Origin of the sequence: Kitasatospora sp. NPDC086009, from assembly GCF_044540385.1 — a bacterium.
In the GTDB taxonomy this organism is placed as follows: domain Bacteria; phylum Actinomycetota; class Actinomycetes; order Streptomycetales; family Streptomycetaceae; genus Kitasatospora.
This window is the reverse complement of the sequence record NZ_JBITSA010000004.1, coordinates 227,317-283,577: the sequence shown is the minus strand read 5'-3', so window position 1 is coordinate 283,577 and position 56,261 is coordinate 227,317. Positions and strand designations below refer to the sequence as shown.

The 56,261-nt window shown below is 74.6% G+C and carries 50 protein-coding genes and 1 pseudogene (2 of these 51 only partly in view); 23 read left to right on the top strand and 28 right to left on the bottom strand.

The annotated features are described in order from the left end of the window. Both ACIF6L_RS13175 and ACIF6L_RS13170 read left to right on the top strand, forming a co-directional pair. Window positions 1–270: the 3' portion of a TetR/AcrR family transcriptional regulator gene (locus tag ACIF6L_RS13175; protein WP_396489148.1), read on the top strand. It extends 312 nt beyond the left edge of the window; the window shows 270 of its 582 coding nt (coding positions 313–582); the start codon falls outside the window, past its left edge; it ends in the stop codon at window positions 268–270. 327 nt (window positions 271–597) lie between these two features. Next, window positions 598–780 (top strand): hypothetical protein, encoded by a 183-nt coding sequence (locus ACIF6L_RS13170; protein ID WP_359836062.1) that lies wholly within the window; start codon window positions 598–600, stop codon window positions 778–780. Between the two features lie 57 nt (window positions 781–837). On the opposite strand, the gene ACIF6L_RS13165 is transcribed toward ACIF6L_RS13170, so the two are convergent. Continuing rightward, the gene (locus ACIF6L_RS13165; RefSeq protein WP_396489150.1) at window positions 838–1,266 is read right to left on the bottom strand and encodes a hypothetical protein; all 429 of its coding nucleotides are present in this window, start codon (window positions 1,264–1,266) and stop codon (window positions 838–840) included. Between the two features lie 408 nt (window positions 1,267–1,674). On the opposite strand from ACIF6L_RS13165, the gene ACIF6L_RS13160 reads away from it, so the two are divergent. Then, a complete protein-coding gene (locus tag ACIF6L_RS13160) occupies window positions 1,675–2,517 on the top strand; it encodes an alpha/beta fold hydrolase (RefSeq protein ID WP_396489152.1) in 843 nt (280 codons plus the stop codon). A gap of 149 nt (window positions 2,518–2,666) precedes the next feature. Beyond that, entirely contained in the window at window positions 2,667–3,098 is a 432-nt protein-coding gene (locus ACIF6L_RS13155) for an Ohr family peroxiredoxin (protein ID WP_359836065.1), read from the top strand. Window positions 3,099–3,297: 199 nt separating this feature from the next. Here ACIF6L_RS13155 and ACIF6L_RS13150 read toward each other — a convergent pair whose 3' ends face one another. Beyond that, window positions 3,298–4,068, bottom strand: a complete 771-nt coding sequence (locus tag ACIF6L_RS13150; protein ID WP_359836067.1) for an alpha/beta fold hydrolase — start codon at window positions 4,066–4,068, stop codon at window positions 3,298–3,300. Window positions 4,069–4,343: 275 nt separating this feature from the next. Then, complete coding sequence (locus ACIF6L_RS13145; RefSeq protein ID WP_396489154.1) at window positions 4,344–5,960, bottom strand: DUF6351 family protein; 1,617 nt, start codon at window positions 5,958–5,960, stop codon at window positions 4,344–4,346. A gap of 470 nt (window positions 5,961–6,430) precedes the next feature. On the opposite strand from ACIF6L_RS13145, the gene ACIF6L_RS13140 reads away from it, so the two are divergent. Next, window positions 6,431–6,622, top strand: a complete 192-nt coding sequence (locus ACIF6L_RS13140) for a hypothetical protein (RefSeq protein WP_396489156.1) — start codon at window positions 6,431–6,433, stop codon at window positions 6,620–6,622. A 64-nt stretch (window positions 6,623–6,686) separates the two neighbouring features. Here ACIF6L_RS13140 and ACIF6L_RS13135 read toward each other — a convergent pair whose 3' ends face one another. Next, window positions 6,687–9,533, bottom strand: coding sequence for an AAA family ATPase (locus ACIF6L_RS13135; protein WP_396489158.1), 2,847 nt, complete (start codon window positions 9,531–9,533; stop codon window positions 6,687–6,689). 198 nt (window positions 9,534–9,731) lie between these two features. On the opposite strand from ACIF6L_RS13135, the gene ACIF6L_RS13130 reads away from it, so the two are divergent. After that, window positions 9,732–12,032: an ATP-binding protein gene (locus tag ACIF6L_RS13130; RefSeq protein WP_396489159.1), complete on the top strand. Its 2,301-nt coding sequence runs from the start codon at window positions 9,732–9,734 to the stop codon at window positions 12,030–12,032. A gap of 32 nt (window positions 12,033–12,064) precedes the next feature. Here the strand turns inward: ACIF6L_RS13130 and ACIF6L_RS13125 are convergent, their stop codons facing one another. Further along, on the bottom strand, window positions 12,065–12,784 hold the full coding sequence (locus ACIF6L_RS13125) for a 2-phosphosulfolactate phosphatase (RefSeq protein WP_396489161.1): 720 nt from the start codon (window positions 12,782–12,784) through the stop codon (window positions 12,065–12,067). Window positions 12,785–13,356: 572 nt separating this feature from the next. Between ACIF6L_RS13125 and ACIF6L_RS13120 the strand changes: the two genes are divergently transcribed. Continuing rightward, complete coding sequence (locus ACIF6L_RS13120; protein WP_396489162.1) at window positions 13,357–16,527, top strand: TIM-barrel domain-containing protein; 3,171 nt, start codon at window positions 13,357–13,359, stop codon at window positions 16,525–16,527. A 490-nt stretch (window positions 16,528–17,017) separates the two neighbouring features. Next, on the top strand, window positions 17,018–18,256 hold the full coding sequence (locus ACIF6L_RS13115) for a histidine kinase (RefSeq protein ID WP_396489164.1): 1,239 nt from the start codon (window positions 17,018–17,020) through the stop codon (window positions 18,254–18,256). Between the two features lie 59 nt (window positions 18,257–18,315). Here the strand turns inward: ACIF6L_RS13115 and ACIF6L_RS13110 are convergent, their stop codons facing one another. The 8 genes and pseudogenes from ACIF6L_RS13110 to ACIF6L_RS13075 all read right to left on the bottom strand — a co-directional run bounded on the left by ACIF6L_RS13110 (window position 18,316) and on the right by ACIF6L_RS13075 (window position 27,969). After that, window positions 18,316–19,482, bottom strand: a complete 1,167-nt coding sequence (locus tag ACIF6L_RS13110; RefSeq protein ID WP_396489165.1) for a serine hydrolase domain-containing protein — start codon at window positions 19,480–19,482, stop codon at window positions 18,316–18,318. Between the two features lie 173 nt (window positions 19,483–19,655). Further along, window positions 19,656–20,801: pseudogene (locus ACIF6L_RS13105) on the bottom strand (serine hydrolase domain-containing protein). Between the two features lie 1,013 nt (window positions 20,802–21,814). Continuing rightward, the gene (locus tag ACIF6L_RS13100; RefSeq protein WP_396489166.1) at window positions 21,815–22,117 is read right to left on the bottom strand and encodes a hypothetical protein; all 303 of its coding nucleotides are present in this window, start codon (window positions 22,115–22,117) and stop codon (window positions 21,815–21,817) included. Window positions 22,118–22,133: 16 nt separating this feature from the next. Continuing rightward, entirely contained in the window at window positions 22,134–23,912 is a 1,779-nt protein-coding gene (locus tag ACIF6L_RS13095; protein WP_396489167.1) for a methyltransferase, read from the bottom strand. 177 nt (window positions 23,913–24,089) lie between these two features. Further along, window positions 24,090–25,301, bottom strand: coding sequence for a 4-hydroxybenzoate 3-monooxygenase (locus ACIF6L_RS13090; protein WP_396489169.1), 1,212 nt, complete (start codon window positions 25,299–25,301; stop codon window positions 24,090–24,092). Between the two features lie 207 nt (window positions 25,302–25,508). Continuing rightward, window positions 25,509–25,793: a pyrimidine/purine nucleoside phosphorylase gene (locus tag ACIF6L_RS13085; RefSeq protein WP_359810513.1), complete on the bottom strand. Its 285-nt coding sequence runs from the start codon at window positions 25,791–25,793 to the stop codon at window positions 25,509–25,511. Window positions 25,794–25,944: 151 nt separating this feature from the next. Next, window positions 25,945–26,673 (bottom strand): class I SAM-dependent methyltransferase, encoded by a 729-nt coding sequence (locus tag ACIF6L_RS13080; RefSeq protein WP_396489171.1) that lies wholly within the window; start codon window positions 26,671–26,673, stop codon window positions 25,945–25,947. Between the two features lie 345 nt (window positions 26,674–27,018). Further along, window positions 27,019–27,969, bottom strand: coding sequence for a hypothetical protein (locus ACIF6L_RS13075; RefSeq protein ID WP_396489173.1), 951 nt, complete (start codon window positions 27,967–27,969; stop codon window positions 27,019–27,021). Between the two features lie 496 nt (window positions 27,970–28,465). Here ACIF6L_RS13075 and ACIF6L_RS13070 point away from each other — a divergent pair, with 496 nt between their 5' ends. The 5 genes from ACIF6L_RS13070 to ACIF6L_RS13050 all read left to right on the top strand — a co-directional run bounded on the left by ACIF6L_RS13070 (window position 28,466) and on the right by ACIF6L_RS13050 (window position 34,306). Next, the gene (locus ACIF6L_RS13070; RefSeq protein ID WP_396489175.1) at window positions 28,466–30,169 is read left to right on the top strand and encodes a PucR family transcriptional regulator; all 1,704 of its coding nucleotides are present in this window, start codon (window positions 28,466–28,468) and stop codon (window positions 30,167–30,169) included. 244 nt (window positions 30,170–30,413) lie between these two features. Beyond that, window positions 30,414–31,496, top strand: a complete 1,083-nt coding sequence (locus ACIF6L_RS13065) for a M20 family metallopeptidase (protein WP_396489473.1) — start codon at window positions 30,414–30,416, stop codon at window positions 31,494–31,496. Then, window positions 31,493–32,338 carry a GNAT family N-acetyltransferase gene (locus tag ACIF6L_RS13060; RefSeq protein ID WP_396489177.1) on the top strand — a complete coding sequence of 282 codons (846 nt, stop codon included), beginning with the start codon at window positions 31,493–31,495 and terminating at the stop codon, window positions 32,336–32,338. The genes ACIF6L_RS13065 and ACIF6L_RS13060 overlap by 4 nt, the downstream gene beginning before the upstream one ends. Further along, entirely contained in the window at window positions 32,335–33,438 is a 1,104-nt protein-coding gene (gene menC, locus ACIF6L_RS13055; RefSeq protein WP_329485350.1) for an o-succinylbenzoate synthase, read from the top strand. The genes ACIF6L_RS13060 and menC overlap by 4 nt, the downstream gene beginning before the upstream one ends. 247 nt (window positions 33,439–33,685) lie before the next feature. Continuing rightward, window positions 33,686–34,306, top strand: a complete 621-nt coding sequence (locus tag ACIF6L_RS13050; protein ID WP_352286824.1) for an L-threonylcarbamoyladenylate synthase — start codon at window positions 33,686–33,688, stop codon at window positions 34,304–34,306. A gap of 148 nt (window positions 34,307–34,454) precedes the next feature. On the opposite strand, the gene ACIF6L_RS13045 is transcribed toward ACIF6L_RS13050, so the two are convergent. Beyond that, entirely contained in the window at window positions 34,455–35,069 is a 615-nt protein-coding gene (locus ACIF6L_RS13045) for a dihydrofolate reductase family protein (RefSeq protein ID WP_396489180.1), read from the bottom strand. Window positions 35,070–35,359: 290 nt separating this feature from the next. On the opposite strand from ACIF6L_RS13045, the gene ACIF6L_RS13040 reads away from it, so the two are divergent. Beyond that, a complete protein-coding gene (locus ACIF6L_RS13040) occupies window positions 35,360–35,779 on the top strand; it encodes a hypothetical protein (RefSeq protein ID WP_359836089.1) in 420 nt (139 codons plus the stop codon). A gap of 352 nt (window positions 35,780–36,131) precedes the next feature. Here ACIF6L_RS13040 and ACIF6L_RS13035 read toward each other — a convergent pair whose 3' ends face one another. Both ACIF6L_RS13035 and ACIF6L_RS13030 read right to left on the bottom strand, forming a co-directional pair. Next, window positions 36,132–36,827: a fasciclin domain-containing protein gene (locus ACIF6L_RS13035; RefSeq protein ID WP_352286814.1), complete on the bottom strand. Its 696-nt coding sequence runs from the start codon at window positions 36,825–36,827 to the stop codon at window positions 36,132–36,134. A gap of 59 nt (window positions 36,828–36,886) precedes the next feature. Beyond that, window positions 36,887–38,461: a molybdopterin-dependent oxidoreductase gene (locus ACIF6L_RS13030; protein ID WP_396489182.1), complete on the bottom strand. Its 1,575-nt coding sequence runs from the start codon at window positions 38,459–38,461 to the stop codon at window positions 36,887–36,889. Window positions 38,462–38,719: 258 nt separating this feature from the next. On the opposite strand from ACIF6L_RS13030, the gene sigK reads away from it, so the two are divergent. Together sigK and ACIF6L_RS13020 are read left to right on the top strand one after the other, a co-directional pair. After that, complete coding sequence (gene sigK, locus ACIF6L_RS13025) at window positions 38,720–39,304, top strand: ECF RNA polymerase sigma factor SigK (protein ID WP_359836093.1); 585 nt, start codon at window positions 38,720–38,722, stop codon at window positions 39,302–39,304. Further along, window positions 39,301–40,071, top strand: coding sequence for an anti-sigma factor domain-containing protein (locus ACIF6L_RS13020; protein ID WP_396489185.1), 771 nt, complete (start codon window positions 39,301–39,303; stop codon window positions 40,069–40,071). Before sigK ends, ACIF6L_RS13020 begins: the two co-directional genes overlap by 4 nt. A gap of 150 nt (window positions 40,072–40,221) precedes the next feature. Here ACIF6L_RS13020 and ACIF6L_RS13015 read toward each other — a convergent pair whose 3' ends face one another. After that, a complete protein-coding gene (locus ACIF6L_RS13015; RefSeq protein ID WP_396489187.1) occupies window positions 40,222–41,727 on the bottom strand; it encodes an MFS transporter in 1,506 nt (501 codons plus the stop codon). Window positions 41,728–41,855: 128 nt separating this feature from the next. Here ACIF6L_RS13015 and ACIF6L_RS13010 point away from each other — a divergent pair, with 128 nt between their 5' ends. Continuing rightward, the gene (locus ACIF6L_RS13010; RefSeq protein ID WP_329485359.1) at window positions 41,856–42,371 is read left to right on the top strand and encodes a MarR family transcriptional regulator; all 516 of its coding nucleotides are present in this window, start codon (window positions 41,856–41,858) and stop codon (window positions 42,369–42,371) included. A gap of 113 nt (window positions 42,372–42,484) precedes the next feature. Here ACIF6L_RS13010 and ACIF6L_RS13005 read toward each other — a convergent pair whose 3' ends face one another. The 3 genes from ACIF6L_RS13005 to ACIF6L_RS12995 all read right to left on the bottom strand — a co-directional run bounded on the left by ACIF6L_RS13005 (window position 42,485) and on the right by ACIF6L_RS12995 (window position 44,628). Further along, a complete protein-coding gene (locus tag ACIF6L_RS13005; RefSeq protein WP_396489189.1) occupies window positions 42,485–43,342 on the bottom strand; it encodes an SDR family oxidoreductase in 858 nt (285 codons plus the stop codon). Window positions 43,343–43,456: 114 nt separating this feature from the next. Next, window positions 43,457–43,921: a hypothetical protein gene (locus ACIF6L_RS13000; protein ID WP_396489191.1), complete on the bottom strand. Its 465-nt coding sequence runs from the start codon at window positions 43,919–43,921 to the stop codon at window positions 43,457–43,459. A gap of 188 nt (window positions 43,922–44,109) precedes the next feature. After that, window positions 44,110–44,628: a MarR family winged helix-turn-helix transcriptional regulator gene (locus ACIF6L_RS12995; protein ID WP_396489193.1), complete on the bottom strand. Its 519-nt coding sequence runs from the start codon at window positions 44,626–44,628 to the stop codon at window positions 44,110–44,112. A gap of 219 nt (window positions 44,629–44,847) precedes the next feature. On the opposite strand from ACIF6L_RS12995, the gene dacB reads away from it, so the two are divergent. Then, window positions 44,848–46,455, top strand: a complete 1,608-nt coding sequence (dacB, locus tag ACIF6L_RS12990; protein ID WP_396489195.1) for a D-alanyl-D-alanine carboxypeptidase/D-alanyl-D-alanine-endopeptidase — start codon at window positions 44,848–44,850, stop codon at window positions 46,453–46,455. Between the two features lie 319 nt (window positions 46,456–46,774). On the opposite strand, the gene ACIF6L_RS12985 is transcribed toward dacB, so the two are convergent. Further along, window positions 46,775–47,467: a hypothetical protein gene (locus ACIF6L_RS12985; protein WP_329485364.1), complete on the bottom strand. Its 693-nt coding sequence runs from the start codon at window positions 47,465–47,467 to the stop codon at window positions 46,775–46,777. 287 nt (window positions 47,468–47,754) lie between these two features. Beyond that, on the bottom strand, window positions 47,755–48,819 hold the full coding sequence (locus tag ACIF6L_RS12980) for an aldo/keto reductase (RefSeq protein WP_396489197.1): 1,065 nt from the start codon (window positions 48,817–48,819) through the stop codon (window positions 47,755–47,757). Window positions 48,820–48,946: 127 nt separating this feature from the next. Here ACIF6L_RS12980 and ACIF6L_RS12975 point away from each other — a divergent pair, with 127 nt between their 5' ends. Beyond that, entirely contained in the window at window positions 48,947–49,801 is an 855-nt protein-coding gene (locus ACIF6L_RS12975) for a helix-turn-helix domain-containing protein (protein ID WP_396489199.1), read from the top strand. Between the two features lie 217 nt (window positions 49,802–50,018). Continuing rightward, window positions 50,019–50,216, top strand: coding sequence for a hypothetical protein (locus tag ACIF6L_RS12970; RefSeq protein ID WP_396489201.1), 198 nt, complete (start codon window positions 50,019–50,021; stop codon window positions 50,214–50,216). On the opposite strand, the gene ACIF6L_RS12965 is transcribed toward ACIF6L_RS12970, so the two are convergent. From ACIF6L_RS12965 to ACIF6L_RS12950, 4 genes are all read right to left on the bottom strand, one after another. Continuing rightward, window positions 50,194–51,339, bottom strand: coding sequence for a DUF6596 domain-containing protein (locus ACIF6L_RS12965; RefSeq protein ID WP_329485369.1), 1,146 nt, complete (start codon window positions 51,337–51,339; stop codon window positions 50,194–50,196). The genes ACIF6L_RS12970 and ACIF6L_RS12965 overlap by 23 nt on opposite strands. Continuing rightward, window positions 51,336–51,743, bottom strand: coding sequence for a YciI family protein (locus ACIF6L_RS12960; protein WP_329485370.1), 408 nt, complete (start codon window positions 51,741–51,743; stop codon window positions 51,336–51,338). The genes ACIF6L_RS12965 and ACIF6L_RS12960 overlap by 4 nt, the downstream gene beginning before the upstream one ends. A 290-nt stretch (window positions 51,744–52,033) precedes the next feature. Further along, window positions 52,034–52,726, bottom strand: coding sequence for an excalibur calcium-binding domain-containing protein (locus ACIF6L_RS12955; RefSeq protein WP_396489203.1), 693 nt, complete (start codon window positions 52,724–52,726; stop codon window positions 52,034–52,036). A gap of 163 nt (window positions 52,727–52,889) precedes the next feature. Continuing rightward, window positions 52,890–53,432, bottom strand: a complete 543-nt coding sequence (locus tag ACIF6L_RS12950; RefSeq protein WP_329485372.1) for a GNAT family protein — start codon at window positions 53,430–53,432, stop codon at window positions 52,890–52,892. 146 nt (window positions 53,433–53,578) lie between these two features. On the opposite strand from ACIF6L_RS12950, the gene ACIF6L_RS12945 reads away from it, so the two are divergent. Further along, the gene (locus tag ACIF6L_RS12945) at window positions 53,579–54,307 is read left to right on the top strand and encodes a dienelactone hydrolase family protein (protein WP_329485373.1); all 729 of its coding nucleotides are present in this window, start codon (window positions 53,579–53,581) and stop codon (window positions 54,305–54,307) included. Between the two features lie 49 nt (window positions 54,308–54,356). Here ACIF6L_RS12945 and ACIF6L_RS12940 read toward each other — a convergent pair whose 3' ends face one another. Together ACIF6L_RS12940 and ACIF6L_RS12935 are read right to left on the bottom strand one after the other, a co-directional pair. Next, window positions 54,357–54,833 (bottom strand): hypothetical protein, encoded by a 477-nt coding sequence (locus tag ACIF6L_RS12940; protein WP_329485374.1) that lies wholly within the window; start codon window positions 54,831–54,833, stop codon window positions 54,357–54,359. A 16-nt stretch (window positions 54,834–54,849) separates the two neighbouring features. Next, a complete protein-coding gene (locus ACIF6L_RS12935) occupies window positions 54,850–55,539 on the bottom strand; it encodes a hypothetical protein (RefSeq protein ID WP_396489206.1) in 690 nt (229 codons plus the stop codon). A gap of 268 nt (window positions 55,540–55,807) precedes the next feature. Here ACIF6L_RS12935 and ACIF6L_RS12930 point away from each other — a divergent pair, with 268 nt between their 5' ends. Beyond that, window positions 55,808–55,993: a hypothetical protein gene (locus ACIF6L_RS12930; protein WP_396489483.1), complete on the top strand. Its 186-nt coding sequence runs from the start codon at window positions 55,808–55,810 to the stop codon at window positions 55,991–55,993. Continuing rightward, on the top strand, window positions 55,990–56,261 hold the 5' end (the start) of the coding sequence (locus ACIF6L_RS12925) for an SAM-dependent methyltransferase (RefSeq protein WP_396489475.1). The gene runs 712 nt beyond the window's last position; the window shows 272 of its 984 coding nt (coding positions 1–272); it begins with the start codon at window positions 55,990–55,992; the stop codon falls past the right edge of the window. Before ACIF6L_RS12930 ends, ACIF6L_RS12925 begins: the two co-directional genes overlap by 4 nt.

Here is a 56,261-nt window from a genome sequence, read left to right as displayed (position 1 = left end):
CTGGCACTGCTACAGGCGCTCGTCGCCCTGCCCGCCGGGAACGCCGACCCCGGCCTCGACCCCAGGACCGTGCTCGCACCGCGCGGCAGGGACCTGCAGGACATGCTCGACCGGGCCGTGGCACGCGGGGAGCCGCAGCTGCACATGATGGACGTCCTGGACGGGATCGTCGCACCGCTCTACCTGCGGGTCCTCCTCCGGATCGGGGGGATCGACGAGGCGTACCTCGACTCCCTGGTCGTCAGGACGCTGGCGGCGGCGACGGACTGACGCGACCGGCGGCCGGAGCCGGGGCGCCGCGCCGGCCCTGCCGGGGCGGCGAAGAAGGCCCCCGACGCGGCGGCGGGCCGGGCCGCGGGCCGGGCCGCCACCGCCGGGGCGACTGCGGGCCGTTCGGCCCTTCCAGCTGTGTGCAAGGTTCATGACGCACAGACTGGCGCCGGACGGTGTCCACTTCCCAGGTCCGTGCGGGGCGGGGACTGTCCACCCCTGTCCGCGGCTGTCCACCCGGTCCGCGACGGTCCACGACGGTCCACCCGGTCCACCCGGTCCGACGATGCGCGGACCAGGCCGTTCCCGTACCGCTCGGTCGCGGTCATGACCCAGGCGACGAAGGCCGTGCCCGGCAGGTCCGCCGACGGTGTCGTCGCCGTGCCCGAGCACCTCGGGGATCCGCTGGCGTACGCGGGCCCGGCCGTCGTCGTGCTTCTCAGCGCGCTCGAACTCCGCGCACTCCGTCGCCGGGGCGGGCGCGGAGTGCGCGGAGCGACAGCCGGCTGACCGGTGTCGGGGCCGCCCCGGGCGCGGGACGGCCCCGGTCGGCCTCGCCGGGTGGGGTCAGCGGGCCCGCAGCGGACCGGCGAAGGACTTGCGCAGGGAGGACGGGGCGACGACGGGGAGCAGCGAGGCCAGCAGCTTGCCCTTCAGGGTGTCCGGGGTCCTGGTCAGTCGGACGTCCACCCGGGTGCCGTCGCCCTCCGGGGTCAGCCGGAAGACCCAGCCGCCGCCGGGCCCGAAGAGCTTGGAGTCGAGGGTGGTGATGGTGACCTCGTCGCCCCCGGGCTTCCAGTCGTAGCGGGCGCGCTCCCAGGCGGCGGCGGTGCCCTCGGTCACCTCGGCCCAGCCCTCCCCCACGCCGTGCACCGCGAAGTGCGCCGCGTCGATGGTGGGCCACGCCTGGGCGCGGGCCGGGCCGAAGTCGGTGAGGACGGCCAGCACGGCGTCCGGGTCGAGCGAGGAGATCAGCTGGAAGTTGACGACGGTCACGAGGTCCTCCGGAGGTGGTGCGGGGCGGGCTGGGCCCGGTCGCACCCACCCTGGTGCGCGGACGCGGGTACGGCATCCGTCAGTTGACCGAGGACGGGGCCCGCGTCATGGCACTACGTCGACCGCCGGGTACGAAGTACCCGCGCCGGGTGGGGGTTTCGCCGGCCACGGGAGGCGGGGCGGGGCGGTGACGGGCAGTCGGCGACTCGCTCGTCCGCCCCGGCCGGGCCGTCGGCGGGGGCCGGGACCGACCGTCATTCGACGGATCCGCGGCGCCGCCCGTGCCGCGAGGGTGGAACCACCGAGGCACCCACCGTCCGCTCGGACGGGTTCGGGGCGCCGCATCGGCCCACTGACCCGCGTACCGGTACCCGTACCCGTACCCGTACCGAACGGAAGGACTGTCCCATGGCAGCAGGAAAGAGCACCCGGAAGCGCCGGCTGGCAACGGCGGCGGTCTGGGCCGCGGCCGCGAGCGTCGCACTGGGCACGGCCGTGGCCGGGGGCACCGCGAACGCGAGCGCGCCGGTCGCGGTCGGCGTCAGGCCGACGATCGTCCTGGAACACGGCGCGTTCGCCGACGCGTCCAGCTGGAACGGCGTGATCAAGCGGCTCCAGGCGGACGGGTACCCGGTGGTGGCCCCCGCCGTCCCGCTCCGCGGCCCCGCCTCCGACGCGGTCGCGCTGCGCGGCCTGCTCCAGCACATACCGGGGCCGAAGATCCTGGTGGGCCACTCCTACGGCGGCTCGGTCATCAGCGCGGCCGGCGCGAACGACCCGCAGGTCAGGGCCCTGGTGTACGTGGCGGCGTTCCTGCCCGCGCCCGGGGAGACGGCGCTGGAGCTGTCCGGCAGGTTCCCCGGGTCCACCCTCGGGGACGCGCTGGACCCGGTCACCTACCCGCTGGCCGACGGCACGGCCACCACGGACCTGTTCATCCGGGCGGACGCGTTCCGCCACCAGTTCGCCGCCGACGTCCCCGCCGCCCAGGCGGCGCTCATGGCCGCCACCCAGCGCCCGATCGCCCAGAGCGCGCTCCAGGAGCCGGCCACCGTCGCCGCCTGGACGGAGAAGCCGAGCTGGGACGTCGTCACGACCCAGGACCTGAACATCCCCGAGGCCGCCCAGCTCTTCATGGCCCGCCGCGCCCACGCCCGCGTCACCCTCGTCCCGGCCTCGCACTCGGTCGCCGTGTCGCATCCGGGGACCGTGGCGCAGGTGATCGAGGAAGCCGCCCGGACCACCCGCTGAGGCGGACCGGAGCGGCGGCTCTCGGGGCCCGGCGGCCGGCCCGCCCCGGCAGCAGCACCGCACATCTGACGCTCCATCAGCAGGAGTCAGCATCCGAACCGGTGACCGCGGACGCGGATCGCCGGACCGACACGTACGAGGAGAAGGACATGGCAGTCAGTTACACCGGTGTGGTCACGGTGACCGGCGAGGGGCGCAACGGCGGGCAGGTAACCGCCAGCGACGGCCTGCTCAGCACCGCACTGGCCATCCCGAAGGCGCTGGGCGGCGCGGGCGGCGCCACCAACCCGGAGCAGCTGTTCGCGGCCGGCTGGGGGGCGTGCTTCCTGGGCGCGGTGCGGCGTGCCGCCGCCGAGCGCAAGGTCCGGCTGACCAGCACCGCCGTCACGGTCGAGGCCACGCTGACCCACGGCGACGACGGGGAGTTCGGCCTCAGCGCGGTGCTCGACCTCGAACTCGGCGGCGTGGACCAGGCGATGGCCGAGGAGCTGGGAGCCGCCGCGCACCGGCTGTGCCCCTACTCCAAGGCGACCCGGGGCAACATCCCGGTCACCGTCCGCGCGAGCGCGGTGGCCGGCTGACGCGGCCCGCGTCACCCGCGGCGGCGGTGAACACGTTCTGACGCGCACAGCGCACAGAGCGAATCACGCGCACACACCGAGGGCCCCGCCACGGCGGGGCCCTCGGTCGTGTCGTGTTCCCGACCGGACCGGCCGGGAGTACGGGGGCCGGCACAGGCGCGCGGCCCCCGGTCGGGCTCCCGGTCGGGCTCCCGGCCGGTCAGCGGCCCGGGGCGGTGGGGCGGACGCCCCGCTCGTCGAGCCAGTCGAGGACGTAGTCGGCGACGGACCGCCAGCCGCTGTCGATGACCAGGGAGTGGCCCCGGTCGGCGAACTGCTTGAGGTCCGTGGTCGCGGTGGAGTCGCCGTACGCCTTGTAGACGGCGCGGGTCACGCAGTCGGGCACCAGCAGGTCCTCCTGCCCCGACACCAGCAGCAGCGGCCCGCGGGCCGCGTTCCGGGTGTCCGCCGAGGTGCTCGGGTGCCGGGGGCCGCCGCCGCAGCCGAGGTCCGCCAGCAGGCGGCGCGGGGCGGGCACGACGTAGCGGTCGTACAGCCGCTCGCTCTCCGCGCCGCCGACCGTGGTGCCGAGGAGGTCGCGGAAGCGCTCGGGGGTGAGCGGGACGGCGAGGCGCGCGGACGCGCAGGCGCAGTCCGGGCAGCGCAGCGCGACGTCGTTGACGGGCGCCGGGGCGAGGGCCACCGCGGCCCGGCCCAGACCGACGCCGACCAGGTGCTGGGCGACCAACCCGCCGACCGAGTGCCCGATGATCACCGGCGGGACCTCGAAGGAGCGCACGATCCCGGCGTAGTGGCCGGTGAGGCCGTCCAAGCCGAGGTCGGGCACCCGGTCCGGGTGTTCGCGGGCCTCCCGCGCGGTGGCGGCCTCGCCGGGCCACCCCGGGGCGTGGGCGAGGTAGCCGTGGCCGGTGAAGCGCTCGACCCAGCACTCCCAGGACAGCGCGTGCAGCCACGCGCCATGGATGAACACGACGGGAGTACGGATCACAACGGGCCCTCCGAGCGGGATGTCGGCCTGCACCGGCGTGCGGCGACCGTTCCAGCATCGGTCCGGGCGTCGCCCAGGGGATCAGTCGAATGACTGAGGCCACGGGGTACCGACAGGAACGGACGACACCCACCAACGGGCGACACCACCGGGCGCGCACGGCGCGGCACCGGGGCGGCGCAGCGGCCGCCCCCACCGAAACGTCCCGGCCCGCACCCCGGGGAGAGGGGTACGGACCGGGACGGCCTGGGGACGGGTCAGCGCCGGGTGGCGGGCCCGCAGCGGAAGTCGGCGGCGTCGGCGGTGTCGCCGTGGCCCTGGTAGCGCGGGACCAGCGGGTAGGCGCACAGGTCGCGGGTGACGGTCCGGCCGTCGGCCGTCGGCAGGGTGGCGGGCAGCGTCCGCGGGGCCTCGCCGTGCTCGACCCAGGCGGTCAGTGCGGCGAGGTCGGCGCCCTGGCCGAGGAGTCCGCAGTGCGACGCCCCCGGGGCGAGGAAGACGCGGTAGAAGTCGTCGACCTTCTTCGCGCCGCCCATCCGCTGCTCGACCCGCTCGCGGTACTGCACCGTGCCGGCGGCAGGGATGAACTGGTCGGCGGATCCGTGCCAGGTTAGGAGCTTGCCGCCGGCCTTCCGGAAGCCGGACAGATCCGGGTCGTCGGTGCCGATGATCCGGTCGTACTCGGCCTCGGACTGCCGGAACAGCTGGGCGAACCGGCCGGTGGTGAGGGTCGTGAGGTCGAAGGCCGGCTGCTTCTTCAGCCAGGTCGACACCCAGGCGGCCGGTACCGGGAACGGCGTGCCGACCCGCTCGCCGGTGGTCTCGTCGACCTTGCTGCCGGCGAGGCCGGCCAGGTCGGCGCCGATCGGCACGCCCGACCACAGCTTCGTGCCCGAGGCGGTGCGCGGGCCGTCCCAGATCCGGCGCACCACCTCCGCGTCGGCGGCGGTGATCGTCAGCCGCCCGCCGTCGCACTCGACGGTGGTGCCGATCAGCCGGCGCGGGTCGTAGCCGCACGCGTCGGGGTCGGTCAGCAGCCCGTCCGCGGCGCCGTCGAGCCGGTCGCAGGCCTGGACGGCGGCGTCGGTGAAGGCCTTGAACTCGCACGCGGTCGGGAAGGTCCCGGCCTCGTTCATCACCACCTGCGGCCACAGCGTGGCCACCTCGAACTCGTCCCAGTTGACGGCGGGCGCGTTGGCGAGGATGCCGTCGTAGTCGGCCGGGTACTTCTGGGCCTCCGCGTAGCCCTGGCGCCCGCCGGTCGAGCAGCCGTTGAAGTAGGAGTAGGACGCGGCCCGGTCGTAGTGGGCGGCGACGACCTCCTTGGCGACCACCGCGGCCTCGTGCTCGGAGCGGGAGGCGAAGTTCTCCAGCAGCGCCCGGTCGGCCCGGCCGTCGGCCTTCAGTGCCCACGTGGTGTCGAGGTAGGTGCCGACGCCCGCGTCGGTGGTGGCGGCGGCGTAGCCGCCCTTGACCGCGCCGGCCAGGCCCGCTCCGTAGTCGCCGGCGGCGTACGCGCTGCCGCCCACCGTCTGCAGCCGGCCGTTCCAGTTCTGCTGCGGCAGCCAGACCCGCACCGTGGCGTGGTCGCCCTGGCCGGGGTGGGTGAGGGTGATCGTCACGTCGCAGAACGCCGGGACGTCCGGGACCTGGGCCGCCGGCTGCGGGAACACCGCGGGTACGTCGAAGGTGCCGGCGGCGTGGGCGACCGCGGCGACCCGCTCCACCGCGGTGCCCGCCGGGGCGTGCACCGCGGGGCTGGTACAGCCGTGCGGGGCGGCCGAGCCGGGCGCGGCGGCCGAGGCGCCGGGTGCGTACACCGCGGCGGCGAGGGGCACGGCGGCGGCGAGGGCGGCCAGGAAGCGTCGGTTCATGGAGGTCCTTTCCCAGGGGTGGTGTGGTGTGGTGCCCGACGGGAACGGCGTTGTTCGGTCGGGCGGGGCGGCGGCCGCCGGTCGGGGGCGGACCACGACTCCCGGCGGATTCGTGGGGACCGGGGTCGGGCCCGCGACCGGGGCTCGCCGGTCAACTGTGTGCCGCGGGCGGCCACCACCACATCAGTCATCCGACTGCCGGTCGGGCAGCGCCGTCGGCGCAGTCGTACCGGCCGGACGCGGCTGCGGCGCCCCCTCACGCACCGTCAAACCGCTCCTGCACAGCGCCGGACCGACTGCGGGGAGGGCCGGCCACCCGGGCCGCCCCCTCCCGGGGTCGGCCTCCGGGGTCGTCTTCCGGGGTCGGCTTCCGGGGTCGTGGGAACTCCCGCCCCGGCGCGGGAATCCGCCGGACCGCTGCCACGTTCCCCGGGTACGACACATCCGCCACCTGCCAGCCGGAGGTCCCTGTGAAGTCCCGCGAACACGGCGCCGACGACGCGGCCGAGGCCGGCCGGGCCCGCTTCCGCACGCTGCCCGAACGGATCCGCCCGGAGCAGACGTCCACCTCACTGCCGGCCTCACCGGCCGGCCCCGCACGGGGCTCGTACAGCCAGGACGACTGGCTGGCCCGGAACGTGTGGTGCGGCACCCTGCTCTGAGCCGGGGGCGGTCCGGGCCCTGCGCCCGTCTGACGATCCGGGTCGCACGCGCAGCAGGAATCCCCTACCGCTCGGGCTGCTCCCCCGGCTGGTCCGGGAGGGCGGCCAGGGCGTCCCGCAGGGCCGCGCGGGAGGTCACGCCCAGCTTGGGGAACACCCGGTAAAGGTGGGAGCTGACGGTGCGCGGCGACAGGTGCGTCCGCTCGCCGATCTCCTTGTTGGTCAGGCCACCGGCGGCGAGGTCGGCGATTCGCCGCTCCTGCCAGGTCAGCGCCGCCGGGTGCGCCGCGGCGGAGTGCGCCGGGGCGCCGCAGAGCCGCAGCTCGGCCCGGGCCCGCTCGGCCCAGCCCCGGGCGCCGAGCCGCTCGAAGGTCTCGACGGCCCCGCCGAGCACCGGGCGGGCGGCCCGCGGCCCCAGGTGCTGGCGCAGCCGGATGCCGTGCGCCAGCCGGATGCGTGCCAGTTCGAACGGGAAGTCACCGGCGGCCGGGTGCTCCTCGGCCCGGCGGTACATCTCGGCCGCCTCGGCGCCGTCCTCGGCCGTCATGGCGAGGGCTCCGAAGGTGATCACGGCCAGCCGGGGCGAGACCTCGGGCAGGCCCGCGTCCCGGGCCGCCAGGGCGTGCCGGCGGGCCTGCTCGGCACGGCCCGTGTGCCGGGCGGCCTCCACCAGGTCGAGCACGGTGCGCGAGGCCTGGTGCGCGCAGGGTTCGAGGACGCCGGGGGCGGTGATGCCGATCGCGCACAGGTAGGCGGCCTCGTAGTCCCCTTCGCTGAGGGCGGCCGTCGTCCCCACCGTGTCCGCGATCTGGGTGAGGAAGCCGATCCGCCGCGGCCGGGCCCACCGGTCGACCACGGCCTGCAGGTCCCGTGCGCGGTCGAGGTCGCCGCGCAGCGCCGCGAGCACGGCCAGGTAGGCCCGGCTCTGCTGGGCGAAGAGGACATGGCCGTGGGCCAGGGTCAGTTCCAGGACCTGCTGTCCGGTCCGCTCGGCCGCCTCCCAGTCACCCGAGGCGGTCTGGTCCAGCATGATCAGGTGCAGCATGGTCATGCCGGTGCCCACCGCGCCGGCCCGCAGTTCGCGCTGCACGCTCCGCCGCAGGTACGTTCGGTAGTGGCTCAGGGCGTCGACGTGGTAGGCGGCCACGCCCAGCCGGGTGATGTCCCACGGGTCCAGGTCCGGGTAGGCGGCGAACGCCGCGGCGACGCGTTCGCCGACCCCGGCGCCGCGGCGCACCACGTCGCACCAGGCGTCCTGGTAGACGCGCGAGTTCGGGGGGACCAGGCTGCCCAGGGAGTCCAGCAGGCGGTGGGTCCGCTGCCAGGACGCGCTGTCGCCGGCGTACTGGCTGACGGCCAGCAGGAGGTTCACCAGCCGGGTGAGTTCCTCGCTCGGCGCGGGGGCATCACCGACGGTCCGCCCGGCCGCACCCCCGATGGTCCGCGCCGGGACGCCGCCGACCGGCTGCCCGGCCGCGCCGTCGACGATCCGCTCGACGGCCGCCGCCACCTGGCGGTGGGCGGACCGCACGTCCCCGTCCTCGTAGAGGACGGCGTAGGCGAAGGCCAGGGCGGAGGCCGTCGTCCCGGCCCGCCCGGGCGCGCCGTCCGCGCCGACCAGGCGCTGGGCCTGGTCGAGCAGTCCGGCGTGCCCCGCGACGAACGCCGCGTCCCCGAGCCGGCGGGAGCGGTCCTCCGGGGTCCGGCTCAGCTCCGCGGCCCGGGTCAGCCAGGTCACCGCGGCGGCCGCGCCGCCCCGGCGGGTCGCCGACGCGGCCGCCTGCTCCAGGGCGGCGGCCACCTCGTCGTCCGGATCGACCGCGGCGGCGGCCAGGTGGGTGGCCCGGCGCTCGATGTCGTCCCGGTGCACCTCGGCCAGCGCCGCGTGGGCGGCGCGCCGCTCGTTCGGGGTGGCCGCCCGGACCACGGTCGAGCGCACCAGCGGGTGCCGGAACACGAACTCGCCGCTGAAGTGGTCCTGGTCCAGCAGGCCGACGGCCGCCGCCTCGTCGACGTCCCGCATGCGGTAGCGCGCACCCGCGGTCGGACCGGCCGGGGCCCCCGCGTTGACGCCGTCCAGGGCGCCGCGCAGCAGCTCCGCGCGGGCGGCCGGCCCCAGCGCCGCGATGCGCGCGCCGAAGACCTGGCGGAACCGGTCGGGAAGCGGGACGACTTCATGGCCGTCCGGCTCCCCGGGCGCGGGCCGTGCGGCGCTCCCGCCCAGGTACGACGGGAGCTCCAGGAGGGCGAGGGGGTTGCCCTGGGCCTGGTCGAGCACCCGGCGGCGGACCCGCGGGTCCACGTGCGGGTGGCGCTCGTCGAGCAGTCGCTCGGCGGCGGGGCCGTCCAGCGGCGGCACCGGCAGCGCGGGCAGCGCGGCCGCGTCGAACCCGGCGGAGCTCTCGGGCCGCAGGGCGACCAGCAGCTTCACGGTGTTGCCGGCGAGGCGGCGGCCGACGAACCCGCAGACCTCGACGCTGGCCGCGTCGAGCCACTGGCCGTCGTCCAGCACCAGCAGGAGGCGTTCCTGCGCGGCCGCGACCGCGACCAGGTCGAGCACCGCGATCCCCAGGGCCATGACGGACGGGGCCCGTTCCTGGCTGCGTCCGAAGACCACGTCGAAGGCGACCCGGTGGACGTCGTCCAGGCGTTCGGCGTACGGGAGCAAGGGGTGGAGCAGCTGGTGCAGACCGGCGAAGGGCAGGTGCGACTCCGCCTCGACGCCGACCGCCCGGACCACCCGGTAGCCGACGCCGCCCGCGTACTGCGCGACGTGCTCCAGCAGGGCGCTCTTGCCGACACCGGTCTCGCCCTTGAGCACCAGGGCCTGGCCCTGCGGCGCGGCCAGGAACGAGGCGAGGACGGCCCGCTCGGCCTCCCGGCCGACCATGGGCGTGGCGAGGGACTCCACCGTGTGCTGCTCCTTCCGCCCGGCGGGCCGGCTGTGGCCCTGCGCCCACTCTCTCCTCCTCCGGTGCCCGGGGGCCAGGCAGTTGACCGGCGGTTGGCAGGCGGTTTCGCCTGCCGCCTCCCGGTGGACGGGTGCGACAACCGACCCGCCCGGATGAGATGATCTCCGTCGAGGGAGCAGGTCGGGGGGTGTGGGGCGATGGAGCAGGCGACCTTCGGCGCGCTGCTGCGGGCGGCACGCGGGCGTGCCCGGTTGACGCTCGACGGGCTCGCCGGCGCGTCCGGCGTCAGCGTGCGGGCGATCGGCGACATGGAGCGCGGCCGCAGCGTCCCCCGGCACGGCACGCTGGACGAGCTGATGGACGCCCTGGCCCTGGACGAGGACGAACGGCGCACGCTGACGGCCGCCGCCCGGCGCACCGCCGACCCGGCTCCGGCGACGACGACCGCCGCCACGGCTCCCCCGGTCCCCCGCCAACTGCCGCCCGCCCTCCGGACCTTCCGCGGGCGGGACGACGTCCTGGCCCGCGTCCGGCACCTCGGCGGCGGCCCCGGCGACCGGGCCGAGCACCCGCCGGTCGTCGCCGTGGGCGGCATGGCCGGAGTGGGCAAGACCAGCCTGGCCGTCCACTGGGCCCACCGGGTCGCGGACCGGTTCCCCGACGGCCAGCTCTACGTGAACCTGCGCGGCTTCGACCCCTCGGGCACCGGGCTGGACCCCGCCGAGGCGCTCGGCGGCTTCCTCCGCGCGCTCGGGGTGCCGGGAGCGTCGATCCCCGACGGCGCCGAGGAGCGCGCCGCCGTGTTCCGGGAGCTGCTGGCCGACCGCCGCATGATCGTGCTCCTCGACAACGCGCGCGACTCGCAGCAGGTACGGCCGCTGCTGCCGAGGTCTCGGCACTGCCTCACGGTCATCACCTCCCGCAACCACCTGACCGGACTCGCCACCACCGACGAGGTCCGGCTGGTCGACCTCGGCCTGTGGACGGCCGAGGAGAGCCTGGACGCGCTGGCCGCACGGATCGGCCCCGAGCGCGTGGCCGCCGAGCCCGCCGGGGCGGCCGAGCTGGTGGAGCTGTGCGGGCGCCTCCCGCTGGCCGTCGCGATCGTCGCCGCCCAGCTGGCCGCGGAGCCCGCCCTGGCGCTGCGGGTCGCCGCCGGTGAACTGACCGGGGCCCGCTCCCGGTTGGACGCCCTCACCACCGACGACCCGCACTCCGACGTCCGGGCCGTCTTCTCCTGGTCCTACCGGGCGCTCGACCCGGCGGCCGCCCGGCTCTTCCGCCACCTGGCCGTGCTGCCGGGCCCGGTGTTCTCCGCCGAGGCGGCGGCCTCCGCCGCGGGCGAGCCGATGGCGACGGCCCGCCGCCTGCTGCGCTCCCTGGTCGCCGCCAGTCTGCTCAGCCGTGACGCGGACGGCTGCTTCGTCTTGCACGACCTGGTCCGGGAGCACGCCGGAGACCTGCTCGACCAGGAGCGCGACGACCGCTACGCCGCCGAGATCCGGCTGCTCGACTACCTCCGCCACAACGCCCGGGCCGCCGTCCGGGCGTCGGAGACCCGCCCCATCCACGAGCTGGACCACGCACCGGCGCCCGGGACGGTGCTGCTGCCCTTCGACGGCCGCGAACAGGGCCGGGCCTGGTTCCAGCGGGAGGAGCGCACCATCCTGGCCGCCCTGCGGACGGGCGACGACCCCCGGCTGCTCCACTACCGGATGGGCCTCGCCCACGACTGCATCCCGCACTTCTCCGCCCGGGGGCAGTGGGCCGACGAGATCGCCATGCAGCGGCTGGCGCTGGAGGCGGCCCTCCTGCTCGACGATCCGGAGGGCATCTGCCGCACCGCGGCCTCCCTGGCCCGCGCCCTCGCCGAGACCGGCCGCAGCGAGGAGGCGGACCGGGCGGTCGGCCACGTCGAACGCCGGCTGCACCTGCTGCCGCCGCTCGCCCAGGCCAACGCGCAGCGCAGTATCGGCTGGGTCCGCGGCCGGCAGCGGCGGCACGGCGAGGCCCTCGGGCACGCCCGCACCGCACTGGCGATCTACCGGACCCTGGCGGACGACAACCTCATCGCGCGTGAACTCAACGCCGTGGGCTGGTACCTGACCCTGCTGGGCCGGCACCGCGAGGCCATCGCCACCTGCCGCGAGGCGCTGCCGCTGCTCCAGGAGACCGGCAACCGCTTCAGCGAGGCCGCCACCTGGGACAGCATCGGCTACGCGCTCCACCACCTGGGCGAACTGGAGGAGGCCGTCCACCACTTCCGGACCTCGCTGGGGCTCTACGAGGAGCTGCTCGACGGGTACAACCAGGCCGAGGTGCTCGACCACCTGGCCGGGACCCAGCAGGCCCTCGGGGACGCCGATGCGGCCCGGGCCAGCTGGCTCCGGGCCGCGGACCTGCTGGGCGCGCTCGGCAACTCCCGCGCGGACGAGATGCGGGGCCGCGCCCTGACCGGCCGGGAGCCGGCCGGCTCATCCGCCCACGCGGGCGACTGACGGTCTGTCGGGCGCTCAGGCCCCGGGCCCCGTTACCCGCCCGGGAGCGCCCGGACCGAAGCCCCGTCGGCCGCCGGGGGCACCGGATGGGGCCGCAGGACCATCAGCGAGTCCTCCCAGGTCGCCACCACGGCGAACGGGAACCGGTCGAGTTCGAGGCAGAGCGCGACGTCGTCGGGGTGGGCTCCCTGCCGCACCCCCTCGGCGAGTTCGGCGGCGGCGCGTGACCCGCCGGCGCGGCGCAGGTACTCGGCGGCGTCCGTCCCGGCGCCGGTGGCCCGCCCGGCGATGTACCGGGCGCAGGCCCGGTCCTCCTCCGCGTGCCCGTCCTCGCCGGTGACCACGAAGGTCACGCTGTCGCACGCGCGCGCCCGCAGCAGCCGGGCCGTCGCCTCCGCCACCACGAAGCCCGCGCACAGCACCAGTGCCGCGTCCCTGACGGCGAGTGCGCCGACCGTCCCCGCGGTGGTCTTCTGCACCACGGTGCGCCCGCCAAGGTCGGCGGAGCGCAGCAGGCCGGGCGAGTTGACGAGGTCGAAACCGGGCGCGGGCGGACCGTCCTTGAGCGCCAACCACTCCGGGTGGTGGGCCTTGAGTGCCAGGGCGTCGTCCAGCGACTCGGCGAGAACGATCTTCTCGGCCCCTCGGGCGAAGGCCCAGGGTGCCACGGTGAAGGCGCGCATGACGTCGACCACGACGGCCACGGACGGGGCTTCGGCCAACTCGGCGATGCCGAGGAAACGAGTGTCCATCCGGTCATGATCACGCAGGGCGGCCGCGGCGCGCCCGGTCAGTGACGCGCCTCACAGCGACGGGGGCCCCGCCGGACAGCCGCCCCCGCCCAGCGCGGGTCACTCCACCAGGGCGGCGGCCACCCGGCGGACCAGGTCGCGGCGCCGGGTGCGGTCGGCGGGGCCCACGACCGCCAGCACCTCGGGGTTGGGCCGCCCTCCGGGACGCCCTCGCCCGAACCGGCGCCTTGGAGTCCGATTCCTCGCACGTCTGATCACAGGTGCGGTTTTTCCCGCATCTCCCTGCAGATTTCTGCACCATCGCGCCGCTATTTCTGGACAAATCGCCCATCGAACTCCCGCACCTGCATCAACTCGTCCATGACAGCGGCTTAGCGGCCGGAGCGACCCCCGCGCGAGCGGTCCCGACCAGGGCCCAGTTGCAGTTATCTGAGTCAAAAGAAGCAGTTGCGCTCATGTTCGTTCTCTTGACTGCACTTTTGGTGAGTGGTGTCATGCCTACGCTGCCCACTCGGCCAGTCGCCCGTCGCGTTCGCCGGCGGGTTCGGACCTTCTCCCGTGAAGGACGTCGCATGCCTCGCAACACAACCCGCTGGTGGCAACGATGGGGTGGGGGGCGGCCGTTAGCGGCCGGGCTCGTCGCCGTACTGGTCGGGGCGGTGCTCTCCGTCACCGGTCCGGCCTCGGCCGCCGCGGCCTCGACCGCCGGGAACGCCACCGGGCTCACGCAGTCCGGGAGCACGTACACGGTGAGCACGTCCAGCGGGGCGAAGGCCCGGGTGGCGATCGCCCGGGCGGACATCTTCCGGATCTGGCTCTCCCCTACCGGTGCCTTCACCGACGACCCGGCCGGCTCCGCGCTGGCCGTGAAGACCGACTTCGGCCCGGTGGTGACGAGTCACTCCGACGCCGGCGCCTACTACCGGATCAACACCGACGCGATGACCATCAGGGTCTACAAGTCGCCGCTGCGGTTCGCCCTCTACCGGGCGGACAACACCACGCCGATCTGGCAGGAGGCCCAGCCCACCAGCTGGACGGCCTCCCAGACCACCCAGTACCTCACCCAGGGCGCCGACGAGCAGTTCTACGGGACCGGCCTGCGGCTGGGTGAGTGGGCGCTGCGCGGCAAGACGGTGCCGATCTCGGTGAGCAACACCTGGCGGGAGAACGACAACGCCAGCCCGGCGCCGTTCTACATGTCGACCAACGGCTACGGCGTCATGCGCAACACCTGGGCCCCCGGCAGCTACAGCTTCGGCGCACCGGGCTCGTTCACGCACAACGAGAAGCGGTTCGACGCCTGGTACGTCGTCGGGGACTCGCTCAAGGGCGTGCTGAACTCCTACACCGACGTCTCCGGGAAGCCCTTCCTGGCCCCGATGTGGGGCTTCGAACTGGGCAACGCCGACTGCTTCAACGCCTCGAACCCCACCTACCAGGGCGACCACGACCGCGTCCGGCACCAGACGACGCCCGACGTGGTCGGCTACGCGACGGACGCCCGCAACGCCGACATGCCGTCGGGCTGGTTCCTGCCCAACGACGGCTACGGCTGCGGCTACACCGATCTGCCCGGCGCCGTCAGCGGGTTGAAGGCCAAGGGGTTCCAGACCGGCCTGTGGACGTCGACCGGTCTGTCCAACATCGGTGACGAGGTCAGGACCGCCGGCAGCCGGGGCGTCAAGACCGACGTCGCGTGGATCGGCGGCGGCTACAAGTACGCGTTCGACGGCGTCCAGCAGGCCGTCAAGGGCATCGAGGACAACTCCGACGCCCGGCGCTACGTGTGGACGGTGGACGGCTGGGCCGGGACCCAGCGCAACGCGGTCGTCTGGACCGGCGACACCTCCGGCACCTGGGACGCGATGCGCTGGCACGTGCCGGCCATCGCCGGAGCCGGGCTCTCGGGCCTCAACTACGCGTCCGGCGACGTCGACGGCATCTTCGGCGGCAGCCCGCAGACCTACGTCCGGGACCTCCAGTGGAAGGCGTTCACCCCGGCGTTCATGACCATGTCCGGCTGGGGCCCGACCGCTCCCTCGGCCGGGTACAACGACAAGGAGCCCTGGCGCTTCTCGGAGCCGTACCTGTCCATCAACCGCAAGTACCTCCAGCTCAAGATGCGCATGATGCCGTACCTGTACACGATGAGCCACACCGCCGCGCAGACCGGTGTGCCCTCCACCCGGGCGATGGTGCTGGAGTACCCCGACGATCCGGTCGCCCGGGGCAATCTGACCAGTGGTCAGTTCATGGCCGGTGACTCCCTGCTGGTGGCCCCGGTGGTCACCGACACCACCACCCGCGACGGCATCTACCTGCCGGCCGGCACCTGGACCGACTACTGGACCGGCAAGGCCTACAACGGTCCGGGCTGGCTCAACGGCTACGCGGCGCCGCTGGACACCCTGCCGCTGTTCGTCAAGGGCGGCGGCATCGTCCCGATGTGGCCCCAGATGAACTACACCGGGGAGAAGCCGGTCTCCACCCTGACGTACGACGTCTACCCGCGCGGCAACTCCTCCTTCAGCCTCTACGAGGACGACGGGATCACCCGCGCCTACCAGGGCGGCGCCTCCGCCACCCAGCCGGTGAACGTCACCGCGCCGACCGCCGGCACCGGCACCGTCACCATCGACGTCGGCGCCAGCACCGGGTCCTACACCGGCAAGCCGGCCTCCCGGGGCTACGAGTTCAGCGTGCACGCGGCCTCGGCCCCCAGCGCGGTCTCGGTCGGCGGCACCCGGCTGGCCGCGTACGGCTCGAAGAGCGCCTACGACAGCGCCGCCACCGGCTGGTACTTCGACGCGGCCGACCGCTCGGGCGTGCTGTGGATCAAGGCCGGCGACAGGTCCGGCGCGTTCACCGTGACCGCGTCCGGTGTGACGGTCGCGGCCGGGAGCGCGATCCCGACCTCCGCCACGCCGATCCCGCAGGCCGGCTGGAAGCTCGTCTCCGCCGACAGCCAGGAGACCGCGGCCGAGAACGGCGCGGCCGCCAACGCCTTCGACGGCGACCCCGCGACCCTCTGGCACACCGCCTGGTCCGCCGGGAACGCCCCGCTGCCGCACGAGGTCCGGATCGACCTCGGCGCCCGCTACAACGTCGACGGCATGACCTACCTGCCGCGCCAGGACGGCGGCAGCAACGGCCGGATCGGGTCGTACGAGGTGTACGTCTCCGACAGTGCCGACACCTGGGGGACGCCCGTCGCCACCGGGACCTTCGCCGACTCCGCCGGGGCGAAGACCGTCACCTTCAGCCCGACGACCGGCCGCTACCTGCGGCTGCGGGCCCTCACCGAGGCGGGCGGCCGCGGCCCCTGGACCAGTGCGGCGGAGATCACCGCCACCGGCCGGCCCACCCCGCTGCCGAGCAACGCGGAGCTGGTCAACGCCGCCTCCTCCAGTTGCGTCGACCTACCGGGCAGCGCGAGCACCCCGGGCACCCAGCCCGCCCTCTACGGCTGCCACGGCGGACCCAACCAGCGGTGGACCTTCCAGCCGAACGGCACCCTCACCGGCCTCGGTGGCAGCTGCCTGGACGGTGGCGCGGCCGTCGCCGCCGTCCAGGCCTGCAACGGGTCGAGCGGCCAGCAGTGGCAGCTCGGCGGCGCCGGCACCGTGACCAACGGCGGCCGCTGCCTCGCCCCCGTCGGCGCGGCCACCGCCTCGGGCACCAAGCTCGAACTCGCCACCTGCAACGGCACCGGCGCCCAGCGCTGGACGCCCACCCCGTAGTCCGCCGACGGCCGTTCCCGCTGCCCGGCCCCCACCGGGCAGCGCGGACGGCCGTTCTCCTTCCGGGAGGACGCGGGGGCCACCGGTGCCCGCAGGGAGGCCGGCAGGCGTGGCCCCGCGATGGTCATCGCCGCCGGCACCATGACGTACTCGGACATCTCGTTCTCCGGCCGTGAATCCCCGCCCCGATGTCGACCCGTGCGTTCTGCTCGACGCGGCGCGGTCGGCACACCCCCGTCCCTTACCGCCTAGCGGCGGGGTCGCGCGGGGGCCCGGGGGCCGCCGCACGGCCCCGACCAGGACCAGGGGCCCGGTCCGGGATCGGCCCCCGGTACCGGTTCGGGGCTGGGAGCCGCTGCGACAATGGGACCACCGACGCCCCCGGAACCGCAGGTCACCACAGGTCACCGCAGGGGACGGCGCCCGGACGACGGCTGCGGCGGACCCGCGAGGGCCGGTCCGCCCGGCCACGGAAAGGACCACCACCAGCATGTCGACGCACCACCGGCCCCCGCCGCCCTCACCGGGAACCGACGGCCTGCCCTGGACGGCCAGTGACGCGCTGGTGGCCGTCGCGGCGGCGGTCCTGGACCTCCTCGGTTACTCGATGGGCGGGCCGGACGGAAGCCCGCCGATCGCCCTGACCGCCGTGGTCCTGCTCGTCCTGGGAGCGGTACCGCTGCTCACCAGGCGCCGCTACCCGCTGGCGTCGCTGTCCGGCGTGCTGGTCCTCGGCCTGGCGCTGAACCTGAGTGTCGCGGTGCCGCAGCACTTCAACTGCGCGCTCTGCGTCGCGCTGTTCGCCGTGGCCCGGTCCCGGGGCATCGCGGTGGCGGCGCCGGCCGGCGTCGTCGCGGCCGCGGTGCCGCTCCTCGGGCGGGGGTACCCGTGGCCCCCGCCGGTCTCGGGAGCGGCGGTCAACCTGCTCGCCGCGGCCCTGGTCGTCGCCGCGGCCGAGGTGCTGAGGCGCTGGCAGCACGAGGTGGAGGTCAGGCGCCGGCTGCTGGCCGACCGCGCGGTGGCGCAGGAGCGGCGCCGCATCGCCCGGGAGCTGCACGACATCGTCGCGCACCACATCACCACCATGCAGCTGATGGCCGGCGGTGCCCGCGCCCACCTCGACCGCGACACCGAGGTGGTGCGCGACGCCCTGGTCACCCTGGAGGGCTCCGGCCGGATGGCGCTGCGCGAGATGCGCCACCTGCTCGACGTGCTCCGGGCCGGCGACGAGCCGGACGACGGGGCCCCGACCGCGCCGCAGCCCGGGGTCGGGCACCTCGGCGGGCTCGTCGAGGAGTCCCGCAGGGCGGGTCTGCCCACCGGGTTCACCGTCCGGGGCGAGGAGTGCACGCTGCCGCCGAGCACCGGCCTGGCGGTGTTCCGGATCGTCCAGGAGGCCCTCACCAACACCCGCAAGCACGCCGGCCGGGCCCGGGCGAGCGTGGAACTGACGTACCACCAGGACCGGATCACCGTCGAGGTGACCGACGACGGCGCCGCCACCGCACCGGCGGACGCCCTGGAGGGTGCCGGAGCGGGGTCCGGAGCAGCGGCCGCCGGGCCCGGGCCGCAGGCGGGCCGCACCGGGTACGGGCTGATCGGCATGCGCGAACGCGTCGCGCTGCAGGGCGGCAGCATGGTGGCGGGCAGCGTCGACGGGGGTGGCTTCCGGGTGCTGGCCACCCTGCCGGTCGCGGCGGTCGGCGGCGGAGCGGAGGAGCTCGACTGACGGCCCCGCGGCCCCTGGTCCAAGGGGCCGCGGGGCCCCGGGGCCGTCCGCCGGGCGGGTCAGCGGCAGAGGGCCGCGTCCAGGGCCTCCGCCATGTGCTGCGCGCCGGTCGCGCCCGGGACGGCGGTGACGGTGATGGTGGCGGCCCGCCCGTCGTCGGTCACCCCGCCCCTGGTCCGGTAGCCGGGAGAGGTGCCGCCGTGGCCCCAGGCGAGGCCGCCGCAGGAGAGCGGCTTGCTCTGCAGCCCCAGTCCGTAACGGACCCCCGGGCCCAGCAGTTCGGCGGGCACGGTGGTCCGCATCTCGGCGAGCTGGGCCGGCGGCAGGAGACGGCCGCCGAGCAGCGCGGCGAAGAACGCGTTGAGGTCGGTGTTGGTGGAGACGATCGCCCCGGCCGCCCAGGCCATCGAGGCGTCCATCTCGGTGTAGTCGACCAGCGGCGCGTCCGGCGAGCCGCGGAAGTAGCCGTGCGGGTGGGCCTCGTGGACGGCGGTGTCGCCCGGGGCGGGGAAGTAGGTGTGCCGCAGGCCGACGCGGTCGATGACGCGCTTGGTGATCACCTCGCCGACGGGCCGTCCGGTGACCTTCTGGACGAGGAGCCCCGCGACCAGGTAGTTGGTGTTGCTGTACTCCCAGCTGCTGCCGGCGGGGAAGCGGGCCTTCTGGACGAGGGCGCCGTCGAGCAGCTCGCGGGGCTCGAAGTAGCGGTACTGCACGGTGGTGAAGTCCGCGAGGGCGGGCGCGTCCATGTAGTCGGGCAGGCCGCTGGTGTGCTGGAGCAGCTGGCGGACGGTGATGGCACGCCCGTCGATGCCGTCGCCGCGCAGCAGGCCCGGCAGGTAGGTGTCGACGGACGCGTCGAGGCCGACCTTCCCCTCCGCGACGAGCTGGAGGACGACTACGGCGGTGAAGGTCTTGGTGTTGCTGCCGGCCCGTATCTGGCCGTCCGCGGGGACCTTGGCCCCGGTGGCGAGGTCGCCGACCCCCGCGGTGTAGTCGCGGGTGCGGCCGTCGCGACCCTTCACGGCGGCCAGCGCGGCCGGCAGCCCGTCCTCCTTCACCAGGGCGGTCAGACTCGACTGGACACTGTCGGGCCGGCCGCCCGCGAACGCCGTCGTCGGCGCCAGCGCTCCGGCCACCACGGCACCCGCGGCCAGGGCGGTCACGACCGCCACCGCCCGGTGCCGGCCGCGGCGGGTCCGGCTCTGCGGGACGTACTCGCTCACGATGGAACTCCTCTGCTGGGAATGCTGGGGGGAACTGATGAGGGGACAAATGGGGTGACTGATGGGGGGACCGACGGGGCGCGGGTGCCGCTCACCGTGGCGCACGGCACCCGCCGGTCATGCCGGTCATACCGGTCATACCGGTACGGACGCTCCGGTCCGGCCGGGGAGGGTCAGCGGCACAGCGCCGCGTCCACCGCGGCTTCCACGTGCTGCCCGGTCTCGCCGCCCGGGATCATGGTCACCGCGAGGCTGACGGCCCGGCCGTCGTCGGTGGCTCCTCCGGCGGTGTCGTAGCCCGGGATGGTCCCGCCATGGCCCCACGCCACGCCGCCGCACGACAGCGGCCGGCTCACCAGGCCCAGTCCGTAGCGGGCGCCCGGAGCGACCGCGTCGGCGGCCACCGTGGTCCGCATCTGGGCGAGCTGCGCCGCGGGCAGCAGGCGGCCGCCGAGGAGCGCGGTGAAGAAGCGGGTGACGTCGCTCGGGGTGGAGACGGCGGCGCCCGCCGCCCAGCCCCAGGACGGGTCCAGTTCGGTGTAGTCGCGGAGCGAGCCGTCCGCACCGCGGTGGTAGCCCTTGGGGTGGGCCTCGCGGATGCCCATGTCCCCCGGAGCGGGGACGTAGGTGTGGCGCAGGCCGATCCGGTCGACGATGCGCCGCCCGATCTCCTCGCCGAGCGGCCGCCCGGTGACCTTCTGGATGATCAGGCCGGCCAGCAGGTAGTTGGTGTTGTTGTACTCCCAGCTCGTCCCCGGGGCGAAGTGGGCCTTCTGGCCCAGCGCCGCGTCGAGGAGTTCACGCGGCTCGTAGTACCGCGTCGGGTCGGTGAGGATGGCGTCCTTGTCCACGTACTCGGGCAGGCCGCTGGTGTGCTGGAGCAGCTGACGGACGGTGATGTGACGCCCGTCGATGCCGTCACCGCGCACCAGGCCCGGCAGGTAGCTCTCCACCGGGGAGTCCAGGCCGACCTTCCCCTCCGCGACGAGCTGGAGGACGACGACGGCGGTGAAGGTCTTGGTGTTGCTGCCGATCCGTATCTGGCCGTCCACGGGGACCTTGGCCCCGGTGGCGAGGTCGCCGACCCCTGCGGTGTAGTTGCGGGTGCGGCCGTCGCGGCCCTTCACGGCGGCCAGCGCGGCGGGTACACCGTCATCCTTCACCAGGGCGTTCAGGCTCGACTAAACGCTGTCGGGCCGGCCGGCCGCGAACGCCACGGTCGGCGCCAGCACCCCGGCCGCCACCACACCCGCGGCCACCGTGGTCGCCACCCAGCGCCGACCGTGGCGGCTCCGGCTCTGCGGGACGTACTCGTTCATGGAAGGACCTCTCTTGATCGATGGCGCCGGTGGTTCCCGGCCTTGATCAAGAAGACCATTCGGGGACAGCGGAGTTCGTCCGCAGCCAGGACGAACCGCAGGTGGGAGCAGGCTCCGGGCGAGCGGTCCCGGCCAGGACCGTGGTCCTGGGACCGACGGGAACTGACGTGGCGTCAGCAGGTCCGGGCGGGAGGGAAATCGACCCCGAGCGCTCCCGGGCACGGCACCGGTGGCGAGGCCTCCAGGCCTCGCCGCCTTCGAACGCGCCTGCACCGAGACGATCAGGACCGTCGCGGGCAAGGCCGACGTCCGGCTCCTCTCCTTCCGGCAGTTCGTCGAGTGGCGGGAGGTCCAGGACCGGTCCGCCCTCCGCAAGCTCCGCACGCTCGGTATCGGCCGGGCCCCGGCCGGCGGGCTGGGCGTCCTTCCTCGGCCCGGCCGGCTGAGGCCGCGGGGCGGCACACACGGTCCGGCGGAGTCCCAGCGGTGGCCCTCCGTGGAGCACCCGCCACGGAGCCGGTACGAGCGTTCGGACGAACACACGGAACTCCGGGCAACCCCTGGACTCCGCGCATGCGGAGCGGGTAGAAAACGCGCAGGGAGCATTTCGCCGCCGTCCGCGGAGACAGCGCAGACCGCGTCGGGGCGACGCTCACCTATCTGCTTCTGCACTGCGCGGTACCGAGCATCCGCAGGCCGTACGGCTCGACGCCGACCCTCGACTTCGACGCCCGCGGCCGCCGACATCACCATCGCCTCAATGCCACCTGGAGCAGCACGTGCGCAACCGGCAGACACTCACCGGCGCCGGCCCCGCCGCCACGCGGTCCGTCCCCGCCGTCCCCTCGACGCTTCGCCCCGGCGCCACCGATTCACCGGCCGCGTACCGGCCCCTGAGCACGCCCATCCCGAGCCTGCTCCTCAAGAGGATCACCGCCGGTGCCCGCCGCGTCGCCGGGCACCCCCGCGAAGCGCACTGAGCCCCCGCACGACGCACCGCCCGGGGTTCTCCATCAGCGGAGCGTAGGCCGCGAACCGGCCGCCGTCCCGGCCGGACCGGTCGCGGCGTCCACGCCGACCGGGCCGGCAGTCGGTACGGGAGGTCCGCCCTCCGGGGTGCCGGAACACGGCTCGACCACCGCCGCCCGCGGGAACGGCCGTGTTCCGGCACCCTCGGACGTGCTTCGGACCGCGGTCACCAGTCCGAGCAGCTCGCCCAGCCGGCGGAGCGTGGCGGGCGACGTCAGACGCAGGGTGGCGAGGTCGAGGCCCTCGTCACCCAGGACCGTCAGCAGGGCCCGATCACCGATCGCCATCACCCCGCCGCGACCGTCACCCGGCCGTCAGACCGCGCGGGGCCGGCACCCCGGCCTTGCGCGCGTGCAGCAGGGTGCCACCGAGCGGCAGCGGCGAGTCGTCGACGAGTTCGAGGCCCGCGTCGGCCAGCAGCCGGGCGAAGTGGTCGGCGCGGCGTTCGCGGCCGCCGGTGTTGCACATCATGTGGAGGTCCCACGCGGTGGCCAGCGAGGTCGAACCGTCGGCCGGCAGGACCCGCTCGACGATGAGCAGGCCGGCGTGGGCGGGCATGGCCCGGGACACGTGGCGCAGGATGTCCCGGCAGCGCTCGTCGTTCCAGTCGTGCAGGACCCGGGAGAGCAGGTACACGTCCGCGCCCGGCGGCACGTCCGCGAAGTCACCCGTGACGTACGTGCACCGCTCGCCGCAGCCCGCCGCGTCCAGCTGCCCGCGGGCGGCGGCGACGACGTGCGGGCGTTCCAGCAGGACGCCGCGCAGTCGGGGGTTGGCGGCCAGGACGCGTCCGAGCAGCTCGCCCGTCCCGCCGGCGATGTCGACGACGGTGCCGGGAACGGAGGCCCGGCCTGCGGCCAGGATCGCCGGATGTGCGGGGACCGGCTCGAACATCCGGGTACTCGCGACCATCGAGCGGTCGAACTGCTCGGCGAGTTCGGGGTCGCGGGCGAAGTGGTCGAAGTGGTTCTCGCCGAAGAGGTGGTCGAAGGCGGCCTCGCCGGTCCGCACGGTGTGCTCGAGTTCCGCGAAGGAGTGGTAGAACGGGCCGCCGTACATCAGTGCCAGCGGCCGCATCGACCCCGGGGCGTCCGCCCTCAGGAGCGCCCCGGTGCCGGTGAGCCGGAAGCCGTCCGGGTGCTGCGCGACCACGTCCAGCATCACCAGGTAGCGCAGGAGGGTCGCGAGGCTCTGCGGGTGAGCGCCGATCCGGTCCGCCAGTGCCTCGGCGCCGGCTCCCGTGCGGGTGTCCAGGGCGTCGGGCAGCCCCAGCCGGGCGAACACCGCGAGGGCCTGGGTCGTCCAGGCCCCGGTGAGCAGGTGCAGCAGCGCTTCCGCTTCCCGGTGCGGATCGGCGGGCCCGTCCGGGCGGTCCGGCCCCCGGTCCTCGTCCGGCCCGGCGGGGTACCGGCCCAGGTGCGCGGCCAGGGTGTCCGGGTGGGCGCCCGCCACGTGGAGTTCCAGCCGCCGGTACCCGGTCCGCGCCCCGGCCGGGGCGGTGAAGTACAGGACGGTGCCGTCCTCGTGCGGGTTGTAGCCGCCGCCGTCGGGGCTCGCGCCGTGCCGGGCGAGCAGCGCGCACAGGCCGTCCACCACCAGCGGGTCCGCGGACTCGACCTCGAAGGCGAGGTGCGCCTCGTGCTGGGCGACCCGCTCGTGCGCGGCGAGCGCGGCCAGGCCGGAGCCCGGCGGGACGGTCAGCGCGAACACCTCGACCACCCGGCGCTCACCGAGCGGGCCGCGCAGCGGCGGCCGCAGGATGGCCACGTCCAGGCCCGCCGGATCGTGGCCGTGCCGCAGCGCCAGCCGCTCGCGGACCACCGTGCTGGGCGTCGACGGTACGTCCACGGCCAGGTCGCAGGCCGCCAGTTGATCGTGCAGGGCGTCCCGGTCGGACGGGAAGACCAGGACCGCGGCGTGGGCGAAGCGGCAGTGGTCCGCCAGTGCCCGCAGCCGCGGGCCGGGGAGGCCGGGCAGCAGGAGACGGAGCAGCGTGGTGCTGTCGTGTTCCCGGACGAAGGTGGCCGCCGCGAGGAGGCGGGTGACATCGTCGGTGTCCGGGGGCGTCATCGTGGTCGGCATGGTGCGGTTCCTTGTCCGGGTGTTCGGGAGTCCGGCGGGCGGCGGGCAGCCGACAGCCTCCGGCCGGCGCGGGGCCGGGCGGAGCGGGGCGGGCGCGGCGGGGCCGGGCACAACGAGGTCGGGCGGAGCGGGGTCGGCCGGCGCGGGGCCGGGCGGAGCGGGGTGGAGCGGGAGGGCTCAGACGCCGGTGTAGCTCTCGGCGAACCAGTCCTGGTGGGAGCGCGAGGTGCGCAGGGATTCGAGGCGCGAGCGGCGCAAGGATTCGTGGAAGAACGATTCGCCTATGGGAGCGGCGGGCTCGCGGTGGAGCAGCCGGATCATCCAGAGCGAGAACTCCTGCGCCCGCCAGATGTGCTCCAGGGCCTGCCGCGAGTACCGGTCCAGCGCCTCGGAGTCGCCGTGCGCGAGGTCGGCGATCAGGGCCCGGGCAAGGAGTTCCGCTTCCAGGACGGCCAGGTTGGCGCCCTTGGCGGCGGACGGGCTGATCAGGCTCGCGGCGTCCCCGGCCAGCAGGAGCGATCCGTGGCGCAGCGGTTCGATGACGTCGGACTCGAAGTCGACGACCCCGCGTTCGAGGATCCGGCCGCGGTGCAGTGGTCCGTGCTCGGCGGCGTACATCCGCGTTTCGAGTTCGTCCCAAATCCGCCCGTCGGACCAGTCTCCGGTCGCGGTGCCGCGCTCGCACTGCAGGTAGTAGCGGGTGACCTCCGGGGTGCGGGCCATGTGCCCGGCGAAGCCGCGGTCGTGGACGGCGTAGCCCACGGCGTCCAGGCTCGGCGGCGCCTCGGCGAGCAGGCCGAGCCAGGAGATCCCGTGGTCCCGGTGGTGGCGTACGGCGCCGGGCGGCAGGGAGCGCCGGGCCGCGCCGTGCCGGCCGTCGCAGCCGGCCACGTACCTGGCCTGCCACCGGGCGAGGCGGCCGTCCGCCTCCCGTACGGCCACGGTGGGGCGGGTGGTGCCCGTGTCGTGCACGGCGAGCGCCTCGGTCTCGAAGTGCACCCGCCCGCCTGCCTCCAGGTAGGACGTCAGCAGGTCGGTGACCAGGTACTGCTGGGGGTAGACGGTGTGCGGTTCGCGCCGGCCGAGGCTGCCGTAGTCCAGACGGAAGCGGCCTTCGGCGGTGCGGAATTCGCAGGCGCCGTGCTGCTTGCCGTTGCGGTGCAGGCCTTCGGCCAGGCCGTGGCGGTCCAGGATCCGCAGGGTGCTGGGGGCGAGGAAGCCCGCGCGCGCCCGGGTCTGTACGCGGGTGCGGTCGGTGCGTTCCAGGACCACGCAGTCGATCCCGCCGCGCTGGAGCAGGTTGGCCAGCAGGAGACCGGCCGGCCCCGCCCCGAGGATCACGACATCGGCCGACTGCACTGCTGTTATGTCGCTCTGACTGTTCGTCACAAGAAGTGGATCATAGTCACCGATCTGCGACCGCCATGGCGCCGGTAACCCGAATTGGCCAATAGGATGACAATCTTTACGCCAGCCACAGAAATCGGCGCGTGGCCGTCATATTCGCCGTCGCGAGGAAATCGTGCGGCAACGGCGGCGCCCCCGGGGGAGGGACCGCCGTTGCCGCTCCGCCGGAACGGGTGGTCCGGGGCGGTGTCAGTCGCGGTACTCGCAGAGGTAGGCCGTGTCGGCTTCGACCTTGAGCTGGAACTTGCTGTCCGCCGGGACGTCGAAGCGCTCGCCGGTCCGGAAGGTCTCCCAGCCCTCGGCGCCGGGCAGCCTGACGGTCAGCGCGCCGTTGACCACGTGCATGACCTCGCGGGCGGCGGTGCCGAACTCGTACTCCCCGGGGGCCATGACGCCGATGGTCGCGGGACCGTCCTCCGTGGTGAAGGCGATCGACTTGACCGTGCCGTCGAAGTACTCGTTGACCTTGAACATGGGGGTCCTCCTGGGAGACGGGCGGAGCCGGGCGGCCGGCTCGTCGCGCCGGCACCCGGTGGGCAAGGCTAGCGAGAGCGGCCGTTTCTCCGAGAAGACGGGGTGCCCACGCGCCCACGGCCCCCACCCGCGGGTGATCACGCCCCCGGAATCACTGCTCGTGGCACCGGCGTGCGAGATGGACAGTGATGTCGGCGGCGATCTCGACCGTCCCGGGCAGCACCCGCAGCAGCCGGCCGAACAACAGCTCCCGGTCCCCCGGCGCCAGCACGAGGTACGCCGAGATCGTCGAGAGCAGGCCCACGTAGTCGCGCGCGCTCATGCTCAGGCGCCGTTCGATCACCGACTGTCGGACGTCGGTGAACCACGCGGACCGCCGCAGCTCCGTACCCGGCCACCGCATGTCCGGCTCCTCGTCCGGGGGCGGTACGTCGTCGCGGTCCAGGAACGGCGCCCGCGCGGCACGCACGGCCTCCTCCACGGACGGGTCGACGAGTTCGGTCGGCCCGCCGAACGAGGCGAACACGCCGCCGGGCTCCACCAGCGCGGCCATGTGCGACCACCGGCCCTCCGGCCTCGTCCAGTGCAGCGCCGCCGCGGCGTAGACCAGTCCGTAGCGCTCCCCCGGCCGCACGTCCTCGAACGCGGCCCGCACCGTCCGGACACCGGCCGGCACGTGCTTGCGCAGCTCGGCGAGCATGCCCTCGTCGGGCTCCGTGGCGGTGACCGTCACGCCCGGCCGGGCGAACAGGCGGGTCGCCTTGCCCGTCCCGGCGCCGATCTCCAGCGCGGTCCGCACCGGCCGGCCCGCGTAGGCCGCCACCAGGTCGAGGAGTTCCTCGGGGTACCCCGGGCGGAACCGTTCGTAGGCTTGCGCCACTGCCCCGAAACTCAACGCACGACCAGACATGCCGAGATCCTGGCACGCGCCGCGCCGTCGGCGCACGGCTTGTCCGCGCAATCCGGCCGCCCGGCACTGGCGGCCCGAGCGGAGTGGGGCCTGCCTCGCCGAGGTGCTCGGCACCTTCCGGCGTGACGACCTGCCGGGGGGGCGGGTGTGCTACCAGGTGACGGTGTCGTAGATCTCCTTCTTGGCGAGAGTGATCCAGATCGCCTCGGGGTCCCTCTTCGGGCACCGACATGAACATCTCCCCGGCGGGCCGGGCACGGCGGCGCCCCGGAGGGCGGGCGCCGTCGTCGGCGCCCGCCCTCCGGGGCCGGTGGGTCAGTCCCAGGGGTTGGCCGACTGGCCGCTGATGGCGGTCCAGAAGCGGGTGTTGGCGGGCAGGGTGCCGTTGGCCCACAGACCCCAGCCGGTGCCGTCGTGGAACTCGGCCATCCGGAAGCCGGCGCCGAAGGCGGTCGCGCACTTCTGGTCGGCGACGGCGCGGCTGGTCAGCTCGTAGCCGGGCAGCGCCGGGGTGACCTTCACCTCGCCGCCGGCCCAGCTGTGGAAGCCGCTGGTGGGGACGCCCGCCGGAGCGGGGCGGCCGTCCTGCTTGATGCAGAGCACCGGCAGCACGGCGTTCGCCGCGGTGTCACCGTTGTACGGGTCGCTGTTGGTCAGGTTGTCGAAGCCGACGTGCACCACGTTGTCGGCGCGCTGCTCCAGGGTGCCCCAGGTCATGCCCTTGTGCTGGCCCGGAGGAGCGTGGAAGACCGCGTCGTAGGTGCTGCGGTAGACGTCCCACTGCTGGTAACTGCCGCCGTCACAGCCCCTCAGGACCAGCTTCCAGCCGCCGAAGTTCTTGCGCGAGTTGTCCAGGCAGTCCGACGTGCCCACGTTCTTCAGCCGCAGGCCGACCAGGTCGTACAGGGCCGGCTCCGCCTCGAACGGGGTGATCTCCCACTGCTGCCTGGTGTAGCCGGCCACACAGCCGGTGGTCATCGGCAGGTCGTCGGCCGTCAGACAGAGGACGCCGTCCGGGCTGCTGGTGGTGACGGTGAACCGCTCGGGGTAGCCCGCGACGCGCTTGATCACCCACATACCGGGGCTGTCGGACGGCGCGCAGGGGTGCATGTCCTGGATCCCCGACCTCGCGTCGGGGCAGCGCTGGGAGTACTGGTTGAACAGGACCGACGCCGGGGTGTCGGCGGACGCGCCGCCCGGCAGCAGGAGCAGCCCGGTGAGGGCGAGCAGGATCGCGAGCAGGGTACGCCTGAGGGATACGAGCAAGAGTGCCTCCGGAAGCCGTCGGTACGGGGAAAGCCGGATCCTGCGCGGAACGCCCCCTTCGCAGTGGCCGGCCACGGGCCAGTTTGTCCGTACGCAGCCAAGGCCGGTATCCCAGCCTTCTGGGATACCCGCTGGACGGCGACCGGTGCCGCACGGGCCCCGCGACGCCACCCGCGGACAGGCCTCGCCGCCGATCGGCCGCGACACCCCGAGGGCCCTCTGGCGACACCGATGGCGCCCTTGCGCATACGAAGGGAGGCCTCCCCGCCGCCGGTCGGCGGCCACGGCAACAGCGCGGCCGGCGTGGCCGCGGCCGAGGTCCTGAAGGCCGGTGGCAAGGGCTGACACCGTCGGTCGGGCCGGTGCCGGCACCGGACCCGTCGAACAGCCCACCCCCGCGTTCGTCGCGGGCGACGAACGCGGGGGCTTAGCCTTGTCCGCGGGTACCGAGCCGGGGGCGCGGTCAGGCCCCTAACCTGCGGAGATGATCAGGCACATGGCGACGCACTCCGCCGGCGGCCTGGGCCGGGTACTGCGGGACCTCGGCCCCACGCTGCTCGACCTGCTGCACGGCGACGTCGGCCTGGCCCCGGAGATCGGCGGCGTGGGGATCCACGACCCGTACGACGAGCAGCAGTACCCGCCGCGGGCCATCGTGCTCGGGGCCGGCGTCCGGGGCTCCGAGGAGATCGTCCGGCTGCTGCACGAACTGGCGACCCACCGCGTCGCGGCCCTGGTCGTACGGGGGCCCGGGAGGGGCGGGCCGGTCGGGAGCGAGCCGGGCGAGGACGGCGAGGCACTCGCGCGGGCGGTGTCCGAGACCGGGATACCCCTGCTCGCCCTGACCCGCGGCGCCTCCTGGGCCCAGTTGGCGGCGATGCTGCGCACCCTGCTGGCCGAGGGCGACATCGGGGACAGCGGCGGGCAGACCCTGGGAGGGGTGCCCTCGGGCGACCTGTTCGCCCTGGCGAACGCCGTCGCCACCCTGCTGGACGCGCCCATCACCATCGAGGACCGCTGCCAGCGCATCCTGGCCTTCTCCGGCCGCCAGGACGAAGCGGACCCCGCCCGGGTGGCCACCATCCTGGCCCGCCAGGTCCCCGACCGGTACGTGCGGCTCATGGAGAGCCGCGGCGTCTTCCGGGAGATCTACCGCAGCGAGGACCCGGTGCGGATCGCACCGGCGGCGGTCGGCGAGGGCGAGACGGCACTGCCGCGCGTGGCGATCGCGGTACGGGCGGGCGACGAGGTGCTCGGCTCGGTGTGGGCCGCGGTCCGCGAACCGCTCACCCCCGCCAGGGAGGCCGCGTTCAAGGACGCCGCGAAGCTCGTCGCCCTGCACATGCTGCGCCACCGCGCCGGGGCCGACGCCGAGAACCGGCTGCGCACCGACCTGGTCACCACCGTGCTGGAGGGCGGGGCCGGCGCGCCCGACGCGCTCGGCCGGCTGGGACTGGCGAACGAGCCGACCCTCGTCATGGCCCTGGGGCTGGCACACCTCCCGGGTGAGGACCACGCCCACGTCACGGCGGAGCGGCAGCGCCTGGCCGGCGCGCTGGCCATCCACCTCACCGCCGTCCAGCCGCGTTCGGCGGTGGCCCTCCTGGGCGACGTGGCCTACGCGCTGTTCCCGGTGCGGGGCGGGGCGGCCCATCGGCGCGAGCGTGCCGTACAGGTGGCCTCGGACTTCCTGGAGCGGACCGGGAACCGGACGGGCGCGGTCATCGGCATCGGGTCGGTGGCGGAGGAGTCCACCGCCCTGGCGCGGTCCAGGACGAACGCCGACCGCGCGCTGCGGGTGCTGTTCGAGCGGCGGTCGGGCGCGGGGGTCGCGTCGATCACGGACGTCAACACCGACGCGCTGCTGCTGGAGCTGCGCGACCTCGCCGCCACCCACGGCGACGAACTGTCCTCGCCACTGGCCCGGTTGGTGGCCTACGACGCCAAGCACAACGCCCACCTCGTCGAGACACTGCGGGCGTGGCTGGACGCCTTCGGCGACGTGATCGCCGCCTCGGCGAGCGTGTACGTCCACCCCAACACCTTCCGCTACCGGATCCGCCGGGTGGCCGAGGTGGGGTGCCTGGACCTACAGGACCCGGCCGCCCGGTTCGCGGCGATGCTGCAGCTGCGCCTGATGCCCTCGCAGCGCGGTGGTGCGGACCCCGCCTCAGGAGCGGGCGCCACCGGCTCCGGCTGACCGCCCGGGTGCCCGGGCGCTGCCGCCTCCGGCGCCCTGTCCGGCGCACCGCGGCGTCCGGGCTCTTGGGTCCCGCGTACGAACGGGCCGTCCACGTTGTGACGGGACGACGAACGCGCGGCCGTCGGCGCTGCCTAGCGTGGGTGTCACCCCACCCCAGGAGGACCCTCCCGTGCCGGCCGACCTCGGAACCCCGCCCCTGCCCGCGCCCCCGCCCGCAGACCTCGCGCCGGAGCTCGACGCGATGCTCGCCGACCTGGAAGAGCTCGTGACCTGCGAGTCGTACTCCGCCGACCACCAGGCGGTGGCCCGCAGCGCCCGGGTCGTCGCCGCCCAGGGGGCCCGCCTGCTCGGCGCCCCCGCCCGGCTGCTGGTGAACGGCGGCGTCACCCACGTCCAGTGGACCTTCGGAACGCCCCGCGTCCTACTGCTCGGCCACCACGACACCGTCTGGCCGGTCGGCTCGCTCAGGACCCACCCGTGGTCCGTGGCGGACGGCATCGCGCGCGGACCCGGCGTCTTCGACATGAAGGCCGGCCTGGTCCAGATGTTCCACGCCCTCGCCTCCCTCCCCACGCTCGACGGGATCTGCGTGCTCGTCACCGGCGACGAGGAGGTCGGCTCCGCCACCTCGCGCACCCTCGTCGAGGAGACCGCCCGCCGCTGCTCCGCGGCCCTCGTCGCCGAGCCCTCCGCCGACGGCGGAGCGCTGAAGACCGCCCGCAAGGGCGTGTCGATCTACGACCTCACCGTGCACGGCCGCGCCGCGCACTCCGGACTCGAACCGCAGAAGGGCGTCAACGCGGCCGTCGAACTCGCCCGCCAGGTCCTCGCGCTGCAGGACATCGCCGACACCGTGGTCGGGCGGACCGGGCCCGGCACCACCGTCACCCCGACCCTCCTGTCCGCGGGCACCACGAACAACACCGTCCCGGCCCGGGCCGACCTCAACATCGACGTCCGGGTCCCCAGCACCGCGGCGCAGGAGACGGTCGACCACCTCGTGCACACGCTCCGGCCCCACCTGCCCGGCGCGCGCCTCGACCTCCGGGGCGGCCCCAACCGCCCGCCCCTGGACGCCACCGCCTCGGCCGCGCTGTTCACGTTGGCGGCCGAGCAGGCCGCCGCGCTCGGGCTCCCTCCCCTGCGGCAGGCCGCCGTCGGCGGGGCCTCCGACGGCAACTACACCGCCGGCGTCGGATGCCCCACCCTCGACGGCCTCGGAGCCGTCGGCGACGGCGCCCACGCCGACCACGAACACGTCCGCACCGCCGAGATGCCGCACCGCGCCCGCCTCCTGGCCCACCTCACCGGAGCCCTGCAATGACCGCGTTCCAGGTACGCGAACTCCACGACCTCAAGGACTTCGAGGACGTGAAGCGCCTCTACGCCGACATCTGGCGCACCGACAGCGGCGGCACACCCGTCCCGGTCGAGGTGATGCGCGCCCTCGCACACGCCGGCAACTACGTGGCCGGCGCGTACCGGGACGGCCACCTGGTCGGGGCGTCGATCGCCTTCCTCGCCACCCCGCCCGGCACCACCCTGCACTCCCACATCACCGGCGCCGCCCCCGGCCGCGGCATCGGCCTGGCGCTGAAGCTCCACCAGCGCCGGTGGGCACTCGAGCGCGGACTGCGGCGCATCACCTGGACCTACGACCCGCTGATCCGCCGCAACGCCTACTTCAACCTCGTCAAACTCGGCGCCCGGCCCACCGAGTACCTGGAGTCCTTCTACGGCCGCATGGACGACGCCATCAACGGCGGCGACGACTCCGACCGCGTCCTGGCGACCTGGGACCTGAGCGCCCCGCCGGTCACCGCGACCGTCGCCGGCACCTGCCCGCCCGGCACCGCGCCGCCCGGCACCGCTCACGCCGTCCGCGACCGCGACGGCCGGCCCGAGACCGGCCCGATCGACGCCGAGTGCGTCCTCATCGACCTCCCCGAGGACATCGAGTCGCTGCGCCGCACCGACCCCGGCGCGGCCCGGGCCTGGCGACTGGCCGTCCGCCACACCCTGGGCGAGCTGCTCGCCGACGGTGCCCGGGTCACCGGCCTCCACGACCGGCGCTCCTACCTCGTCCGACGCACCGGCGCCACCGCCCCGCGGACGACCCTGACCACGACCCCCACCCCGACCCTCGCCAGGAGCCACCAGTCATGAAGATCTCCGGGATCGAACTCCGCCGGATCCAGCTGCCGCTCGTTTCTCCGTTCCGCACCTCCTTCGGCACCGAGACCGGCCGCGACGTCCTGCTGGTCCGCGTCGAGACCGCCGACGGCGAGGGCTGGGCCGAGTGCGCCGCGATGTCCGAGCCGCGCTACTGCTCCGAGTACGTCGACGGCGTCCAGGACGTCCTGCGCCGGTTCCTCGTCCCCGCGCTGCCCAAGGACGGCATCGACGCCCACACCGTCGGCCGGGTGCTGGAGCCCTTCACCGGCCACCGGATGGCCAAGTCGGCCCTGGAGACCGCCGTCCTGGACGCGCAGCTCCGGGCATCGGGCGAGTCCTTCGCCCAGTACCTCGGCGCCTCCCGCGACAAGGTCCCCTGCGGGGTCTCGGTCGGCATCATGGACTCGATCCCCGAACTCCTGGACGCCGTCGACGGCTACGTCGCCGAGGGCTACGCCCGGATCAAGCTGAAGATCGAGCCCGGCTGGGACGTCGAGCCGGTCCGTGCGGTCCGCGAGCGCTTCGGCGACGACCTCCTCCTGCAGGTCGACGCCAACGCCGCCTACACCCTCGTCGACGCCCGGCAGCTCGCCGAACTCGACGCGTTCGACCTGCTCCTGATCGAGCAGCCGCTCGCCAACGACGACCTCGTGCAGCACGCCCGGCTGGCCGATCTGCTGAGGACCCCGATCTGCCTCGACGAATCCATCGAATCCGCCGCGGACGCCGCCGCCGCCATCTCGCTCGGCTCGTGCTCCGTCATCAACATCAAGCCGGCCCGGGTCGGCGGCTACCTGGAGGCCCGCCGCATCCACGACCTGGCGCGCGCCCACGGCATACCCGTCTGGTGCGGCGGCATGCTGGAGACCGGCATCGGCCGGGCCGCCAACGTCGCCCTCGCCGCCCTCCCCGGCTTCACCCTGCCCGGCGACACCTCCGGCTCCCACCGCTACTTCGCCACCGACATCACCGAGCCGTTCGTCCTCGCCGACGGCCACCTCGCCGTCCCCACCGGCCCCGGCCTCGGCGTCGAACCGCTGCCCGACCTCCTGAAGGAGGTCACCACCTCCACCGAGTGGATCGCCCTGTAACCGAACGCGGGGAGGGTGTCCGGCCGATCGGCCGCGACGACCGGCGGGGGGGGGGGGGGGGGGGGGCCGCCCCCCCCCCCCCCCCCCCCCCCCCCCCCGCCGCGTCGCGACCGTGTCCTGCCGGGGCCCCGGGCCGCCCTCCGGAAGGAGCGCACGTGCGCCCGGCCCGCGCCGGCTGCCGAGGAAGACTCCGGCCTCCGGCGCGGGCCGGGCGCGGGGCGGGCCGTGGATCCCGTAGGGTCGGCCAATGGCGAAGTACTTCGACGTTCACCCGCAGACCCCGCAGGCCCGCACCATCGGCACGGTGGCCGAGAGCCTCCGTTCCGGGTCCCTGATCGCGTACCCGACCGACTCCTGTTTCGCCCTCGGCTGCCGCATGGGCAACACCGAGGGCCTCGAACGGATCCGGACGATCCGGCGGCTCGACGACCGCCACCACTTCACCCTGATGTGCGAGAACTTCGCCCAGCTGGGCCAGTTCGTCCACATCGACAACGCCGTCTTCCGCGCCATCAAGGCGGCGACGCCGGGCAGCTACACCTTCATCCTCCCCGCCACCAAGGAGGTCCCGCGCCGGCTGATGCACCCGAAGAAGAAGACGGTGGGGGTCAGGATCCCCGACCACGTCGTCACGCAGGCACTCCTCGCCGAACTCGGCGAGCCCCTTCTCTCCAGCACCCTGCTCCTGCCCGGCGAGGACGAGCCCCTGACCCAGGGGTGGGAGATCAAGGAGCGCCTCGACCACGTGCTGGACGCCGTGGTGGACTCCGGCGACTGCGGCACGGAACCGACGACGGTCGTCGACTTCTCCAGCGGCGAGGCGGAGATCGTCCGGCGCGGCGCCGGCGACCCCGCGCGCTTCGAGTGACGCCCCGGCCACGGGCCGCCCGGGGGGTCCGGGGCCGGTTCGCCGGGGGCTGAGAGCGGGCCGACGAGCGGCTGGCGACGTCGGGGCACGGGAGGGACCGGTACTCCGGTCCCTCCCGCGGCCGGCCGGGCGCCTGGGGAACGCGCCGTCAGTGGACGTCGTAGGTCACGTGCGTCGCGGTCGATGTCGCGAGGACGCTCCGCTGTACCAGGGTGCGCGGTACCGCGCCGGTGAACAGGGGTGTGCCGGCGCCCAGCAGGACGGGGGCCAGGTGCAGCGACAGCAGGTCGACCAGGCCGGCGTCCAGCGCCGAGCGGATCAGGGCGCCCCCGCCCATCAGGACGACGTCGAGGTCCCGGCCGCTGCTCGCGGAAGCCGCCTCGGCGTGCCGGCGCGCGGCGGTGACGGCATCGGGCAGACCGGTGGTGACGAACGTCCAGTCGAGGGCGCCGAGTCGGACGGACTCCGGCCGCGAGCTCGTCACGACGACGAACGCAGGTTTGCCGACCTCCGCGGCACCGTAGCCGGTCTCGTCGTCCCAGCCGTGCGGCCCGTCGACCAGGTCGAAGAGCCGGCGGCCGAGGATGACGGCGCCCGAACGGCCGGTCGCCTCGCGCAGGAGCCGACGGTCGTCGGGGTCGTCGGAGAACGCCCAGGTGTGCAGCGCCTCGCCACCGGTGCCCAGCCCGCTGTCCGGGCCCGGGTCCGGTCCGGTGACGAAGCCGTCGAGGGAGACCGAGATGTCCGCGATGATTCGTGTCATGTCGAGGTGGACTCCATCTGCCGCCTGCACTCATCCGTCATGCCGCAGTATGTGACGCACGCCACTCGCTCTCAACAGGACGCGCTCGGGGTTCGCCGACCCGGGACGGGCGACGGGCGGGCGGGCGACGGGGAGGCGAGCCACGGCCTGCCCCGGCGGCACCGTGCGGTTGCGCGAACGCGCACCCCGCGAAGGCCCGGTGAACCCCTCGGACCTGAGCAGCCGTCACCTCGACAGAGGAAGCCGTCCGCCGGACGGGCGGCTCCGGTCCGCGCTACTGAGGAGTACCCGTGAAGAAGATCAAGACGGCGGTGGCCGCCGCCGTTCTCGCCGGTGTCGCGTCGATGGCCGCGCCCGCCAGCGCGGTGGCGGAGCCGATGCACTGCACCAGCCCGGCCTGGGGCGGCGAGTACCTCTGCGGCGGCGAGTTCGGCCAGCCCGGCATGGCCGAGTACGGCTACCGGGACGGTCGCCGACAGGTGTTCGTCATCGGCACCGACCACGCCGTGTGGACGCGTTCGAGCAGCGCGGCCGGCAAGAAGACCGCTTGGACGTCCCTGGGCGGCTACCTGATCGGTGGCGTCGGCATCATCGCCTCGGACACGGGCGGGGGCCAGTTCGAGGTCGGCGCGAGGGGCACGGACGGCGGCCTCTGGGCCCGGGGCCACGCCGCGAACGGCAGCTGGACGGCCTGGGCCCGGATCGCCTAGCACCCCGACTCTCCCCGCCCGTCGGGCATGCGAGCGTGCGCGTGTCGACGTCGGCGGCGAGCCGCGGCAGGGCCGTGGCCGAGCCGCGTCGTCGTGCCATCGCGCCGCCGGCCGTGCCCTGGCGACGATCTCCCCGCCCGGTGTCCGGCGGGGAGTTCGTCGTTTCGGCTGCCGGGCGGTCTCACGGAGGGCCGCCGCCCCCGACGTTCACCGGCCTCCGCACCGGGACCCGGATCGTTGCGGGCCGCGCTGGAGGCCGGGCCGCACGAGTGAGGGGCCGTTCGCCCGGTGGACGCGGCCCCCGGCCCTGGGGCATGGGGCCGGGGACCGCGGTCGGTGGGGCGCCGAAGGGTCAGGAGGCGGGCATCAGCACGGTGTCGACGATGTAGACGGTGGCGTTGGCGGTCTGCACGTTCCCGCAGAGGACCTTGGCGGACCCGTTGACGGCGAACTCGGGCGTGGCACCCGTGACGGTGACCTCGTCGGCCTCCAGGGTCTTGTGCGCGCCGGTCAGGGCCGTCGGGGCCAGGCGCTGCGGGACGACGTGGTAGGTGAGGATCTTGGTGAGCTTGTCCTTGTCGGCGAGGACGGCGTCGAGGTCGGCCTTGGGCAGCTTGGCGAAGGCGTCGTTGGTGGGGGCGAAGACGGTGATGTTCTTCGCGGAGTTGAGGGTGTCGACGAGACCGGCCTTCTTGACCGCGGTGACGAGGGTGGAGAGCAGCGGGTTGTTGGAGGCGGCGGTGGCGACCGGGTCGGCGGCCATGCCCGTGAAGGAGCCGGCGCCGTCCTTGGGGACGGCGGTGCAGGCGACGCCGAACGGCTGCCCGGTCATCGCCTGTCCGGCCGTGCTCGCCCCGGCCGTGCTCTGGGCGGCCGGGGAGTCCGGCACGGGTACCGGGTTAGCGGCCCCGGTGGTCGCGGCCGCCGCGGTCGGCGCCGGGCCGGCCGCCGTGGAGCTGTCGTCGCCCCCGCAGGCGGTGAGCGTGGCGGCGAGGACGCCGCCGACGAGCAGGGCGGTGACGGGCTTGCGGCGCAGGATGGTGGTCATCGGTTTCTTTCTCTTTCGGATGGATGGTGCCGTCCCGCTCGGAGCGGGGGTCGGACGGTTCACAGGACGGTGACGACGGTGCTGTGCCAGCCCGTCGCACCGGCCGGGAAGGGTGGTCTGCGGGTCTCCTCCTGGACGGCCCCGGTCGCGTCGGTGGCGCGGACCTCCAGGCGGTGCGTACCGGGCGCGGCCGAGCGCCAGGTGTGGTGCCACTGCCGCCACACGTCGGGCCCGGCGTCGGCGGCGAGCACCGCCTCCTGCCAGGGCCCGCCGTCGACGCGGACCTCGACGGCGGCGACGCCGCGGTGGGTCGCCCAGGCCGTGCCGGCGACGGTGACGTCCCCGCCCGGCACCCGTGCGAAGGCGGCGGGAACGTCGATGCGGGAGGCGGTGCGCACCTCGCCGGTGCGGTCCCAGCCGCGCTGCACCCAGTACGGGTCGCGGGCGGCGAAGGTGGTGACCTCCAGGTCGACCAGCCACTTGGTGGCGGAGGTGTAGCCGTAGAGGCCCGGGACGACGGTGCGGCAGGGGAAGCCGTGTTCGACGGGCAGCGGCGCGCCGTCCATGCCGATCGCCAGCAGGGCGGCGCGGCCGTCCAGGACCGACGCCACGGGTGTGCCGATGGTCATGCCGTCCTCGGAGCGGCCGAGCAGCTGCTCCGCACCGGTCCGCAGACCGGCCCGGCGCAGCAGGCCCGGCAGCGAGACCCCGAGCCAGCGGGTGGTGCCCGCGTACGGGCCGCCGACCTCGTTGGAGACGCAGGTCAGGGTGTGGTCGAGTTCCTCCATCGGCAGCGCGAGCAGCTCGTCGAAGGACAGTTCCAGGGGCCGGTCGACCAGGCCGTGGATCCGCAGCGTCCAGTCGCGCGGGTCGATCCGGGGCAGGGTCAGGGCCGTGTCGACGCGGTAGAAGTCGGCGGTCGGCGTGCGCAGCGGTGGGAGTCCGGGGATCCGTGGCCCGGCGGCGGGCGGCAGCGCCGGCAGGGGGCGGGCCGGTGGCGGGAGGACGACGGCCGCGCGGGCGGCGCCGACGTCGGTCCGCCGGTCGGACAGGTACCGGGCGCCCGGGCCGAGACCGGCCGAGAGCGCGACGACGGCGCCCGCGGTCAGGACCTCCCGGCGCCCCGGACTGCCCGGGACGGGGGGCCGTCGTCCGGCGGTCCGGCGGGGCAGCAGGACGAGCAGGACAGCGGCGGCGGCCAGCGCGGCCGCCACCGAGGGCAGGGCGTCGACGGGCCGTGCGCCCGGGCGGGCGAGTGCCGCCCAGACGCCGAGCGCGCCGAAGGCGGCCGGCAGGACGACGGCCGCGGCGCGGTGGCGGGCCGCCACGGGCCCCAGGGCGACGGCGAGCAGTGCCATGACGGTGTAGATCCCGGTGAGGAGCACGGTCTTGTCGGAGGTGCCGAAGGAGCGCACCGCCCACTCCTTGACCGCGGTGGGCGCGAGGTCGATCGCGGCCGAGCCGATCGCGATCACCGGGGCCGCCTGCGGGCGCAGGAGGGCCGCCGCCGTCTCGCCGACGGCGAGGGCCGCGCAGGTGGCGGCCGCGCCGAACGCCATCAGGGCCGGCAGCGCTCCGGCACGGTCGCGGCGCCCGGCGCGTCGGGTGGTCACATCGTTGCTCACACTCCCCATTCGGTCGGCTCGGCGCGGCGGATGGGTCCGTCGCCCGGGTTCACTCGATCGGGTGAGGGGGGCGACCGGATCCGTCCGAAGGCAATCCGCCGGCCTGCCGGGGGCGAATACCGTGCGACCGATGAACGACATTCCTGAAGCCCCGAACCAGGCCCGGGCGGTCGCCGTGCCTGCCGCACGCGACCGTCCGGCCGGTACGCCTCGCCGGTGCGTCCGCCCGGCCGGTCACCGGAGTTGCGGATCGCGGGGGCGTGGCAGGTGACCGCCGTCGCCTTCCTGCCCGGCCGCTCCGAGCCGCCGGGCGACCTCAAGGCGGTGATGGCGCTCGTCGCCGCCGGTGATCACGAGGCGTTCGCCCGGCTGTACGACGCGGTGGCCGGCCCGGTGTTCGGCCTGGTTCGCCGGATCCTTCGGGACGAGGCCCAGTCGGAGGAGGTGACGCAGGACGTGATGCTGGAGGTGTGGCGCGGCGCGGCCCGCTACGACCCGCTGCGCGGGGAGGTACTGCCCTGGGTGATGACCATCGCCCACCACCGTGCCGTGGACCGGGTCCGGCACTGCGAGGCGGCGGCCGACCGCGACCGGACGGTGGCCGCCGGCAGCCGGGAGACGCCCTTCGACGAGGCCGCCGAAGGAGCCGGTACCAGGATGGAGCGACAACAGGTCCGGCACTGCCTGCGGCGCCTGACCGATCTGCAGCGCGAGTCCGTCCTGCTGGCGTTCTACCAGGGCCTGACCCACCGGGAGGTCGCCGAACGGCTGAGCACCCCGTTGGGCACCGTCAAGACCCGGATGCGCGACGGTCTCATCCGCCTGCGCGACTGCCTGGGAGCCGGATCATGACCGCCCCCGCCGACAGTGATCTCCACCTGCTCACCGGCGCGTACGCGCTGCACTCCCTCGACGCGGACGAACGTGACGCCTTCGAGGCCCATCTCGGCGGGTGCGAGAGCTGCGGGGAGGAGGTGGCGGGCTTCGCCGCGGCCCTGAGCCGGCTCGGTACGGCCCAGGCGGTCGAGCCACCGCCGCGGCTGCGGGCGGCGCTGATGGCCCGGCTGGAGCGGGAACACCAGTTGCCGCCGCTCCCCCGGCACACCGGCGCGGCCGCGCCCCGGGTCGCGCCGCCCGGCGTCCGCCGGCGGGCCCGCTGGCCGCGGTTCGCCCTGGCCGCCTCGCTGGCCGCGACCACCGCGCTCGGCGTCCTCGCCGTGCAGCAGCACGAGCAGGCCCGGCGGGCGCGTTCCGACGCCGGGCAGTTGCGTGCCCGGCAGGCGGCCTTCGGCGAGTTGCTGACCGCCCCGGACGCCCGGGTGAGCACCGTCACCGCCGGTTCGGGTGCCGGCACCGTGGTCTGGTCGGCCGACCGCAACCGGGCCGGGTTCCTCGCCACCGGCCTTCCCGATCCCGGGCCCGGCCGCGTCTACGAACTCTGGCTCGACCGCGCGGGCACCTACCTCCCGGCCGGTCTGCTGCCGGACGGCGACGGCGCCCTCCTGCTCACCGCGCCCCTGGACGGTGCCCGGTCCGTCGGTCTGACGGTGGAGCCCGCCGGCGGGTCGGTGCGGCCGACCGGCGAGCCCGTGCTGGCCCTGCGGCTGGGGCGGACCTGACGCCCGGCCGCCCGGGGCCGGCGGCCGGACACGCCGAGGGGGTCTGCCGAGCCGCCGGCCCGCGGCCGGGTCAGGAGGAGGTGACCCGGCCGCGGTGCGGCGGACGGCGGTGTTCGGCGGGCTTCCGTGGGCGCCCTCACCAGCTGTGCTTCACGCGGTGAGGTGTCGCTCCGCGTCGGAGCCGGTGGCGGGCGCGGTGGCGGTGGCGGTGCCGTGCTGCTCTTCTTCGGGGCGGCCCTTCTTGGGCAGCAGGAAGGTGATCGCGAAGAAGACGGCCAGCAGGCAGGCCTGGACGATCAGCGTGCGGTGGAAGCCGCCGGTGAAGTCACCGGCCTTGGCCTGGGCGAAGAACACCGAGCCGAAGACCGCGACACCGATGGAACCGCCGACCGCCTGGACCGCCGACAGGACACCGGAGGCGGAACCGATCTCGTGGTCGTCGACCGCGGCCAGGATGAAGCTGAACAGGGCGGCGATCACCATGCCGGCGCCGATGCCCGCCACCGCCACGCCGGGGACGATGTCCCAGATCGAGAACGAGGTCACGTCCAGGCCGTCGAGCTCGAACCACAGCACGCCCGCGCCGGCCAGCTGGACCAGCGGTCCGATCTGCAGCACCTTGCGGCCGATCCTGTCCGCGAGGAACGCGCCGCTGACCGCGCCGCCGATCGCGGTTCCCACCGCGAGGGGCAGGTTGCCCAGTCCCGCCTCACCGGCGGTGAAGTGCCGGCCGATCTGGAGGAACAGGGTAAGAACGAGCTGGGTGCCGATGAGCCCGCCGAAGAACAGGGCGATGCCGCCGAGGCCTACGGTGAAGGCCGGCTTGCGAAGCAGGCCCGGGGTCACCAGCGGCTCGCGTCCCGCGGCTGCCGTGCGGCGCTGCTGGAGGGCGAAGAGGGCGAAACCGGTCGCCGAGGCGGCCATGGACAGCCATGTCCACAGCGGCCAGCCGTTCTCCTGCCCCTGGTTGAGCGGCAGCACCAGCAGGGCGCAGGACGCCACGACCAGCGCGGCGCCGGTCATGTCGACCCGTACGGAGCGATCGCCCGCCTTCTTGGGCACGAACTTCGCGGCGACGACCAGTGCCGCGATTCCGATGGGCAGGTTGACCAGGAACACCGACCGCCAACCCAGGTCGAAGTAGTCGCCCTCGATGAGGAAGCCGCCCAGGACCGGGCCGATGATGCCGCCCAGGCCGAGGACCGGTCCGAAGACCGCGAAGACCTTGGTGAGCTCGGGGCCGCAGAAGTTCTCCCGCAGCAGGCCCAGGCCCTGGGGCAGCAGCATCGCTCCGGCGGTGCCCTGCAGCAGACGGAAGGCGATCAGTGACTCGATGTTCGGCGCGACCGCGCACAGCAGGGAGCTCGCGGTGAAGGTCGCCAAGCCGATCAGGAACATGCTGCGTCGGCCGAAGCGATCGCCGAGCCGGCCGCCGAGCACGAGGCCGGCGCCCAGGGTGAGGGCGTAGCCGCCGATCACCCATTGCAGTCCGACGGAACCGGCGCCGAGGGACCTCTCCAGGTCCGGCCCGGCAACGTTGACGATCGAGGCGTCCAGGAGATCCATGATCTCCGCGACGATCACCACCGCCAGGATCAGCCACCGCCACCGGTAGGGCTCGGTCGTCCTGTCAGGGATGGGAGATGGGGCACGCACGTCGGATACCTCCATGGTGAAGTAATTCCATGATGAAGGTAAATTGATGGGGGTAGGTTGTCAAAGGCGGGCCGCCCACCTGGACGCCCGGCGGGCGAGACGAGGTGGCAGTGCCTGTGGAGGAAGCGATGGGCGACGGTGTCGCGGCGCGGCGCGAGCGGCTGATGGAGGGGCTGCGGATCCATGGCGGCCACTACGCCGAGCTCAGCCGGCGCTTCGCCGCCTGGCTGGGCCTGCACTCCACCGACGCGACCGCGGTGCTGGAGATCGCCGCCGCCGAGGAACGCGGGGCCCCGCTGTCACCGGCCCGGCTGAGCGAGCGCATCTCCCTGTCCACGGGAGCCACCACCGCGCTCCTCAACCGCCTCGAAGCAGCCGGACACATCACCCGCACCCGCGAGCACTCCGACCGGCGCATCGTCACCCTGCGCGGCGGCCCGCACATCCAGGAGCGGGCGGACGAGTTCTTCGGCCCGCTCGCCCACCGCCTCGACGCCGCGATGGCCCCCTACCCGCCACAACTCCTGCAACAGTTCGAGCAGTTCATCACCGCTCTGAACGCCACCATGGACGCCCACCTCGCCGAGCGGAGCCCGGTGGCCCCGCCCCCCGGCTCCCCCCGGGGGACCGCCGGCGCTGGCTAGGGGTGGCGAAGACCGTCGTCACGGCCAGGGCCGGCCATCCACCCACAGCGTCCGCAGCGGTCGGGCCCCCGGGGCGCGACCGCTGCGGAGCCGGGGCGGGCGCCGCCGGCGGCCTACCGGTCGAAGTGGTGCCGGTGTTCGGCCAGGAAGGCGTCGAGGGTGCGGGGCGAGCGGCCGAGGACGTCGGCGACGGTGCTGGTGGGTGTCTCGGGGCGGGCGACGGCCAGTCGCTGGATCTCCACGACGTGGTCGGCGAGCCAGTCGGGCATGCCGGCCCGGTGGACGAGGTTGTCGCGCATCTCCTCCGGGGCGAGGTCGACGTACCGGATCAGGCGGCCGGTCACCGCGGTCAGCCGGGCGGCGAGGTCGGGATGGGAGACGGCCTCCGGTCCGGTCAGGGTGTAGGTGCCGCCCGCGAGGTGACGGCGGGTGAGCACGGCGGCCGCGACGTCGCCGATGTCGCGGCTGTCGACGTAGTTGCAGGGCGCCTCCCCCATCGCGCCGAGGACGACCCCCTCGGCCACGGCGGGCGCCAGGCGCAGGAGGTTCTGCATGAACGCGTAGGGCCGCAGGACGGTGCCGGTGAGTCCGGAGGCGCGCAGGTGTGCCTCGACGGCGTGGTGTCCGCGGGATATCGCGACGGGCGAGTCCGGCTCGGCGGCCGGGGCGGAGACCTTGACCACGTGTCCGATGCCGCTGACCACGGCGATGTCGATGACGCGGGTTTCGAGCGCGACCTGCGCGGGGCTGTTGGCCATGGCGAGGAAGAGCTGGTCGGCGCCCTCGAAGGCGGCGCGCAGCGAGTCGGGGTCGCCGGCGTCGGCGTACCGGACCTCGACGAGCCGGTCGTGCCGCGGGCCGGCGGTGCCGGGGAGCGGCCGCTGCGGGGTGCGGGTGAGGGCGCGCACGGGTACGTCGAGTGCGCGGAGGCTGTGGAGCAGGGCGGTTCCGGTGGTTCCGGTCGCTCCCATGACAACGATCATCGGGTGTCCTCACATACCTGGTGTATTCCGCGGCGGCGGGTGCCGCCTGGTTCAGTGACGGCCGGGGCCGGGGCTACGGTCGGGGCTGCGGCCGGATTACGGCTACGGCCGGGGCTTCGCGACGGTGCCGCGCCAGCGCAGGGTGACGATGGTGGTGGCGAGCACGGCGGAGACGGGCAGGTCGATGCGCAGCCGCCGCAGCCAGGGGGCGGCGGGAAGCGCCGTGTGCGCCGGCAGCCATGCGGCGACGAACCACCCCAGCCCCGCCGCCACGCCGGCGGTCGCGACGACGAGCAGCACGGTCAGCACGGGCCGCGGCAGGACGAGGGTCCAGCGCCGTGGCCGCCCGCCGTGCCGCAGCCAGGCGCCGACCAGGAACGCCACCACGGCGGAGGTGCCGGCGATGGAGGTGCCGGCCGCCACCGTGAGGTCCGCCTGACCGGTGACCACCCCCGCGGTACCGGCCGTCAACGCGGGAGCGGCGTAGGCGGTCAGCACCTCGCGCCATAGGACGAACGGCCGGGCGGCCGCCCGGCTCGGGGCGGTTCGGTCCTTCGTTGCGGGCATGTCGGCCTCTTCTTCTCGTTCGGGTTCCGAAAGGCGAAAGGGTTCGACCGGGCGGCCGGACGGGCCCATCCCGGTCAGGTAATTAGTTGGCTAATTACTACTCCGTGAAAAGGGCTCCCGTCCACGGGACGGGAGCCCGGGCCGGCCTACGGCCGGGGTCGGCCGAATGGGCCGGGGTCAGTCGGCGGTCAGTCGGCGGTCAGCGCCGAACTGCCGCGCACGACGCGGGAGAGCAGGTCCAGGAACACCGTGCGCTCCTCGACGGTGAGCCCGCCCACCATCGCCTCCAGTCGCCCGAAGTGCTCGGGCGCCATGTCGCGAAGGCGCTGCGCACCGCGCGCGGTCAGGACCGCCACCGTGCCGCGCCCGTCCTCGGTGGACGGGCGCCTGGCGACCAGGCCCTCGCGTTCGAGTCCGTCGAGCAGGCCGGTGACCGTGGCCCTGGAGACGTCGAGATCGGCCGCCAGCTGCGAGGGGGACTTCTCTCCCCCGTGACCTTCGAGGTCAGAGAGCAGGCGGTAGCGGCCCGTCGAGAGTCCGAACCGGGCGAAGTGCGCCTCGGCCGCCCGGCCGACTCTCGCGCCCGCGGAGATCAGTCGCACGGCGACCAGCACCGCCTGCGGATCGACCTCCAGCCCGTAGTGCCGCAGCTGCCATCCGGCCTGCTCCAGCGTGGGCTGCTCACCGTCGCTACCGTCCCTCGTCATGCAGATAATATGGCAGCTAATGACTTGGCCCGTCAAGGAGCCGCCGGCATTCACCGAAAGGCGCCACCCGACGGCCGGACCCCGGAGTGACGGCAGGACGTGTGGCGGGAGGGTGAACCGCGCTCCGGCCCCACCGGCCGGGGCCACCGCCCGGGTATGTCTCGCGGAATGTCCGACCGTCAGGACGGCGCCGGAACCCGGCCCAGAACAGGTGGATCCATGAGTTCGACCCCCAGAAGTCGCCGCGTCCGGGCCGCGGCCCTCCTCACCAGCCTCGCGACCGTGCTCGTCCCCGCGCTGACGCTCGGCACCGCCGCGCCGGCCGCCGCGCACGGTGACGAGCTGAGCGCCGAGATCCGGGCCATCATGGCCAAGCCCGGCTACGAGCACGCCCAGTGGGGACTGCTGGAGCGGGACGGCACCACCGGCGAGGTCATCCACTCCCAGTTCCCCGACCAGTTCTTCCTCCCCGGCTCGACGGCCAAGCTGCTCAGCGTCTCGGGCGCCTGGCACGCGCTGGGCGGCGACCACGAGTTCACCACCCCCGTGCAGGCCGTCGGGCAGCAGAACGGTTCGGCCCTGGACGGCAACCTGGTCCTGATCGGCCAGGGCGACCTCACCATGGGTGGCCGCACCGCGCCGGACGGCTCGGTCTCCTACACCCCGATCGACCACACCTACGCCAACGACGTGCCCGGCGCGACCCTCACCCCCGAGGACCCGCTGGCCGGGCTCGACCTGATCGCCCGGCAGGTGCGTGATGCCGGACTCACCCGGATCGACGGCGACGTCGCCGTCGACACCCGGCTCTTCAGCTCCTTCCCTGGCCTGGACCCGACTCCCACCCCGCTGATCGTCAACGACAACGTCATCGACCTGCTGACCACCCCGACCGCCCCGGGCCAGAGCGCGCAGCTGACCTGGCGTCCCCAGGTCGCGCCGTACCAGGTCGAGTCGACGGTGCGGACGGTCGCGGCGGGCAGTCCGACCGACCTGACGGTCTCCGCCTCCCCCGACGGCACCCGGATCACCGTCTCCGGCACGATCGCGGCCGACGCCCCGCCCACCCTGCGGATCTCCCCGGTGCAGGACCCGGCCGCGTTCGGGCGCACCGCCCTGATCGAGGCCCTCGGCCGCGCGGGCGTCACGGTCACCGCCTCGCCGACCGGGCCGAACCCGAGCGACAAGGTGCCGGACTCCTACGACGGCACCCGGCGGGTGGCCGCCTACGTCTCCCCGGTCTACGCGAAGTACGCCAAGCTGATCCTCAAGGTCAGCCACAACCTCGGCGCCAACCTGGCCATCTGCCTGATGGCCGTGACCGCGGGCAGCCACCAGTGCGAGGACGGCTTCCCCGTCCTCAACGAGTTCCTGCGCGGGGCCGGGATCGACCCGACCCAGGCCCAACTCCTCGACGGCCGCGGCGGAAACCCGGTCGACCGGGTCACCCCGAGGATCGAGACCGACATCGTGAACTACTGGCAGAACACCCCGGAGGCCGCCCGCTTCCGCGACGCGCTGCCGATCCTGGGCGTGGACGGCTCGCTGGCCGGCGCGTGCGCCGGCTGCCCCACCTGCCCCGGCAAGGGCAAGGTCTGGGCCAAGCCCGGCAGCGTGGTCGGCGAGGACGGGCTCAACCAGCGGCTCGCCGTCGGCGCCCAGACCCTGGGCGGCTACCTCGACGCCGGCCACGGCCGGCTGAACACCTTCTACCTGGCCGTGAACGGCGCGTCCACGCCCGACATCGACGGCTTCCTCGACGAGATCAACGACCTGGCCCGGATCGCGGGCCTGCTGCAGCAGGAGGCCGAGGCACGCAACAGCTGAGGTCCGAGGCCGTCCGGCGGGCCCGGCCGGACGGTGACCGGCGGGGGTACGGCCGCGGCCGGGGCGCCCCCGGCCGTGCCCCCACCCGGGTGCCTCCGGGGTGCGGGTCAGGTCCGGGCCTCGCGGCGACAGATCCGGTCGTGCTGGCGGATGCCGATCAGGGCGGCTTCGAGGCGTGAGGCCACTGCGCCACGAGGAGGGCGTACTCCGGTTGGGAGAGCCCTTTCGCCGCCCGCAACAGGGTGAGGGGGTGTGCCATGGGAGAGCCTTGGGTCTCAGGACGGTGCCGGGAGAGGGTCTTCCGGTGCGGTTCCAGATCCTAGGAAGCCCCTTCGGGCTGTGCCAGGCTTCGAGGCACCCCCCTGGGCACGCCCGGCCCGTACGGGTTGCCCTCCGGGGCCGACTCTGCTGGCGCTTCCTCCGCAGGTGATCGGCCCGGCGGGACGGGCCGCAGGGTGGTGGGGTCGGCGATCAGCCAGGCGGTGTCCTTGTCCTCGCCCCACCGTACGTTCGCGATCCAGGGCAGCTCCGGGCCCGGGCGGCGACGCGCGGTGACCAGGCAGGAGCGCCAGTGGCCGCCGACCCGCGCCCAGGCCAGGCGCCAGCACCGGTCGGCACCGTCCTCGGCGGGCGTGCCGGCCAGCTCGGCAGGCACCGCCACCGCGTCCCGCCACCGGCCGAGGAACGGCGCGGCCGGTGGAGGCGCGTCCTGCGGCTCGGGCAGCGGCCGGACGGTCTCCTCCGTGTACAGGAACCACCCCCAGGGCTGTGGGCTGTCCGTGTCGGGCGCCCAGCGCACATGGACCACCCAGCAGGCGGCGCCGGGCGGGCGCCGCCACACGGTGAGCATCCCCGGGCGCCACTCCCCGCCGAGCCGGATCTCCACCAGCCGCCACCGCCGCACGTCCCGGGACGCTCCGGGCAGGGTCATCAGCTCGCGCGGCGCCCGCTCGGCATCGCCGGGCCGCTCGGGCGGGCGGACGGGGCGGGAGAACGGAACGGCCGAGGTCATGAACCCATTATTCGATTGTTTGTTCGAGTGATCAAACGTCAGCTGCGCGGGCCGCCGGATGGGGGCCCTGTGCCGACGCGCGATATCTGTCCCGTGCGCGAACTGGTGGTCACCAAGACCACACAGCCGATCCGTGATTCCTGAGTCGTGACGCGCTGGTTGGAACCTGGTCACGAGAGTGGGAACCGGTCCGACCGTCGCCGACGCGGAAGCGATCCGGACGTGGCTCGCCCGGACGGTGAACCGACCGCGGCTCCGGACTCCGGCTCCCGCCGCCGGCGGCCGGGTCAGCGGCGGCTCTCGATCCGCAGGCCGCCCGTGGTCACCCGGCGGATCGGCTCGCTCACCAGCAGCTCGTGCGGCTGGCCGAGGGCGATCGCGCCCGCCGCGTCGAGCCGGGCCAGCTGGGCGTCCGTCAGCTCGACCGCCAGGGCGCCCAGGTTGTCCTCCAACTGGGCGCAGGTGCGGGCGCCGAGCAGCGTGCTCGTCACGCCCGGCTTCCACAGCGTCCAGGCCAGCGCCACCTGGGCCGGAGTGTGCCCCAGCTCGTCGGCCACCTCCCGGACCACCCCGGCCACGCCGAGGCTGCGTTCGGTGAGGGTTCCCAGGGCGAGGTTGTGGCTCCGGCGGGTGCTCCCGTCGGGGCCGGCGCCCGTCGCGCCCACGTCGTCCCGGCCGTACTTGCCACTGAGCACCCCGCCGCCGAGCGGCGAGTACGGGACCACGCCCAGCCCCAGCTCCCGGGCCATCGGGATCAGGTCGCGCTCCGCGGTGCGTTCGATCAGGCTGTACTCGAGCTGCAGCGCGACCAGCGGCGACCAGCCGCGCAGGTCCGCGATCGCCTGCATCCGGGACACCTGCCAGGCCGGGGTGTTGGAGATCGCCACGTACAGCACCTTGCCCTGCCGGACCAGGTCGTCCAGGCCGCGCAGCACCTCCTCCACCGAGGTCCGGAAGTCCCAGACGTGCAGGTACAGCAGGTCGAGGTAGTCGGTGCCGAGCCGCCGCAGGCTGCCCTCCACCGAGCCGAACAGCGCCTTGCGGTGCCCGCCCCCGGAGTTCGGGTCGCCGGGGCGGCGCAGGGTCGAGTACTTGGTCGCCAGCACCAGGCGTTCGCGCTCCTCGTGGGCGAACTCGCCCAGCAGGCGCTCGGAGCTGCCGTCGGTGTAGGTGTCGGCGGTGTCGAGGAGGTTGCCGCCGAGCCCGACGTAGCGGTCGAACAGCTTGCGGGCCTCGGCCCGTTCCGCGCCCCATCCCCATTCGGTGCCGAAGGTCGCGGTGCCCAGGGCCAGCGGTGAGACCCGCAGTCCCGAGCGGCCCAGCAGCCGGTAGTCGTCGAGGGCCAGTGCCATCGGGTTCTCCAGTGTTCGCGTGTGTTCGTGTTCCCTTGCCGGGACCGAGTCTGCAGCGACGGCGGGTCCCGGATAAGGGAGGGACTTTCCTGGGAAGACCGGTCCCACCCTGGCGGTTGGACCGGTCATGACGACCCGCACCATGGACACCACCGAGGAACTGGCCGCCTTCCTGCGCAGCCGGCGCGAACGGCTGGACCCGGACCGGCTGGGCCTGCCCGCGCACCGGCGGACCCGGCGAACGCCCGGACTGCGCCGCGAGGAGGTCGCGGAGCTGGCCGGAGTCAGCACCGACTACGTGGTCCGGCTGGAGCAGGGCCGGGGGCTTCGGCCCTCCGCGGAGGTGCTGGCGGCGCTGGCCCGGGCCCTGCGGCTGGCACCCGGCGAACGCGACTACCTCTTCGACCTGGCCGGACGGCGCCGCCCCGGCACCACCGGCGGGCCGGCCGCTGGTCCGGCGCCGTCGCTGGCCCACCTGGTCGACGACCTCTCCCCGTTGCCCGCCATGCTGCTGGACCACCGCTACGACCTGCTGGCCTGGAACCCCGAAATGGCCACGCTGCTACCGGAGTTCGACGCCGTTCCGCCGGAGCGGCGGAACGCGATGTGGCTCTGCCTGCTGCACCCGCCGATGCGCGGCTTCTACGCCGACCGGGAGCAGGTGCTGCGGGACGGCGTCGCCCATCTGCGCGCGGCCTGGGCCGCCCACCCGCAGGACCGGGCACTGGCCGGGCTGATCGCCGAATTCACCGCGCAGGACGAGGACTTCGCCCGGCTCTGGGCAGAGCGGGAGGTCCGCGTCAACGGCCGCGGTCGCAAGCTGCTGCGGCACCCGGCCGTCGGGACGATCGCCGTCGACTTCGAGGTCCTGCTCCCGCTGGAGGACCCAGAGCTCCGGCTTCTGGTCTACCGCGGCGCGGACGACGAGAGCCGCGTAGCCCTGCACCGGCTGTGCGGCGGTGACGGGCGCCAGGAAGGCTGACAACGCACGGCTGGTGGCAGGAAGCGTGATCACTTGCGCTGGATGGTGTCGACGCCGAGGTGGGTGAGGGCGCCGTGCCCGCCGTTCTTCCCCCCGGACGTGCGAGGCGTCCCGGTGTCCCTGGACAAGCGCCGCCTGCGCCGCGCCTTCGGGCCCGGGCTACCTGAGGGTCGGGGCCGCGCCTTCGGGCCCGGGCTACCGGAAGAGCGGCGCGACCGTGATCACTCCCGTCCGGATCTCCCCCGCCGTGCGGACGGGCCCGCCGTTCGGCGGGGAGGTCTCCGTGCACAGCCCGGAGGGCCGGCACGGACGCGACACCCGGCAGCCGTTGGACGTCGAGGTCGTCCAACGGCCGCCGACGGAGGACCACTACGAGCGCCGGGCCCGCCGCGTCACCGGCGCAGCTGCGCGTTGAGCCGGGCGGCCTGCCGGGTGAGGTGGTCGCGTTCGGGGAGGGTGGGCGCCGACCGGGCGGCCTGGGCGTAGAGCCGTGCCGCGGTCGCCGGATCACCGTCGCGCTCGTGGAGGTACGCCGCGACGGCGGTGTACCGCGGCAGGGCGGGGTCGAGCTCCGCCAGGGCGGCCAGCCCCGCCCGGGCGCCGTCGGCCTCGCCCACCGCGACGGCCCGGTTGAGGCGTGCCACCGGGCTGTCGGTGAGCCGTACCAGCTCGTCGTACCACTCGACGATCTGCACCCAGTCGGTCTCCTCGGTGGTCCGGGCGTCGGCGTGGAGCGCGGCGACGGCCGCCTGGGCCTGGAACTCGCCCAGGCGGTCGCGGGCGAGGGCGGCCTGGAGCACGTCGACGCCCTCGGTGATCAGCCGGGTGTCCCACAGGCCGCGGTCCTGCTCGGCGAGCGGCACGAGCCTGCCGTCCGGGCTCGTCCGGGCCGGGCGCCGGGCGTGGTGGAGCAGCATCAGCGCCAACAGGCCCGCGACCTCCACGTGGTCGGTGCCGGCCGCCAGTTGGCGGGTCAGCCGGATCGCCTCGGCCGCGAGGTCGACGTCCCCGGAGTACCCCTCGTTGAAGACCAGGTAGAGCACCCGCAGCACGGTGGCGACGTCACCGGGCCGGTCGAAGCGGACGCCGGAGACGGTCCGCTTGGCCCGGCTGATCCGCTGGGCCATGGTCGCCTCCGGCACGAGGTAGGCCTGCGCGATCTGCCGCGTGGTCAGGCCGCCGACCGCGCGCAGAGTGAGCGCGACAGCGGAGCCCGGCGTCAGGGACGGGTGCGCGCACAGGAAGTACAGCTGGAGCGTGTCGTCCACCGCCTCGCCCCGGTCGGGCACGGGCTCTGCCTCGACCAGGTCCTCGCGCCGCCGCCGGGAGGTGTCGGCCCGGACGGCGTCGAGGTACTTGCGCCAGGCCACCGTGACCAGCCAGCCCTTCGGGTCGCGCGGCGGGTCGTCCGGCCACCTGCGCACGGCCTCGACCAGGGCCTCCTGTACGGCGTCCTCGGCCGCCGCGAAGTCCGCTCCGCGACGGACGAGGACACCGATCACCGCGGGCACCAGGGCCCGGAGCAGTGCTTCGTTCACTCGGTGGCCGTGCACTTCTCGCCGTAGAACGGGCGCACCTCAAGCCACTCGTGGATGGGCTTGCCCCCCGCGCCCGGGGCCGCCGACAGCTCGCCGGCCAGCTCGACCGCGCGCTCGTAGGTCTCCACGTCGATCACCATCCAGCCGGCGATCAGGTCCTTGGTCTCCGCGAACGGACCGTCGGTGACCGGGGGCCGCCCCTCGCCGTCGTAGCGGACGAACGTGCCCTCCGGGGAGAGCGCCTGGCTGTCGACGAACTCGCCGGTGCCCTCCAGCCGGGCGGCGAAGTCACGCATGTACTGCACGTGGGCCGTCACCTCCTCCGGCTCCCACTGGTCCATCGGCACGTCGTTGACCGCCGCCGGCGCGCCCCGGTAGTGCTTGAGCAGCAGGTACTTGGCCATGATGTTCTCCTTGGTGAGGTACGGCCCATTGTGGCCGTCTTCACCCCTGGGACGGAGCCGGGCGCGGGTTCTCGACATCCCTTCGCGAACTTTCTTCCACGGTCTTCGGGGCCACCGTGCTCCGGCGGGGGATCGTCCGGTGCTCGGCGTCGCCGTGGTCGAAGGTGTGACGGAAGGACCGGTCCGGGCAGCGGCACCGTGACGCGTCGGACGGGTCCGACGGGTCGGTCGGGTCCGACGCGGGCGGGTCGGACCGGCCGTGGCGCCTCCTCCTCCTCCTCCTCCGGGGCTCAGCGCTCGCAGGCGACGCCGTCGCCGTCGGCGTCGAGCCCGGCGCGGTAGCCCGGGTCGCCCCGGTGCAGCGGTGCGGCGCCGGCGGCCTTCGCGGCGGCGCAGTTCTTGTAGTAGGCCGCCGCCGGGGCCTGGGTGGTGGGTTCCGGCTCGCTGGTGGGGGGCTTCGGGGTGGTCACCGGCGGCTTGGTCTCCGGGACCGGCGGCTTCGGCGGAGCCGGGGCAGCGGCGGGGGTGCTGGGCGCGACCGGGACGGGCGCGACCGGGACGGGCGCGGGCACCGGGGGCGCGGTGGTCGGCACCGGGCTGGGTGCGGCGGGCGGCTCGGTGGCGGCGGGTTCGGGCGCGGCCGGGGCGGGCGGGGTGGTGGGCGCCGGCGGGGTGGTCCCGCCGGGCGGGGTGGTGGGCGCGGTCGGCTCGGCTGGGGCGGAGCTCACCGGGCCCGGGGGCTTGCTGTTCTGCTCGGCCTTGGAGGCGCCGGAGGCGCCGATCAGGATCAGCAGCCAGACGGCGGCCAGCACGGTGACGGCGAGCTTCGCGCCCTTGGTGAGCCGCTTGGAGCGCCACGCCCACAGTGCGCCGAGCGGCGGGAGCAGCCAGAGGGCGAGCACCCGCAGGGCAATCTGCCCCTTGGTGCGCGGGGGCAGGGGCGCCGCGGCGGGCGCGAGGGTGTGGACATGGGTCGAATTCACGCGGATTCCCCGGGTCAAGATCACAGGTGGTAGGCGCACATTGTGCCGCAACCGTGAACGGCTTCGACCGGTATTCCACACATCGGGCACCCCGGCCCCGGGAGTGGGCCCCGGGGCCGGGCGCTCCGTCAGTTGGCCACCTACCCGGCCACCCGCCCGCCGCCTACGATTCGGCGGAGGTCCGGCGGGCGGCCGCCTCGTCCCGCAGCACGCTGTAGCGGATGCTGTCGCGCCACTGCCCGTCGCGGAACACCACGTTGCGCAGCACGCCCTCCTGGGTGAACCCGGCCTTCTCCAGCGCGCGTTGCTCGGCGAAGTTCTCCGTCTCGGTGTCGGCCTCCACCCGCGCGACCGGCGAGTACGCGAACAGGTAGTCCACCAGCAGGATCTGGGCCCGAGTCCCGATGCCCCGCCCTCGCGATCCGGGGAGCAGCTGGATACCCATGCTCCAGTAGTACGAGCGCGGCACGACGTCCACCCGCCGCCAGCCGACGAACCCGTGGAACTCGCCGCCGGCCGCGACGGCCAGCTGTCCGCGGTCGTCGCCCAGCAGCCGGTTCTCGGCCCACCGCCGCCGCCAGGACCCGGGGTCGGTCCAGCCGAACCACTGGAACGTCCCGACCGCCTCCGGGTTCTGGACCAGTTCCTCCAGGGTGCCCAGCTCGCTCTCGGCCACGGGGCGCAGTGTCACATTGTCATATGGCATGCGATGAAGTGTAGTTTCGGCCATCGGGGGCCGGAGAGGATTTTCTTTTGCAGGGTGGACGGGGGCGGCGGAGCCCGCACCTGCTCCGTTTCGCTGTGGGGAAAGTCCGCCCCGGTCCGGAGCGACGATCCGTACAGTCCGATCTCATGACGATGGTCACCACACGCACGGTCACCTATCCCGCCGACGGCCTGACGATGGCCGGGCACCTCGCGCTTCCCGCCGGGGTCGACCGCCGGCCCGCCGTCCTGATCGGCCCCGAGGGGCCGGGCCTGAACGACTTCCAGCGCCGCCGGGCCGACGCGCTCGCCGAACTGGGCTACGTGGCACTCGCCTTCGACCTCCACGGCGGCGGACACTGGTTCACCGACCCGCAGGAGATGCTGGCCCGCGTGATGCCACTGCTCGCCGACCCCGGCCGGATGCGGGGCATCGGCCACGCGGCCCTCGATGTGCTGCGCGCCGAACCGCGGACCGACCCCGACCGGATCGCCGCCATCGGCTACGGAACCGGCGGCGCGATCGCGCTGGAACTCGGACGCGACGGTGTCGACCTGCGGGCGATCGGAACGGTCAACGCACTGACCACGGGCCGCCCGGGCGAGGCCGCGCGGATCCGTTGCCCCGTGTGGGCCGGGGTCGGCTCGGAGGACCCGATCATGGCCGCCGGGCAACGGGACGCCTTCGCCGCCGAGATGCAGGCCGCCGGCGTCGACTGGCGTCTGGTGGTCTACGGCGGGGCCCTGCACGCCTTCCACCACCCGCCGGTCGACCAGAGCGTGGTCCCCGGCGTCGGCCACCACCCGCGGCACGCGCGACGGGCCTGGCGCGACATCGTCGGCCTGCTCGCCGAGTGCCTGCCCGTGACAGGGTGAGCGGGCCGACCGTGACACGGCCGCGGGAATGTCCGGACAGGCCGTCGCCCTAGGACCAGGAGACCTGGGCCCGCGTACCGGCCGAACGGACATCCACCAGATCGAACCCGTCCTGCCGGCGGATCACATGACGGATGCCCTCCGGGGCCGAACTGCGGACGAACCCCACCCATCCGACGCCGGTCGCCTTCCGGAGGAGCCACTCCACCGCCTCCATCACCACCCCGAACTCGTCCTCGTGAACACCGGTGCGAAGGGTGAGCGCCCAGGGGGCGCTCCCCTCGGGATCCGCCCGATCGACGGCACGGACCAGCAACGCGGTGTCCGCACCGGCGAACGAGTGGCTCGCCGATCCGCCGTCGAAGACCGGCCACGGCTCGTGGCCGGAGTCCTCCCAGTCGACGGCAGCATGCGTCGCCGGTGCCCGGTCGGCCTGACCCAGGAGCCATCTCACCTCCTGTACGACCGACGCCGGGAGGTCCGACGGGAGATCCACAGCCAGGAACAGGTCGTAGTAGTCGCTCACCCCCCGAACCTAGCCCCTACCACCGACACTCCCGGCTGTCGGACCGCACGGACCTGGGCCCCCGGGCGAGCGGATGGGCCGTCAGGTCACCCGCTCGGATGGAGTATCGTCCGGTGATCGCACCGGTTCGAGCGGTCCGCAGCGATCGGCGCCCGGGCCCGGTCGGCGAGGCGGTGATCACCGCCCGGCAGGACGCCACGCGGTCCGTGCCGTCCGGCCGGCGGCGCCACCGCCGCAGCGCGACACCGTGGCAGGTCCGGATTCCCGGGACGGCGTCCGTGTGGGCGGCCGGCATGGGAACGGTGACGCTCGCCGTCGGTCTGACTCTGGCGAACGCGCCGACCGACCACACCGACCGGGCCGCCTCACCGCCGACCCCGGCGGCGAGCGAGGACGCCTCCGCCGACCCTTCCGCCCGGCCGACCCGTTCCGCCTGGCCGAGCGCCAGGCCGACGAGTGCCAGGCCGACGGGCGCGGTACCGACGGGCGCACCGGCGTCCTCCGGGCCGCCGATGCCGAGCCCGGCCGGGTCCCCGGCCGCCGTGCCCTCCCCCGCCGCCTCGCCCGTGCCCGCGGCTTCGGCCGCGTCGACCGGCTCCGCTCCGGCCGGCTCCGCCCCGCCCCGCCCGGGACGGTGCAGTTCGGCGACCGGGGGCAGCGCGTCGTGGAACTGCAACGCCTCCTGCTGGAAGCCGGCTGCAACCAACCGGACTCCCCGCCGGCCCAGGGACGCTTCGACGAGTCCACCGCGGCCGCCCTGACGAGCTTTCAACGGGAAGCACGGATCCGCGGCGAGGAACGCACCCTGATCCTCTACGGCCCGGCGACCCGCGAAAGCCCTCGAACACCGGACCACCCGTCCGAGGTGCCGATAGGCGGCCACCAGGAGCCGCCACCGTACAGACGAGCCCCCCACCACTGCCCTGCCGACGTGTCCGCCGCCCACCTGCTGGGCCCGCCCTCCCGGAGACCATGTGATCCGCAACCCCAGCCCCAGCCGCCCCGCAGCCGACGAACCGGGCGGCTTCGCCGTCCAGGGCCTCGCCAGTCGCCCCGGGCCGGGCCGGGACCGACCGGGCATGTGCGAGGACACCGGCGAGCCCCACCCGGACGCCCCGCCGACCGCCCCGGTGCGCGCCGTGCCGGCGGAGCGGGTATGAGCCCCCGGCCGCGGAGTTCCCGCCGGAACACCGCCCACGCCGCCCGGCACGCGGGCCGGCCCCTGGCCCTGCGCGGCACGCCGGGCCCGGCCCACCTCCAGGACCCCGCCGTGTCCGCCCTCGCCATCGGCACGCCGTGGCCACAGGCGGATCCCCGGGACGACCTGCGGCCGGGCCGGCCCGCGTCCGCCCGTCTGGCGAGCCTGATGCTCTCGGGCAAGGACCACTTCGCCGCGGACCGGGAGCTGCTCGACCTCCTGCTGTCCGA

What these genes read in the sequence shown, in the direction of transcription:
- ACIF6L_RS13005 (WP_396489189.1), bottom strand. Translation starts at nt 43,342, where the DNA reads ATGGGAGCGACCGGAACCACCGGAACCGCCCTGCTCCACAGCCTCCGC.
- ACIF6L_RS12945 (WP_329485373.1), top strand. Translation starts at nt 53,579, where the DNA reads ATGACGATGGTCACCACACGCACGGTCACCTATCCCGCCGACGGCCTG.
- ACIF6L_RS13145 (WP_396489154.1), bottom strand. Translation starts at nt 5,960, where the DNA reads ATGAACCGACGCTTCCTGGCCGCCCTCGCCGCCGCCGTGCCCCTCGCC.
- ACIF6L_RS13125 (WP_396489161.1), bottom strand. Translation starts at nt 12,784, where the DNA reads ATGGACACTCGTTTCCTCGGCATCGCCGAGTTGGCCGAAGCCCCGTCC.
- ACIF6L_RS13095 (WP_396489167.1), bottom strand. Translation starts at nt 23,912, where the DNA reads ATGCCGACCACGATGACGCCCCCGGACACCGACGATGTCACCCGCCTC.
- ACIF6L_RS12960 (WP_329485370.1), bottom strand. Translation starts at nt 51,743, where the DNA reads ATGGCCAAGTACCTGCTGCTCAAGCACTACCGGGGCGCGCCGGCGGCG.
- ACIF6L_RS13120 (WP_396489162.1), top strand. Translation starts at nt 13,357, where the DNA reads ATGCCTCGCAACACAACCCGCTGGTGGCAACGATGGGGTGGGGGGCGG.
- ACIF6L_RS13000 (WP_396489191.1), bottom strand. Translation starts at nt 43,921, where the DNA reads ATGCCCGCAACGAAGGACCGAACCGCCCCGAGCCGGGCGGCCGCCCGG.
- ACIF6L_RS13045 (WP_396489180.1), bottom strand. Translation starts at nt 35,069, where the DNA reads ATGACACGAATCATCGCGGACATCTCGGTCTCCCTCGACGGCTTCGTC.
- ACIF6L_RS13155 (WP_359836065.1), top strand. Translation starts at nt 2,667, where the DNA reads ATGGCAGTCAGTTACACCGGTGTGGTCACGGTGACCGGCGAGGGGCGC.
- ACIF6L_RS13060 (WP_396489177.1), top strand. Translation starts at nt 31,493, where the DNA reads ATGACCGCGTTCCAGGTACGCGAACTCCACGACCTCAAGGACTTCGAG.
- menC (WP_329485350.1), top strand. Translation starts at nt 32,335, where the DNA reads ATGAAGATCTCCGGGATCGAACTCCGCCGGATCCAGCTGCCGCTCGTT.
- ACIF6L_RS13030 (WP_396489182.1), bottom strand. Translation starts at nt 38,461, where the DNA reads ATGGGGAGTGTGAGCAACGATGTGACCACCCGACGCGCCGGGCGCCGC.
- ACIF6L_RS12980 (WP_396489197.1), bottom strand. Translation starts at nt 48,819, where the DNA reads ATGGCACTGGCCCTCGACGACTACCGGCTGCTGGGCCGCTCGGGACTG.
- ACIF6L_RS13035 (WP_352286814.1), bottom strand. Translation starts at nt 36,827, where the DNA reads ATGACCACCATCCTGCGCCGCAAGCCCGTCACCGCCCTGCTCGTCGGC.
- ACIF6L_RS13065 (WP_396489473.1), top strand. Translation starts at nt 30,414, where the DNA reads ATGCTCGCCGACCTGGAAGAGCTCGTGACCTGCGAGTCGTACTCCGCC.
- ACIF6L_RS13115 (WP_396489164.1), top strand. Translation starts at nt 17,018, where the DNA reads ATGTCGACGCACCACCGGCCCCCGCCGCCCTCACCGGGAACCGACGGC.
- ACIF6L_RS13130 (WP_396489159.1), top strand. Translation starts at nt 9,732, where the DNA reads ATGGAGCAGGCGACCTTCGGCGCGCTGCTGCGGGCGGCACGCGGGCGT.
- ACIF6L_RS13085 (WP_359810513.1), bottom strand. Translation starts at nt 25,793, where the DNA reads ATGTTCAAGGTCAACGAGTACTTCGACGGCACGGTCAAGTCGATCGCC.
- dacB (WP_396489195.1), top strand. Translation starts at nt 44,848, where the DNA reads ATGAGTTCGACCCCCAGAAGTCGCCGCGTCCGGGCCGCGGCCCTCCTC.
- ACIF6L_RS12985 (WP_329485364.1), bottom strand. Translation starts at nt 47,467, where the DNA reads ATGACCTCGGCCGTTCCGTTCTCCCGCCCCGTCCGCCCGCCCGAGCGG.
- ACIF6L_RS13020 (WP_396489185.1), top strand. Translation starts at nt 39,301, where the DNA reads ATGACCGCCCCCGCCGACAGTGATCTCCACCTGCTCACCGGCGCGTAC.
- ACIF6L_RS13160 (WP_396489152.1), top strand. Translation starts at nt 1,675, where the DNA reads ATGGCAGCAGGAAAGAGCACCCGGAAGCGCCGGCTGGCAACGGCGGCG.
- ACIF6L_RS13050 (WP_352286824.1), top strand. Translation starts at nt 33,686, where the DNA reads ATGGCGAAGTACTTCGACGTTCACCCGCAGACCCCGCAGGCCCGCACC.
- ACIF6L_RS13070 (WP_396489175.1), top strand. Translation starts at nt 28,466, where the DNA reads ATGGCGACGCACTCCGCCGGCGGCCTGGGCCGGGTACTGCGGGACCTC.
- ACIF6L_RS12995 (WP_396489193.1), bottom strand. Translation starts at nt 44,628, where the DNA reads ATGACGAGGGACGGTAGCGACGGTGAGCAGCCCACGCTGGAGCAGGCC.
- ACIF6L_RS13010 (WP_329485359.1), top strand. Translation starts at nt 41,856, where the DNA reads ATGGGCGACGGTGTCGCGGCGCGGCGCGAGCGGCTGATGGAGGGGCTG.
- ACIF6L_RS13100 (WP_396489166.1), bottom strand. Translation starts at nt 22,117, where the DNA reads ATGGCGATCGGTGATCGGGCCCTGCTGACGGTCCTGGGTGACGAGGGC.
- ACIF6L_RS12975 (WP_396489199.1), top strand. Translation starts at nt 48,947, where the DNA reads ATGACGACCCGCACCATGGACACCACCGAGGAACTGGCCGCCTTCCTG.
- ACIF6L_RS12950 (WP_329485372.1), bottom strand. Translation starts at nt 53,432, where the DNA reads ATGCCATATGACAATGTGACACTGCGCCCCGTGGCCGAGAGCGAGCTG.
- ACIF6L_RS13170 (WP_359836062.1), top strand. Translation starts at nt 598, where the DNA reads ATGACCCAGGCGACGAAGGCCGTGCCCGGCAGGTCCGCCGACGGTGTC.